Origin of the sequence: Xanthomonas graminis pv. graminis, from assembly GCF_030168915.1 — a bacterium.
In the GTDB taxonomy this organism is placed as follows: Bacteria; Pseudomonadota; Gammaproteobacteria; order Xanthomonadales; family Xanthomonadaceae; genus Xanthomonas_A; species Xanthomonas_A translucens.
This window is the reverse complement of record NZ_CP076255.1, coordinates 4510299-4567969: the sequence shown is the minus strand read 5'-3', so window position 1 is coordinate 4567969 and position 57671 is coordinate 4510299. Positions and strand designations below refer to the sequence as shown.

Below are 57671 nucleotides of genomic sequence, written 5' to 3'. Positions count from 1 at the left end.
GCGCCTACGCCGGCGACACGCTGAGCGTGCAGGTCGCTGGCGCACTCGACAACCGCGGCGACCTGATCGCCAGGCACGACGTGCGCGTGGCCGCCGGCAGCGTCGCCAGCAGCGGCCAGCTCGACAGCCAGGATGGACAGCTGCTGGTCGATAGCCGTGGCGACGTACAGCTGGACGGCAGCCAGATCGCCGCGACCGCACTGCGCGTGCAGGCCGTCGGCGATCTGCAACAGCGCGGCACCACCAAGGCGCAGTCGCTGCAGTTGAGCGCCGGGCGCGACCTGAGCGTTGCCGGTTCGCTGCAAAGCGCCGCGACGCTGCAATTGCAGGCGCAGCGCGCGCTGAGTCTGGATGGCCAGGCCGTGGCCGGCGGCGCTGCGCAATTGAGCGCGGCGAGCATCGCCACCGGCAGCAACGCCGTGCTGCAGAGCGCTGCGGCGATCACGCTCGACGGCGCAAGCATCGACAGCCGCGGCGCACTCGATGCCGGCACCGATCTGAGCCTGCGCAGCCAGGGCCAGCTGACCCTGGCCGGCATCGCCCAAGGCGGCGGCGATGTCGTGCTGGAGGCCGGCGCGGCGTTGGACAACAGCGCCCAGGTCGTCGCCGGTCGCGACCTGCAGGTGAGCGCTGCCAGTGCGGTCAACCGTGCCAGCGGCACCCTGGCGGCGGCGGACACGCTCGACCTGCGCGTCGCCGGCCTGCTCGACAACGCCGGCCGCCTGCGCGGCCAGACATCCCTGCTGCTGCAGGCCGGCAGCTTGCAGCACAGCGGCGAGCTGTACGCGGGCCAGATGCTGGATCTGCACAGCGCCGGCGCGCTGGACAATCGCGGCACGCTGATCGCCGGCGGCGACCTGCGCATCGACGCCGGCAGCCTCGGCAACAGCGGCCAGATCGGCAGCGAGACCGGCAAGGTGACGCTGAGCAGCCAGGGCGACATGCAACTGGGCGGCAGCGTGATCGCCGCGCAGGCGCTGAGCGCCAGTGCGCTGGGCGATCTGCAGGTGGATGGCGCGCTCAAGGCGCAGTCGGCCACGCTCGCCGCCGGCCGCGACCTGAGCGTGGTCGGCGGCGCGCAGACCGCTGCCGCGCTGGAGCTGCAGGCACAGCGCGCGCTGCGTGTCGATGGCCAGGTCCTGGCCGGCGGCGATCTGCGCCTGAGCGGCGCCAGCATCGCCACCGGTACGGCCGCGGTGCTGCAAGGCGCGGCGGCCGTAACCCTGCAAGGCGGCGCGATCGACAGCCGCGGCACGCTCGCTGCCGGCGCGGCGCTGAGCAATGCCGGCCAGATCGTGGCCGGCCGCGACCTGAGCGTCGCCGCGCACAGCATCGACAATGCAGCCAGCGGCACGCTGGCCGCGCAGGGCGCGGTGCAACTCTCCACCCCGGGGACCCTCAGCAACGCCGGCAGCCTGCAGGCCGGCCAGGCCATGACCCTGGACGTCGGCACGCTGCAACACAGCGGCCAGGCCTACGCGGGCGATCGCCTCACGCTGCGCGCCAGCGGCGCAGTGGACAACCAGGGCGAACTGATCGCCAGACATGATCTGCAGGTGGACGCCGCCAGCATCGCCAGCAGCGGCCAGCTCGGCAGCGAGACCGGCCAGGTCGCGCTGACCAGCCAGGGCGACCTGCGCCTGGGCGGCACCGTGGCCGCGGCTACGCAACTGCAGGCGCAGGCGCAAGGCGACCTGCTGCAGTCGGGCAGCCTCAGTGCGCAGGCGTTGGATCTGCACGGCCGCGACGTCACCCTGGCCGGCCAGGTCACGGCCGCGCAGGCGTTGCAGGTCCAGGCCCAGCGCGACCTGCGCCTGGACGGGCAAGCCAGCGGCCAGGCCGCGTCGCTGAGCGCGGGCGCGACATTGAGCACCGGCAGCCAGGCCGTGCTGCACAGTGCCGGCGCGATCGCGCTGACCGGTGCACGCATCGACAGCCAGGGCGCGCTGGATGCCGGCACCACGCTGGCGCTGACCAGCAGCGGCGATCTCGCGCTCGCCGGCATCGTCCAGGCAGCGACGACGTTGAAGCTGAGCGCCGGCGGCGCACTGAGCAACGCCGCCCAGGTCGTGGCAGGCACCGATCTGACGCTGACCGCGGCCAGCGTCCACAACGCCGCCAACAGCCTGCTCGCCGCGCAGGGCGATGCGACCCTGACCGTGAGCGGCGCGCTGGACAACGCCGGTGCGCTGCGTGCGCGCCAGCGCCTGCAACTGGATGTCGGTTCGCTGCAGCAGACCGGGCGCAGCTACGGCCTGCAGCGCCTGGGCCTGACCGCCAGCGGCGCCGTCGACAACCGCGGCGACCTGATCGCCGGCAACGCGCTGCGCGTGGAAGCGGCCAGCGTCGCCAGCAGCGGCCAGCTCGGCAGCGAAAGCGGCGACGTCGCCCTGGTCAGCCACGGCGATCTTGCGCTGGGCGGCACACTGGCCGCGGCCGGTGCGTTCAGCGCCCAAGCCGGCGGCGCCCTGTCGCAGAGCGGCACGCTCAGCGCGGCGACCACGCTGCAACTACAGGCGCACGGCGACCTGACCGTGGCCGGCAGCCTGTCGGCCAACCAGCTCACGCTGACCAGCGATGCCGCGCTGCTCCAGCGCGGCACCGTCAACGGCAGCAACATCGCCCTGCAGGCGCAGCGCATCGACAACGCCGGGCAGACCCTGTCCAGCGGCAACCTCAGCCTGCATGCCGGCGACATCGCCATCGGCGGCGTCGCCGCCGCCGGCGTGCGCAGCGACGGCAGCCTCGGCAGCAGCGGTGCGCTGGACTTGCGTGCCGACCGCACCTTGAGCGCCAGCGGCAAGCTGATCGCCGCCGGCAACCTCACCGTGCAGGCGACCCAACTCAACCTGGCCGGCAGCACCACCCGCGTCGGCGGCGATGCCAGCCTGACCGCGAGCAACGGCCTGGACCATCGCGGCGCCGATCTGCTCGCCGGCGGCCTGCTGACCGTGCGCGCCGGCGGCAGCTTCGACAACAGCACGCTCAACGGCGTCGGCGGACAACTGCAGGCCGCGCGCCTGGATCTGGGCGCAGCGTCGTTGCGCAACACCGGCGGCACGCTGGTACAGAGCGGCAGCGGACAGACCCGCATCGCCATCACTGGGGCGTTCGACAACGGCAACGGCAAGCTGGCCACGAACGGCCAGGACCTCAACCTCAGCGCCGCATCGTTGAACAACGCCCAGGGGCGCATCGAACACGCCGGCACCGGCACCGCGACCCTGAGCATCGGCGGCGCCGTCGCCAATGCCGGCGGCCGCATCCTGAGCCAGGGCCAGCTGCAACTCGGCGCCAATGCCGGCATCGACAACCAGAACGGCGCGATCGCCGCCGCCGGCGACGCCAAGTTGACCGCGGCCAGTCTGAGCAACGTCGGCGGCACTGTGTCGGCCCGCGGCGTGAACGCCCAGCTCGGTGGCGCGCTCGATAACCGCAGCGGCGTGCTGCAGGCCGCCGGCGGCACCCTGACCGTGCGCGCCGACAGCCTCGACAACCGCAGCGGCACGCTGCAGGCGGTTGCCAATGGCGGCAGCGGCGGCGATCTGCGTGCCGATATCGCGCACACGCTCAACAACGATGGCGGCCTGCTCGGCGCCAGCAACGACGCCACCGTCGGCGCCGAGAACCTCAGCAACAGCGCCGGCACCCTCCAGGCCGGGCGCGACCTGGCGCTGACCGCGCGCGGCCCGCTCGACAACCACCAGAGCGGGCGCATCGGTAGCGGCCGCGATCTCACGGTCGCGGTCACCGGCGCGCTGCTCAACAGCGGCGGCCAGCTCGACAGCGGCAACGCGATGACCGTCTCCGGCAGCCGCATCGACAACAGCCAGGGCAGCATCGCCAACAACGGCGGCGGCCTGACCCAGCTCAGCACCGGCGGCGAACTGCGCAACGCCGGCGGCAGCCTGGGCGGCCGCGGCCGCGTCGTGCTCAATGCCGCCAGCGTGGTCAACAGCGATGGCCAACTGGTGGCGGGCGGCGACCTGGTCGCCAACAGCAACAGCTTCGACAACCAGCGCGGCAACGTCTACGCGGGCAATACGTTCCAGCTCCAGCGCGCCGGCGCCACGCTCGACAACCGCAGCGGCACCATCAAGGCCGAGCAGGCGGTGCGCCTGAGCCTGCAGAGCCTGAGCAACAGCGGCGGCCGCATCGGCGCCGGCAGCAGCGCCGGCGGCGCCGGCGACGTGGTCATCGACACCGTCGGCTTCGACGGCGGCGGCAACATCCTCGCGCAGAACCTGCTCGACCTGACCGTGCGCAGCGACTACACCCACACCGCCGGCGCCGACATCACCAGCAACGGCGATTTCCGGCTCAACGTCGGCGGCAACCTGGTCAACGCCTCCGCGCTCAAGGCCGCGCGCAGCCTCAGCGTGACCGCCAACAACATCAGCAACCGCGCCGGCGCGACGATGCAGGCGGCCAATACCCAGTTGACGACCGGCGGAACCATCGACAACGCCGGCGACATCTCGGCCAGCAACAATCTGCAGCTCACGGCCGGCAGCATCTACAACACCGGCAGCCTGGTCGGCGGCAACGTACTGGTGGACACCGGCACCCTGGTCAACGGCGCCGACCTGGGCAGCGCCACCGACAACGCCGCCTACGGCTCGGCGCTGATCGGCGCCACCAACGGCATGACCCTGCTGGTCCGCGACCAGTTGCTCAACCGCGACGCCAAGATCTTCAGCCTCGGCAACATCGCCATCGGCGGCGCGCGCGATGGCAGCGGCACCATCACTTCGCGCACCGGCGTGCTCAACAACCTGTCCGGCAGCATCGAGGCCGACGGCAGCATCCTGATTGCGGCCAATCAACTCAATAACCAGCGGCGGGTGCTGAGCACCAAGACAGGGCCGCTATCCGATGCCGAGAGGGCCGAAGCGAATGCGGGGATGCCCAGCGAACTCATCGAAGGTCGAGGTATCACCTATCCCAACGTGTCTTACTACATTCGCGTTCCATACAAAGGCAAAAGCCCGGGCGTTTATCGAGACTATTCGGTCGAAGAACGCGAGAGCCTGATTGCCGCCAGCGCCGAGGGCCGTATCGCCGCAGGTGGCAACATCGCCCTGTCCGGGAGCGTGACCAACAACGCATCGACAATCGCTGCCGCAGGTGGATTGTGGATCAATCAACGGGGCGTTGCCGGTCTTTCCGATGCAATGATCAGCAACGGCGAGGTTGTATCGAACCAAGCGTTGGCACTGAATCAGAAAGTGATCCAGCGCGATGTCGAACACAAGGTGATCGCTTACATCGATGACTGTGCCGCCACCACCGTCTCAGGTCCGAACGCACGCAAGAAGCCGATATGCCGGTATGAGAATGAGACCAATATTCTCTCCAGTACCACGGTAGATTCCAGCTACATCGCCCTTGCCGCCAACATGACCGGTGGGCAAGGCGTGTCGATCAACGGTGCCACCATCAACAACGGTGCCGTCGGCAGCGATGGGCGCAGCATTAGCGGCGCCGCGTTCAACGCCAGGCAAGGTACGGCGCTGAGCCGCCGTAGCGCGCAGAGCGCCAGCGGCGTCGGCAATAAAGCCGTGCAGGCGCAGACCGGCAAGGCCGCTGGCGGGGCAACGGTCAACAATCGCATCGTCAGCGCCAGCATCGGCCCGATCCGCATCGCCGACGGCGAGGGCGCGCTGGTGAAAAGTGTCGAGACATCCGTAGTCGATGTTCATGCGCAAGGCATACAGGCAGCGCTCACCGGCAGCGGCGACGCCACCCGTAGCCAGGTCCAGGCCGGCGGTGCACAGGCCGTGCTGGCCGGCAGCAACGTCGCCGGCCAGCGCCAGCAGATCGACCCAGGCACCGGCACCGTGCCGCAGGTGGTCGGCGGCATCGGCGCCCCGCTGGGCAACATCACGTTGCCCATCGGCGGTCTGTACCGCCTGGTCGGCGCCAACGGCGCCAGCGTCAACGCCTTGGGGCGTGCCGCCAACGGCCTGGGCGGCGTCAACGCCAACCGCAGCGCCGGCCCGGGCCGTCGCTACCTGATCGAGACCGATCCGCGCTTCGTCAATTACGACACCTTCATCAGCAGCGACTACCTGCTCGACAAGCTCGGCGTGGATCCGCAGTGGACCCAGACCCGCCTGGGCGACGGCTTCTACGAACAGCGCCTGGTGCTGGACCAGATCACCCAACTCACCGGCCGCCGCTACCTGGGCAACTACGCCGACGGCGTGGCGCAGTACCGCGCCCTGCTGGACGGCGCCGTGGCCGAGGCCGGCGCGCTGCACCTGGATGTCGGCGTGGCGCTGACCGCCGAACAGGTCGCCGCGCTGACCCACGACATCGTGTGGATGGTCGAACAAGAATACCAGGGCCAGAAGGTGCTGGTGCCGGTGGTATATCTGTCGGTTCAATAGCACCGCGATCAGCCAACTTTTCTACCTGGCGCTCGACAGCGGCCGCGCAGGCAGCAAGCTCAAAGCCAGGCGCAGATCCGCCGTGCTGCCACCAAGCTGCGTCGCCAAGCGGGCGCTGTCTGGGTCATAGGCCGCCGTCAGCGACAGTAGCGGCAATGCGTCGCGCGGGGTGTAGGTGCTGCCGATCACATGGCCCGCTTCGCCGTTGCGCGAGCGGGCTTTGTCGAAGGCGACGTCGCTGCCGACGAATTCGGCATGGGGCTTGTCGCCGCGGAGGTAGGGCAGCAGCCATTGCACGCTATGCGCGAGCGATGCGCCGTTGCGCGCTTGCCAGTGATACAGGTCTTCGCCACGCTCGGAGAAGGCCAGGGCGAGCGTTACCAGGGGCCGCAGGTCATAGACATGGTAGGACAGCGCATCGCGCTCGATGAAGTCGATGCTCCGGCCGTCCGGTCGCAGGTTGTCGCCGATCTGTTGCTTGAATCCATCCCTGGCGTAGGCGATCAATGCGTTGTCGTCCAGCGCGATGCCGATCAGGCCGACACTCTTCAGGCGATGGCTGTGCCAGTTGTTGGTGGCGGTCTTGCGCTTGGGATCGCGCGATGCGATCTCGGCGTGCGCGATGCGCCGCATCCAGTCGTCGATGTCGTGGCGGGTGCCGGTGGGGAGTTCGTTCCGGACGATGCGGTAGGCAAAGATCGCCGGCTCCAGGCCGGTCTCGTCGATGGGTTCACCGCTAGGCTGGTTCACTGCGGCCCATCGGCTGAGATAGTCGCCGGCCTTGGTCGCATAGCGCCCCTCGCCGGTCAGGGCATAGGCCACGGCCAGTGCCTGGATCTTGCGCATGTCGCCCAGGCTCGTTTCGGTGCCTGCCTTGGCGGGGTCGCCTTTCAGTCGGCCGGCGGTGCTGAGCACGGCGATGGGGTGCGCGGTATCGTGCAGTGCCGCGTCGGCCAGGTGCAGTTGCGCGGTAGCCGCGTCGCTGTCGGTTCCGAGCTGGCGCCATTGTTGCTCGGTCGGCCAAAGGCGCTGCATCGCAATGGCCGGTGCGCATGGAGAAAGCGCGAGGACAGCGATGGCGAGGCTGGCTCGCAACCCGGCGAAAGACATGAGAGGCACTCCTTGCGGCTATGGCGGCTTGCGACGTGGGCGAATCTATGACGCGTGGCATGAACCGGGCATGGCTTCAGGCAAGAGGAGGATGGGAGGCAGCGACCGTCGCTGCATGGCCATTTGTGTCGATCCCCCAAAAAATCAAAGTCGCTCTAAGCGTTTGATTTGAAACGTACTTTCAAGCCCGCTCGGCGAAAGCCGCTCTAATTTGCGTGGCGCGCTTGACCTCGTCGCCATGCAGATGGATTGAGGTGGTGTACAGCGATGCGTGACAAAGATTATCGCGGACGCTCGTCAGCTCGGTACCCCGCGCCAGCGAATGGCTCGCATGGCTGTGCCTGCAAGGCGTAGGCAGCCGACCGCGCCGACAGCCCTCGGCAAAGGGTTTCCATTCGGGCGAGGATCGTGGCCGCGACGAGCCCACCCAGCGCATGCCCGGCGCCGGATGGCGCAAGAAGAAAAAGGGGTTCGGGAGCAACGGAACGGTGAACCGACTTAAGAATTCCAACTTGGCCACGCACACGCCTTGCAAACCGACGCCCTCTCACTGCTGGGTCTCACGGCCACCGCGGCCTTTCAGCCGCCCACAAATGAGCCGTGACACGGGCGTTGACCAACGCATCGGAAAGATCCGCCGCTGCGTCAAAGAGCTGTCGGCGGTTCGACTCGCCAAGTTGAGCGATCCAAGTCCCAATTCCAGTTAGCGCGACGGCCCTGGCGCCCTCGTCGGCAATGCCGGTTGCGGCCGCCAGAACCCGCTCACGCTGTGCCTCCGTCATGTGAGCCATGCTCGCCCCTAGTGCTGACAACATGTGTGCCTTTGCCCACTCGCCGCCAATGGCGTCTACCGCGGTAACCAGCCCGTCGCTTTGTTGTTCGTCCAGAAAGGCCAATCCAACTGCGAGCCCAGCCAGAGCGCGAGTTCTCGCCCACTCATTGACGATGCCGTCTGCTGCGAGGAACAGACGCTCGCGCTGCGACTCACTAAGACAGGCCATTCCGGCGCCCATGCCGGTCAAGGCAACGGACATGGCGGCCTTGTCGGGAATTTCCGTGATGGCAATAACGACCTGCTCGCGCTGCGATGTACCGAGAAAAGAGAGTCTTGCCCCCAACTCGGCCAGCGCTCGAGTGTTGTGGACATGTCCGGCGGCGATCACGGCGGCCACGATGCGCGCTCGTTGCGGCGTGCTCAAGTGGGGCATTGCCGTGCATAGCCCGCGAAGTGCAACCGCCTTCGCGACTCTGTTGCCGGTACCTTCCAAAACCGAAACGAAAAGCTCGTGCTGGGTGTTGCTAAGGTGAACAAACCCAGCCGCCAGCCCTGTCAGAGCCAGAGCTTTGGGATGATCATTTCCGAGGTTCATCATTGCGGCAAACAGGCGATCGCGATGCGTTCCGCCAAGGTTGGCGATGCCGGCCCCTAGGCCTGCTAGCGCATCGGCGCGGGCCGACTCGTCGCGGATACCAATCGCGCAGGCAAGGAGCCGCTCGTGGTCTGGCTCGCTCAGCTCAGCCATGACCAGGCCCATGCCGACCAACGCATCCGCCCTGGCCCATTCGTCGCCGATATCGAGGGCGACGGAAATCAGCTGCTGGCGCTGTTCCGGGTGCAAATTGCCCATCCCCGTTGCCAGACCGACCAATGCATCCGATTTGGCCCAATCGTCCGTGATGCGCGTGGCGGCCACAACGAGTCGCTCGCGCTGCCCATCGTTCAGGCAGCGCATGGCAGCGCCAAGCGCACCAAGGGCGCGCCCACTGGGCTCCTCATCGACGCCTCCAGCCACCAAGGCGATGAGGCGTTCGCGGTGTGGAGACGAGAGGAACGTCAGCATCGTTCCAAGAGAGCGCATCACTTCGGCGTCCGCGAGGATTTCATCCGGCATCCTGCTTACGAACGCATTGACTTCGTTGACCGCGTGACAAAGTTCGTCGTAGTGCAGGTCGATGCTTCCCGCCACAGCGTCACGGAGCCCAGTGGAGGTCATTCTCAGCGCGTGCAAGTCGCTGAGCGTCTGGAAGATGTCATGGCTGCGAAGGGTTTCTATGAGCCGGTGTTGGACTTCCGCCGGCAGGTCGTCAAGGCTGGGACCACCAGACGCAGAGAGCGAGTTGTTCGCTGACAGCCTTGTCTCTGGTGATGTCGGCACTGCCGCTTGCCGGACTCGACGCGTCGAGAAGTCTTCGGAACTTCTTCGTCGGCGAAGACTTCCTGCCAAAGGGGGGCGGCTTCAACTCCGATTCGCAACACCAACGGTTGTGAAGTGGCCCGGCGACCTGACTTGAGCGACTTCACCGCCAAGTGGAGTTGCCCATGTCATCCAGCCGCCTGGACCAGGCCGAACGATACCGTTTGCATGCGTTATATGAAACCGGGATGTCGATGCGGGCCATCGCCGATGCGTTGGAGCGCGCGCCCAGCACGATCAGCCGCGAACTGCGCCGCAATCAGCACGCTCGGCACTATCTGCCAGATCACGCACAGCGCATCAGCGAGCATCGGCGCACGCAGGCCAGCCGGCGTCCACGCATCGACGCTGAGCGCATCGCACAGATCGAGGTCCTGCTGAGCGAGGACTTCAGCCCGGAACAGATTGCCGGTCGCACCGGCCTGGCCAGTCACGAATGGATCTATCGGCACATCTACGCTGACCACAAGCGCGGTGGCCAGTTGTTCACGCATCTACGCAAGCGCCGCCGCAAGCGCCGTCGGCGGGGCGTGCGCGATGGCCGCGGACAGCTGACACATCGGCGCAGCTGGACACAGCGCCCCAGCGTGGTGGAGCAGCGAAGCCGCATCGGCGACTGGGAGCTGGATACCCTCCGGGCCTCACACGGAAAGGCCGTGGTGGTCAGCATGACCGAACGCCGCAGTCGCCTGCATCTGCTGGCTTACTCGCCTGACGGCACCGCCGAGAACGTGCGCAACGCCATCGTCCAGCGCCTGGGCGGCCTAGGCCACACGGTGCACACCCTCACCGCCGACAACGGCAAGGAATTCGCCGATCATCGGCTCATTGCCGCCTGCTTGCAGAGCGACTTCTATTTTGCAGATCCGTACTGCGCATGGCAGCGAGGCAGCAACGAAAATGCCAACGGATTGACGCGCCAGTACTTGCCACGACACATCGATTTCAGCACCATCACCGATGCGCACCTGCGATGGATCGAACAGCGACTCTACAATCGTCCGCGCAAGATACTCGGATTCAAAACGCCCCTCGAAGTCTTCTCCGAGGAGGTCCTCAACAGCGTTGCGAATCGGAGTTGAATCCGCCGGGCCAAACCACTGGGGGATTCCCAGCTTCGGGATCGCGCAAGCGAAGTGGTCTTAGGCGCGTCCGGATTTTTCAACGGCAGCAGGTTGGCGACATCGCGAATCTCGGTAATGGGTAGCTTCATGAGTTGGATCAAACATCAGCCAGAGCCGGCGTCGAACGACGTGAAGACTCATAAGATGAGCCTACCGGACTCGTCATTTCTTGACGTCTTTGTCGTCGATTAAATTATTAATTAATGAGCGCCGATAGTTGAATGACATCTTCAGATGGTGCAACTGAAACAAAATTCAGTGCCCGCTTCACTAGTGCGATTCTTTTCAGTTCAATAGAGTTGTTGAAGGTGATGGTTTTCGTTTTTCTTCCGGATTCTTTTTTTGCTGGAACTTTACGGTCGACAGTGTGGCGCTTGGTTCTCGTTCGCAGCGTTTCACCATGCTTGTTGTTGACAATCACGCCATCTTGGTCTGGATTTTCTCGTAGGTATTTTTTAATCGAGCTGCGCGATTGGTTATGCTTCAACATACTCGCATCGATAAGGGGCCCAGCATCCAGCACGACGTGTGCATCTTCGTCATCTTCTGTTTGCATGCTGCCCGGTACCACGGGCGATAAATCACCGCTGTACAGTGCGCTGTGCATGTTCGTAAATTCACCCTCTCGTGCCTGCATTTTCAGTGCGAGAGACATGGAAAATATTCGACATCCAAAGGCCGACTTTTGCAAATCCAGTGGAACAAATGCGCACTTGGCAGCGGCATGCGTTCCAAAGTCTTGTTTGAAGTTTACCGCGTAATCATCGTATGCTGTCTCGTCTTCCTCCACCCTCAACGGATCAAGCAGGATAACGCTTACGCCTGATTCGCTCTTATGAATGTCAGCGACCCTGGTGTGCTGCCCGTTGTCAATTAATGCGCGATATCGTCCGTGAGGGCTATATCTCACAAAGTCGTCGATCTCCTGCGAGCCCGCCATCGGGGCTTGCTCATCCATATCTTCGTCATCGGAGTCGACGGTGGCGGCTTCACTGGTATGAAGTGCAATCAAGTTCAAGTTGGGCCGACGCCAATTTTCTGCGGCGATCAATAGTGGCGTGATTTGGCGATCCAGTTGCTTTATCGGATATCCCGCCAATTCAGGGTCGGCATTGGAATTTACGAGCCGTTCCAGATCGGCAAGTGCGGAGTTTAGGGTGCCCATAAGATCCGACCTCGCTTGCTGGGCCTGCGCGCTCTCCACGTTGTATGCGTGGGAGGTCGACGCAATATTGGCAGCGCCATAGGCTGCCTCAGCTTCCTGAAGCGCGAGATCGTCTTGCCTCATCCACTCATCCCACGGCGACGGCGACAGCGGCTGCAAAGTCGGCATGTCAAACGGCTGGGTGAACTGTGATTCGCCCATGGAGTGCCAAAGCATCTCGTGCTCGTCACGAGTTCCCGGCGATTCCGGCATCACCGACGTTGATGAGTAGAAGTTGGCATAGGGATCGTAAACTTCGACGGAGTATGGCGCGCTACTGGAACCTTGTGCGTAATCGGCGCGCGTAGTGATACGCTCGCTGGTATTCCGTGCGCTCCGATCATTTTGGTTTTTCGTGCGGATGCATCGAGTGTCGACCTGCGTGTTGCTGGAGGAGCAAAGGCTCATTTTGCGCAACTTCTGTAAGAGGCTTGGCGCACGTGGAGGCCGCCCCGCCTGATGCGCCGACTTGCGACCGCTCGGCAGATCCCTCAATACTTGGAGTTCGGGCGACGGAGCTTTGGACTCAGCTCGGGATGACGCCGGTGTTTGCGGTCGGGATGACGCAGGAGACTGCGCTCGGGACGACACTGGCGACCCTTGCCCATATTGGCTGTAGCCCTGCCTGAAAGACTCCATGTCAAAAGGATTCAGATTTCCCGGGTTCCGATAGTTTGTCCAGTCTGTCATTCCATACCTTGGTTAAAGTTTTTTTCGGGGCGTACAGTTGGAGACACGCCCCTCCTAGATCCATGAATAGAGCAGATCACCTAGGATTGTGGCGGCGATGGGTTACCGCCCAATGATTGCACGCGAAGAAAGGCGGATGAAAACGAAGCGGTTGGCCTAAAAATGACAGGCCGAGGTACATGATCCACACGACTAACTCCGATTCGGATATCCTCATGCAACCATGCCAAGGAAACCGATCTGGCTCGGTCGGCGGCGCAGCACTACCTGCAAAGCGAGTGATTTGAAACGCATTTCAGTCGCGCTCGGCGAAAGCCGCTCTCATTTGCGTGGCGCGCTTGACCTCGTCTCCGTGCAGGTAGATTGAGGTCGTGGACAGCGATGCGTGACGAAGGTTGTCGCGAACGCTCGTGAGTTCGGCACCCCGCGCCAACGAATGGCTCGCATGGCTGTGCCTCACCCAGTGAGGACTGGCACGCTGAAGCTTGTCTACCGTGGCCGGATTGTTCTCGCCGATCACGTCGGCGGCCGTGACGAAGAATCGTTTGACAACGTTCCACAGCCGGGCCGACGTGATGCCGGCTTCGCTGTCCTGCTCCAGTGCCCCGATCAGCGGTACGTTCGGATTCCACCGCACGGGCGTTGTCGGCAGCCGCCGTTGCGTGAGGTACCGGTTCAAGGCGCTCCAGGCCAGCGGTGGGAGTGCTACCTTGCCCGCCTTGCCGCCTTTGCCGGCGACGTGCAGCCAGTGATCGCTGCGCTCGTCGGTCTCGATCTGCCCCAACGTCGCGCCGACAAGCTCGCTGGCGCGCAGCCCGGTGCCGTAGGCCAGATCCAGCACGAAGCGCAGCCGCTGCGCAGCCGCCGCTTCCCAACCGTACGACCACTCCAGGCCATCGGCCACCGTGCGGATCAGGCTCCATTCGCTGTCCGAGAACACGCGCGCGGCCGCCGAAGGCACGTGCGCAGTTCCCCGAACCTTGATGCCGGCGAAAGGATTCGCGAGCACGTAGCGCTGCTGCATGAGCCACCGATACAGCGCGCCGAGGACGGTCAAGGCGTAGGCGGCCGAACGCGCCGACAGCCCGCCGGCAAAGGGTTTCCATTCGGGCGAGGATCGTGGCCGCGACGAGCCCACCCAGCGCGTGCGCGGCGCCGGGTGGCGCAAGAACGCCCGGTAAGCAACGGCGTCCTCGGTCGTCAGCGACGACAGCGCACGGCCGCGCTCGACGATCGCCCACAGGATCAGGCGCTCGGCCTCTTTTCGGTAGGCGCGCTGGGTGGCTTGCGATTCGTGCAGGGCCAGCCAGGCGTGCACGGCGTCGTAGTCGTTGTCCGCGCTCAGCGTGCACGTCGCGTGGGGAGCACGGAACGTCCCCTGCGATCCATCGACGTCACGCGGCACGACGATACGTTCCCACGGCACGAGGTCTTGCGGCGGATCGACGACGACCAAGGCTCGCGCGCGTTCTGTGAGCTGCGGATGCGCTGCAAAGAAGGCTTCGATCTGCCGAGCGCTAGCCGCCCCCACGCCTGGAATGGCAGTCCACCACCGTCGCCGCCGCGGGATGCGTACGGTCAGCGCCGCCAGCGTCTTGATACCATGCGCCTGCAGCGCCTTGGCGACGCGCGGTGGCAACCACTGCCCTACGTCGTCGCCGATCAGCGGCTCGGCCGCAGCCAACGTTGGCAGCAGTTCAATGGCCTTTGCGACAGTCCGGGCGTGCTTGAATCGCTCGGATTCCGGGTGACTGAACAATGCGGCGAGATCCGGTCGGTGAAACTGCAGCACATAGGTGGCCAATTGCCGGCGCACACGCCCGAGGATGCCGCGCGAAGAATCCCCGTCTACTTTGCGATGGCTCAGATACCGCGCGACCGCTTCGCGCGCGGAGAGTCCCTGGTACCAGGCCCGCACGGCCGCTAGCGCGTCCGCATCTGGCAGGCCGACCAGGCGGTCGGATGCGGTCGAGTCTGAGGGGTGGCGTGTTTTCACAAACGTCAGATTATGAAGTTGGCGATGGCCATTTGATAATAAGCCTTATCTCAATAGTTCGGCATAATCTCGCCCCTTGCCCGTCGCGCAGCCCGCGCATGGCGGACTGCTCCCAACAAGAATCGCCGCACTGGATCTCTCTCGAATGTCGTCGGCCGCCGACTCGCACCGCCTGTTCATCCTCACTCCGGAAGAAGTCCATGCCCTGTACGGCCTGCCGCGCTTGACCGACGACGAGCGACAACTGTATTTCGATCTCGGCCCGCGTGAACTCGAAGCGGTCCAGGCTCGCACGCCATCGGTGGGCGCCTACCTGGCACTCGAGCTGGGCTACTTCAAGGCCAAGTGCCAGTTCTTCGTGTTCGAGCCGGCTGAGGTGGCCGAGGATCTGCGCTACCTGCTGACGAAATACTTGGCCGCATACACGCTGGATTCGATCAAGCCGCCGTCGACAACGACGCGCACCGCGATCCAACGCCGGGTACTGGAGCTGGTCGGCTTTCGGCATTGCGACGCCGTAGCGCAGCAGGCCCTGCAGGACAAGGCCGCGCGCATCGCGATGCTGTCCACTCAGCCGACGTACATCCTTCGCGAGTCGCTGCAGTACCTAACCAACGAGCACATCGTCGCGCCGAAGTACACGACCCTGCAGGACATGATCGGCCGGGTGGTGACGCACGAACGCACCCGCGTCGCCGCGTTGCTCCAGAAATCCATGCCGGCCAAGGTCGCCCGGGCACTGGACGAGTTGCTCGCGGCCGATGAGCAGATCTACCGCATCAGCGCGCTCAAACGCGAGCCCAAGGACTTCAGCCACAAGGAGCTCAAGCAGGAGGTCGAGCGCCGGCAGCGGTTCCAGCCGTTGCACGATTTCGCGCGCACGTTCCTCGTCAAGGCCGCCTTGTCCAACGACAGCGTCAAGTACTACGCGTCGCTGGTGAAGTTCTATTCGGTCTACAAACTTCAGCAAATGCCGCGCGCCAGCGCCCGGCTCTATCTGCTGTGCTTCGCCTTCCATCGGTTCCGTCAGATCAGCGACAACCTGATCGAGTCCTTCGTGCACCTGGTCGAGCACTACGAACACCAGGCCAAGCTGGCGGCCGAGGAAGCGATGAACCAGGCCATGCTCAACGCCACCGAAAACCTGCACGCGGCAGGCGACGTGCTACGACTGTTCATCGACCCCTCCATCGCGACCGATGCCCGCTTCGCAGACGTGCAGACCAAGGCGTTTGGCCTTCTCGAGCGCGAGCAGTTCCCGACGGTGGCCGACCATCTGCGCAACATCGCCTTCGACAAGATCGCCTACCAGTGGAGTCAGTACACGCAGTTGTCCCGCACGTTCAAGCTCAATCTGCGACATTTGTTCTGCGAGCTGGATTTCGGCGGACGGGTGGAGGACGCTCCGCTGCTGCAGGCCGTGACCTTCTTGCAGAAGTTGCTGCGCGCGGGCCAGTCGCCGCGCGACGTCAAACCCGAGGCCTTTCCCCGGCATCTGATCCCAAAGCACCTGCGTCTGTACCTGTACCACGAGGGCAAGGTACGCGCGAACCGGCTCGATACCGACCGCTACGAGTTCCTGGCCTACCGGCTGCTGTGCCAGGCGCTGCAGGCCGGGGATGTCTTCGTGGAGCACAGCAACGAGTTCCGCCGCTTCGAGGATGACCTGATCAGCGACGAACGCTGGGCCCAGCGCGATGCCGTGCTTGCCGAGATCGGCGTACCACTGCTGCTGGCGCCGATCGAGGACACGCTCAGCACCTTTCGCGAGGCGGTGCGCACACGCTTTGTGGACGTGAACCGGCGGATTCTCGAAGCCACCAATGAGCACATCAAGATTCGCGGCCGCGGTGAAAAGCGCCGCTGGAGTCTGATCTATCCGACGGCCAAGGAGCCGGCCAACAGCCCCTTCTATGGCCAACTCCCGGGTATCGGCATCGCCGACTTACTTTGGTTCGTTGCCGGGGGCACCGGATTCCTCAACAGCTTCACCCACGTGCTCGAGCGCTACGTCAAGCAGGCGCCAGACGCCCGGCAGATCTTGGCCTGCGTCGTCGCGCTGGGCACCAACATGGGTCTGTTGAAAATGGCTGAGGTGTCGGGCATCAGCTTCGCATCGTTGCAGGGGACCGCGCGCAACTACCTGCGGCTGGAAACCTTGCGTGCGGCCAACGACGCCATCAGCAACGCCACCGCGAAGCTGCCGGTTTTCCATCTGTACAACATCGGCGACAAGCTGCACTCCAGCAGCGACGGTCAGCGCTTCGAAACGCAGATCAACACCTTCAATGCCCGGCATTCGCCGAAGTATTTCGGGCTACAAAAGGGCGTGAGCGCATGCACGCTGGTGGCCAACCATCTGCCGATCAATGCACGCATCATCGGCACGCAGGAACATGAAAGCCACTACGTGTTCGACCTACTGCACAACAACACCTCGGACATCAAGCCGGAGCGCCATTCCACGGACACGCATGGCACCAACCAGGTGAACTTCTGGACCCTGCGGGTCTACGGCTACGGGTTTGCACCGCGCTACCGCGACCTGTACAAGAAGGCGATGACGCTGGTGGGCTTCGATAGCCCGAGCTCCTACGGTGACGAGATGCTGATTCGGCCGTCCCGCAAAGTCAGCGAGGAGCTCATCATCAAGGAGTGGCCCAACATCCTGCGCATCATGGCGTCGCTGGCGCAGAAGGACGTGACGCAGGCCACCATCGTGCGCAAGCTCAGCAGCTACTTGCGGCAAAACCAGACCAAGCGTGCCTTGTGGGAGCTCGAAGACATTTGCCGAACGCTCTACATCCTCGACTTCATCGACGACGTGGACCTGAGGCAGGCCGTGCAGAAGGCGCTGAACCGAGGCGAGGCCTACCACCGGTTTCGCCGGGCGGTGGCCTACGTCAACGGCGGCGCGTTCCGCGTGAAGACCGAGGCCGAGCAGCAACTTTGGAACGAGTGCTCGCGGTTTATCGCCAATGCCGTGATCTTCTACAACACGGCCCTGCTGTCCAAGGTCTACGAACAGAAGTTGGCCGCAGGCGACCAGGCCGCCATCAACGCGTTGCGTGGCATCTCGCCCGTCGCCTGGCAGCACGTGAACCTGTTCGGCAACTTCGAGTTCAGCGATGCGCAAACGAAAGTCGACCTCGACGCCCTGGCTGCGCTCTTTGCCGAAGCGGCCTACTGGAGCCGAGCGTTCACGGAGGGACCGTCACAGGCCTAGCGCGGCAGATTTTCCATTTTAAATCAATCGCTTACAGCCGACTTTGATTTTTTGGGGGATCGACAGAAATAGCCTGCATCTGCCAGGCAGGGCGCTGCACGCTGACGCCAAGATGGTGTTGCAAACGCATGCCTGCATGGAAGGGTGACAGGAAAATCCCAGCGGTCGCCGCATGCCGGGCTATCCTAGCCACCCCTGCCGCTCTGGTATCCCACGATGACGACCGATGCGCCGCCTCCTCCCGTTCTCTCCGCCGTCGAGGCCCGTGCGCTCGGTTGCCTGATCGAAAAAGAGGCCACCACGCCGGATGCGTATCCGCTCACGGTCAATGCGACGGTGGTGGCGGCCAACCAGAAGACTTCGCGCGAGCCGGTGCTGTCGCTGAGTCCGGGCGATGTGCAGCATGCGCTGCGCCAGTTGGAAGGGTATGGGCTTGCGCGCCAGCAGTTCTCTTCGCGCGCGGTGCGCTACGAGCATCGCCTGGCGGCGGCGCTGGATCTGACCCAGCAGCAGGTGATCCTGATCGCGCTGTTGTTGCTGCGCGGTCCGCAGACGGCGAACGAGTTGCTGGCGCGAGCCGAGCGCATGGCGCGGTTCGCCGATGCCGAGGACGTGCGGCACCAACTGGAGCGTCTGGCGCAGCGCCAGTTGGCGGTGCAGTTGCCGCGCGCCAGCGGCCAGCGCGAGGAACGCTACATGCATCTGCTCGGCGGGCCGATCGATGCGGAGGCGCTGGCGGCCTCGTTCAAGTCGCGCCCGGCGGCGTCCGGCAACGACGAGCTGGAAGCGCGGGTGCAGGCGCTGGAGGCCGAGGTGGCAGAGCTGCGCGAGATCGTTGCCGGATTGCAGGCGCAGCGCGGTACGGCGTAGCGCCTTCGTGACGCAGGAGGCGGCAGCAGCAGGGGGCTGGCGTCGTCGCTAGCGTGCCTTGGGCTTCGGCATCATGGCCGCGCGCATCGACTCGCCGAAGCCGATGCGGCGAGTCTTCTGTCAACCGCTCGGGGACGCTGGGCGCGCGGATCATGCTGTCTCCCACCATCGTTAGCGCGTATTGCTGTCGTGCCGCCGGCAGCATCGATCCTCATTCGACTTCCATCTGCGCAATCAACATCAGCAGATCGGTCGCGCCCACTTCCGCGCCGGCCTGGCTGAGCAGGGTGGTGGCCTGGCCGCGGTGGTGGGTCTGGTGATTGAAGAAATGCAGCAGCACATCGCCGAAGCGCCGGCGATGGGCGTCGCCGCGGGTGTTGCGGTAGTGCAGCGTGATGTCCAGGTCCGCGGCGCTCACCTGCGTCATCCAGGTGGCGATGGTGGCGTCCAGCGTCTGGCGCTGGGTCAATAGCGCAGCCAGGGTCGTGGCCTGCAGTGCATCCAGCGCGGCGGGAATCGGAGCGGCGGCGATTGCGCTCAATGCCGGATACTGCGCCGGGTGCTTGGCGAAGCGCTGCAGCCAGATCGTGTCGGCCACCACCAGGTGGTTGAGCGTGCCCAGTAACGAGCCGAAGAACGCACCGCGCGGCTGCGCGACCGCCTGCTCCGGCAGCGTCGCCGCGGCGGCATACAGCTGCTCGTTCATCCACTGGTTGTAGCGCGCCAGCAACTGCAGCGATTCCAGAGCGTCCACTGCTCAAGCTCCTGGTCGTTCGTTCGAGGCGGACAGGTCGCGTGCGTACAGCGCGACCTCTTGCGCATCGGCGGCGACCCGCATGCGGCCTTGCGCGGCGAAGCCGAGCGCCTGCAGCAGCCGGATCGAGCGCGCGTTGTCCGGCGCCACGATCGCGCACAGGCGCGGCAGCGCCAGGGTCTCTCGCGCGTACGCCAGGACGGCGCGCGCGGCCTCGCCTGCATCGCCATGGCCTTGGGACGGCTGCAACAGCGCGTAGCCCAGGTCCGGGCAAGGCAGGGTGGGGGCGCATCACCAGGCCGGCCATGCCGAGCCTGGCGCCATCGTCGCGGCGCTCTACGGCATACAGGCCGAAGCCGTTCTGGGTGTAGCTGCGTACCGTGCCGTCAGCGAGGTAGTTGCGCGCCTGGGCTGCGTCGCGCACGCCGCGGTCGCCGATATGGGCCAGGAAGCCGGGGTCGTTGAGCAGCGCCAGCGTCGCCGCGGCGTCGCGCTCGGGTTCCAGCAGGCGCAGACGCAAGCGCGCGGTTTCGATCACGGCGGTCACGGGTCTTCCTGGCAGGGACGACGAGGCCCTCAGCGTGCCGCGGCCGCCACGGCTTGGCAAGCGCGCGCAGGCCCGCGCGCCAGTGCTGTCTGCCGCATCCCGCATCGCATGGACGTCCGCCATGCCGCATGGGCTGCGCAGACGCGTCACGATCGCACAGGTGTGGGCTTGCCGTGCGCTGAAGCGGCTCCGTGCTCATGGCGTCGGCGCCGTCGCGGCGGCCCGGGTCGACGTCTATCGGCTGGGCGCAGCGACGGCGCGTCCATCGGCGAGGTCACCCGGCAGCAGCCGGGCCACGGGTAGCGACCACAGGCCACGCCAGGCCATGGCGGCGTGGTCTGCTGCGGTCAGCGCCTGGTTCGGTCCGGGGAGGGAGACCATGTGTGGATTTCCGCCAGGACGCGTTCGCGATCGGCCTGCGCCTCCGGGCCGCCATCTCCATAGGGCTCGAGCTCGGGGCTTTGACTGCGGTCGTGCCGAGGCGACATATGAAGCGAGTACGGCAGCGGTTGCGGGTCGAGTTGTTGCGCATACGAGTGGTCGCTCCGTGCTGGCGATGTCGTGCTCGATGTTGCATCGCTTGGGCGCTTGCCGCGCGGAGAAGGCGGGCCGAACTGCGACGACCGCGCCATGGCCTGGCGCCCGATCGCCTGGGTACCGTCCAGCTGCAAGCGCTGCTGCAGGGCGCGACCGCCCGCTTCCAGCACTTCGGCGCCTTGCAGCTGGTCATAGAGACCATAACGGAACTGGATCTCCGCTTCGAACAGCTGGTGTGAGGTACCGGCATTGGTGGACAGGTTCACAAGCGGCAACCCTATCTGGTGACCGATCATGTTGGAGTCCGTATTGTGCACGGCGATCGCGGCAAGGCGGTACAGGTCCGGGGCGTTGCGGGTCTTGTCGAGTACGTTGCGCCAGTCCATCCCGGACGCTGTGGTCGAGATTCCCAGCATGTCGGCGTCCTGTTCCTGCGCCTTGGCAGCAAGCGCGTCGTTGATGACGGTCATGGCCTGCGGCCTCATCTCGAAGACGAAGCGAACCTGGTTGATGTAGGGAATGTCCTTGAAACGGCTCAATACTTCGTCCAGGCCGGTGATCTGCCGGCGCACATCGGCAAGGTCGCCCATCTTCGAACCCAGCCCCGAATGGCCGAGCGCATGGGTCACCACCTTGTCCAGCGATTCCCGCCCGAACATGTTCAGTTCCACGCGTGCGCCTGGAATCAGCCGGGCGCGGTGGCGTGCGGCAAGCGATTCTTCCTGCCGCAGCTCCTGCAGCATCTCCAACACGACTGCGCGCTTGGTTTCCGAGCGCGAGTGCCACAGCGAACCGGCCGCCTCCCGCGTGGCGCCCTGCGCCTGCGCAATCTGCAGTCGCAACGGTGCGCCCTCCAGCGCCCCTTGCGCTTCGATGGTGCGGGCAGGTTCGCCCTGGATGCGGTCGATCACGTGTTCGAGAAACGCGATGCGTTCGCTGGGCAGGGAGGGATAGTCCAGCGAATCCAGTTCGGCCGCGCCTTCGGGAAACGTCGCGCGCAGCAGGTCGGCCATGTGTTGCCAATTGGCAGGCGTGATCGGACTTGCCGCCTTGGCATCCAGCGTGCGCTTGTAGCTGGCGGTGCCGAGCACCGGCCCGTCGGGCGCGTCGCTCAATGCGGCGCTCAGCGGCAGCTGTACATCGCCGCACGCCACGCGAATGCCCCCCAGCTGCAGGCTGCCGACATTGGTCAACGCAGTGATGAGGTTACGGAAGACGGCACCGAACGCGGTGGACATTTGGCCGCCAGCGCTCAGGCCGAGATTGCCCTCCATGCTGAAATCGGCGCGTCCCTGAAACTCGAGGCCGATGATATCGGTCCAGGCGTGATCCAGATGCAGCTCCATTTCATTCCAGTGCACGCCGGCTCGCAAAGTGGCGCCGGTGGATAGGTTCCAGGAGTTGGAACTGCGCCCATTGGCTGCGCTCGCCGCCGGCGGATGTGCAGGATCGGGGGCCGGCTTCTGCGCGCCATACTGGCGGCTATCACTGACGCCCGCTTCCGGCATGCTCAGTGCAGTGCTGGCGTTGAAGTTGGTCTCGAACAGGTCCAGGCCGATCGCGCCTTCGTTCACGCCAGCGCGCAACAGTTTGCTGGTGTCCGGGTCATGCCGGTCGAACAGCAGCCGGGCGAATTCGGGGATCGTGGATGGAGAAAGGATGACTGCCGCGCCCACGCCATGCTGGTAGGCCCCGCCCAGGCTGAGGCTGGCGGAACCGCCCCAGCCGATCGAGGATTTTCTTCCCGACGCTTTGTTTTCGTAGAGGGGCAGGCTCACCACCACGGGATCGAGCTTGATCCTTGCGCTGGAGGTGGCGGAGAGGTTGCCCTTGGCATGGCGAACGAAGAATGCGACCAGTCCAGCGTCGCCGTCCTTCGAATCGCCGATGCGTTCGACCCCCAAGGCATGGATGGCTTCGCCGCCGGCGCCTACGTTGATCGGATTGATCTGGGCCCAGATCGGATACCCCAACGCGCCGCGCAACTCCGCCGCTTTCGACGCGACGGAGAAGAAGGTGCTGCGGTTGAAAAGATCCTGCAGCAGGTCGGTCATGCGCGAGGCCATCTCGTCAGGAGCCGCATCGGCTGGCAATCCCAGGCTCTTCAGCAATTGCAGCCGGCGCGCCGTGCCCGGCGTCGCGATTTGTTCGCGGAACGTGGCCACGACATCGTCGAACGCTTCCAGTTCCTGCCAGGACGACAGGCCTAGCTTGGACAGGCTGCGCAACGCGGACGCCTTCTGTCGCTCCTCGGCATGCTGTAGCGACGGCACGGTATCGGTGCGCAGCAGCGCGTCGTACTCGACCAGGCTGCCGAGCAAGCAGGCGGTCCGCAGCGCGTGGGGTGCCCCGCCGTTGCCGGTGGCCGGGTCCGGTTGAATCGCCGGTAGGCAGACACCCGCGGTCTTCAACTGGCCGCTGATCTGGCGCACTTCGAGCAAGAGTTCGGCCTCATGCGCGGACAGTGTCGCGGGCTGGTCCGCCGCCACCGCTGCCAGTGCCGCCAGGCTGCGATCCAGGGCCGGCAGCAGGTCGTCGCTGCGGCCCCCGCCGGCACGCCGGGCCGTGCTGGAGACGGTGGTCCGCGCGCTGCGCCAGCGTTCGGCGAGACGATAGCTGGCAGTGGACGTCGTCGCTGCCGCACTGCGGTCCTTCAACGCGGAGAAGTCGGGAGCAATCACGCGCTCGCGGATGCCGATCTTGCGCAGCTCGCGCAGCAAGGTGCCGAGTTCGGCCTCGCGCATGCGCAGCAGCTGATCGCGCTGCGCTGGCGAGAATGCGCAGTGTTCCGGCTGCACCGGCCCCACCGCGGCGGCGATGCGCGCCTCGGCCAAGTCCGGCAGTTGCTCGAACAGTTCGGTCGCACGGTTGGTCACCTGCTGGGCATCTCCACGAAACCGGCTCAGGCGCACCTGCTGTGCGGTTTGCGGCAGCGCGATACCCACCGACCGCGCCGTGGCGCGACCGGTGGCCACGGCGGCATCGCCCAGCATTCTGGCCATGCTGCTGGCCTGCGCCTTGGCCGTGTCGGCAAACACGCGCACGGTGGAGCGCGCGGTCAGCGGATCGCTGGAGGTGGCGCCCAGCAAGGTGCTGGTCACGGCGGCATCGTGATGCCGTGTGCTGATGCGGGTGGGCTGCCGTGCATTCAAGATGGCGTTGGTCCCGGACTGGGTGCCGTCGGCGGCAGGTTCCTCCGGCGCCGCTTCGGGCGCCACGCGCGACGCTTGGCGGGTGCCGTCGGCGGCCGTCATCGACGGCAACAACACATGCCACTTGTTCTCGATGAGCAGCTGTAGCTGCCCGCTTCGCGTGCTGCGCAGCGATAGCGGCGGCTCTGCCGATGGCAGCATCAACGCCACGTCGTGCCAGGTGTCATCGGCCACATGCCGCTTCAGCTGTGGGCCGACATTCTCGACGTGGTCGAGCACGTGCAGGCCGCCATCCAGTCCGATCGCGATCGCCATCGGACGCTGCAGCCCTTTCAGTTCACGCGCGGGCTGTCCCGGCGCGATGAGTTGCAAGGTATGGTTTTCGGACAGGGCCACCAGTGTCTGGTCGATGTCCACCGCCAACTGCTGCACCGGCTCGTCGAAGTCCGCCAGATGCACGGTGTCGACATGCACGTGATCGGGGACGACCGCCAGTGGTCCGCCGGAGGGCGTGCTGGGTGCGGGATTTGCGGGCAACCAGGTGGTGCGCCCGTTCAGTTTCAGTTCGACCAGTTGCCGTTTCCCTTCCAGCAGTGCAAAGGCCGAACGCCGGTCTATGAAACCGAACGGACTGGTCTGCAGAACATCCACTTCGGTCAACGGTGCGCCGCCGTCCCCGATCGGCCGCGTCCACGGTTGCCCGGGCGCCGCCTGATAGTGCAGAACGCCATCGATATGGCCCAGGCGCGCGTGCCCATCGAGCAGGACCGGCTCGCTCACCTCGCTGTCCGCTGGCGAGTGCAGGCCGTCGGTGCGGATCAGCAGCAGCGGCTGGTCGAGCAGGTACGCCGGGGAGAAGACGTCCTGCCCTGGCGGGCGCTGTAGCACCACACGGCGCCCTTGTTGGTGTTCCAGCAACAAATGCACGGTGTTGTCGGCGGCCAGCCCCATGCGGGTGACCACCCAACCGTCCTGGTGCTGCCTGCCTTCGGGCAACTCCAGCCGCTGTGCCTGGATGGAATCGCTACCGCTCAGATCGGCGTGGTAGACGCGCCCCTTGTCATCCAGGATCAGCGCCTCGTCACCGATCCCGCCGGGCAGCGGCAGCAGATCGACCGGCAGCGCCGGGCTGGGTTCGAATCCCGGGCCTGCGGTCCTGGGGCGCCACAGTTCCACTGTGCGCCTGGGCGTGTTCGTGGCATGCGATGTCAGACAGCCATCGTGCAACTCCAGCGGCACGCCATTGGCATCGACGCGGGTCACTCTGCCAGGAGGGATCTGCGCAATCGGCTGCATCGATGCCATTGCCGCGTGCGCGCGCCATAGCTGCCGGCCGTCGTGCACGTAAACCGCGCCGTCGGCTTGTCGGCCGATCATTTGCAGCGTCGGCGCATTGCGCATGCCGAGCGGACGCAGAGGCGTCCAGCGGCCATCCGCGCCGGCCAGGTGCAGATGGCCGGCGCGTTCGAGGAAGGCGCTGCCGTCCGCGTCCTGCCAGATGTCGGTCAGCATCCCGACCGGCGGCGCCGAGAGCTGGGCGGCGACGCGCTCGGCGCTCGGCGGCCCGCCGGCCATCGCCTCGAGCTGCGGATCCACCGTCAGTGCGGCGACCAGTAGGCCAGGATGCGACACGAAAAACGCTTCGTTGCGTGGCGCCAGCGGCGCGCGTGCGTCGGCGGCATAGCGCAGCAGCCGGCCGCCGTTGCCCAGGCTGGATTCGCCTTGCACGGGCGGACGACGCTTCAGCCACGCATCCATCGCACGCGCAAGCTCGCGGGTGTCGGGGGTGCCGGCCTGCACGCGTGCGCGCCGGCCGCCGGGCATGGCCTGGGTGCGCACGTGCAAAGGCGGCTCGCCGGCGCGCACGGGCGATGTGCGGCTGGGCCGGGCCGTGAGCAGGGCCGCAGGCAGGGATTCGGCCGGAGCGCTCGGTCCAGCGCCGTCGTCACCGGCTGGTTGCTGCGCCTGCGTCACCGGAGACTGGGGAGCAGGCGTGCTTGCGAAAAGCATATTTAATTTAGTCATTTTCTCAACACCGGGTCATGCAACCGGACAAGCAACCAACTCAAATGCCTGGCGAACCTTGATTTTCATCGCGTGGATCTCAAGGGGCGAATGAGGTGAGTCCGGCTACGAAATGGAATGCCGTCGACGGGACGTGCGCATTGGGGGTTTCGCCCGCAGGCGCTCATGATCGCGCGCGTTCTTTTGCGCGGCATCGGCCCGGCGCACCGTGCTGGCGCGTGAAAGGTCGCAGACCCCGGCGAAAGGCCTGCTGCTGCCGATCCCCCCATCGATGCCGCGCGCTGCGACGCCCGAACGCATCCCTCAGAGACGCACTCTTCAAGCAATACGCTTTTGCGGATGTCGCTGCGGCTGTGGCCGAATCCGGCGGATGCGCTTGCCGATGCGGCCTAAGTCAGGTGGTGGTGCGATCGGCGCTTCCAGGGCTGGTGCGATGCGCCTGCCTGGCTTGGTGATGCGTCAGTATCGGCCGATCGGCAGGGCAAGTGTTTTTTGCAGGATTCGTCTGCCTTGCATACCGTCCGCCTTGAGTATCTGGATGCGTTTTCCAGCATATCCGCTACGACCATAAAACTTGATTGGATATGAAGGGTATGGAATCTGGTGCGAATAAATTTCCAGATCGTGCAGGAAGATTAACGCACCGGAATGGCAGTGCATGGGGGATGCGCGAAAATGTGCGGCTGTGGACGAACCGATCGAGATCGGGACGCGCCACAGAATTGTTTCATAAAAAACAATTCGGACATTCCTTGCTGGCGCCATACAGCGCATATGCAGCATGCAGTTTCGGTAGCGGTGGGCCGCGCGTGTCCGCTACGCTGAATGCGTCCGCCCCCCCAGGTAGGCGCCGCACACGCGTCGTCTCCCATTGGCCAGGACCGCGCCGGCGGTCTCGCCATGGCAGGGCGTCCGCCTTGCCGTCGGGCAAGCAGGATGCAGCGGCAGCCAGGCCGCCCGGCGCCCAGCGACGAGGTTGCGGGACCCAACGCGGCAGTGTCGCGATCCGGCGCGGACAAGCGCGGGTATGCAGTCACGGTCACGGTGGACAAGGTTGGCCGTGCAGGGAGGCCGGGCGCTGTCGGGTTGCGATGGAGGCGCCGCCGCCGCGCTCTGGCTGCGTTCGCTGCGCGGCGGTCGCGCAGCAGCGCGAACGCCGCTCGGTCATGCGCTGCGTGGGCCAACGCCATGCCGGACGGCCCGCGACATGAGCAGCAGATGCGGCGCTGGATCGCCTGTGCGAACGCCCGGTTAACAGCTTCACGCCATGTGTCGGTATTCTGGCGCCCATGCGATCGATCCTCCGCCTCTCCCTTCTCGTGTCCTTGCTGTCGCTGGTCGGCCTTGCCCAGGCCAGCGGCACCATCGAAAAAGTCCAGATACAAGGCCTGGACAAAGACGACGATGCGGCGATGATCGAGAACATCCAGGTCTCGCTGTCGCTGTACCAGGCCATCGGCAAGGTACAGGGCGAGTCGCGCCTGGAGTACCTGCTGAGCCAGGCCGAGCGGCAGACCCGGCAGGCGCTGGAACCGTTCGGCTACTACACCCCGACCATCACCGTCGAAGCGCCGCGCAAGGACGAAACGCTCACCGTGACCGTGCACGTGGACAAGGGCGAGCCGGTGCGGGTGCGTACCTTCCACGTCGGCATCACCGGGCCGGCCGAGGACGATCGCTACCTGGGCGAGGACCTGCGCAACTTCCGTCCCAAGACCGGCGAGGTCTTCGACCACACCACCTACGAGACCAGCAAGGTCACCATCACCCGGCGCCTGGCCGAGCGCGGCTATTTCGATGCCGACTTCACCCAGCGCAAGGTCGAGGTCACCCGTGCCGAACACGCCGCCGACATCGACCTGAGCTGGGACAGCGGCCGCCGCTACAACATGGGCGCGATCCGCTTCCACCAGGACTATTTCAACCAGACGCTGTTCGATCCGCTGGTCTACTGGGACGAGGGCAGCTACTACCACGAAGGCAAGCTCGACCGGCTGCGCGAGTCGCTGGTCAAGCTCGACTATTTCAGCACCGTCGACATCCAGCCCAAGCCCGAGGAGGCCGACGCCGACGGCAACGTGCCGGTGGACGTGAACCTGACCCGCGCCAAGCGCAGCATCTACACCAGCGGCATCAGCTACGGCAGCGAGAGCGGCGCCGGCGTGCGCCTGGGCGTGGACCGGCGCTACGTCAACGCGCGCGGGCACAAGCTCAGCACCCAGCTGGACTACGCGCAGAAGCGCAAGAGCCTGATCACCAGCTACCGGGTGCCGGCGTTCCGCTGGCTCGACGGCTGGTACACGGCCTCGCTGCGTGCCTACGACGAGCAGACCGACTACATCGACCTGCGCAACCTCAAGCTCACCGGCAGCCGCAGCGGCGAGATCAACGAACACTGGACCGCGATCGCCTCGCTCAATGCGCTGCGCGAGCGCTGGCGCTACGCCACCGGCGAGGTGTTCGACGGCGCGCTGTACCAGTACTCCACGCTGGTCTATCCGCAGATCGAGGCCGACTACGTGGGCGTGGACGACAAGGTATTCCCGCGCAAGGGCTTCAGCGGCAACCTCAGCCTGCGCGCCGGCGCGCAGGGGCTGGGTTCGGACGCCAGCTTCACCCAGGCGCACATGCGCCTGAACTGGTTCCAGGGCCTGGGCGACGCCAGCCGCCTGATCCTGCGCGGCGAAGCCGGCAGCACCTGGACCAATGCGCTGGTGGCGATGCCGCCGAGCCTGCGTTTCTTCGCCGGCGGCGACAACAGCATCCGCGGCTATGCGTTCCGCGAGGTCGGCCCGCGCACCGCCAAGCCGGACCGCTTCGCACTCGGCGCCAAGCACCTGCTCACCGGCAGCGCCGAATACGAGCATTACTTCAAGGGCGGGCCGTGGGGCGGCGCGGTCTTCGTCGATAGCGGCAGCGCCTTCGACGACACCCCCGACTGGCATACCGGCGTTGGCTTCGGCGTGCGCTGGCGTTCGCCGGTGGGACCGGTGCGGGTGGACATCGCGCATGGCCTGAACGATCCGGACTCGCAGTTCCAGCTCTATCTCAACATCGGAGCCAACCTGTGAGCGCGACCGGCCCGGCCACGCCCGCGCCGCCGCCGCGGCGCCCGCGCTTCTACCGGCGCAAGCGCTTCTGGTGGGGCTCGGCCCTGACCGTCGCCGGGCTGGGTTTGCTGGCCTTGCTGGCGCTGTACTGGCTGCTGCAGACCGTGGCCGGGCGCGACGTGCTGCTGGCGCAGATCGTGGCGCGGCTGCCGGCCGGTTCTTCGTTGACCTGGGAGCGCGCCGAAGGCCCGCTGGCCGGCCCGCTGACCCTGTACAACCTGGATTTCCGCTACGACCAGATCCACTTCACCGCCGAGCGCGCCTACCTGGATCCGGACATCCGCCCGCTGCTCGGGCGCAAGCTGCAACTCGACACGCTGCAGCTGCAGAACGCCACGCTCAACCTGGCCAAGAGCGACGAACCGTTCGAACTGCCGAGCTGGCCGCAGTCGCTGCCGCAGATCGAAGTGCCGCTGGCGCTGCAGGCCGATCGCATCCTGATCGATGGCCTGCGCATCATCCAGGCGCAGCAGCCGATGATCGCTATCCACACGCTGCGTGGCGGCATCGAAGTGGCCAATGGGGAATTCCGTTCGAAGCAGTTGGTGGTGACCAGCGACCGCGGCGATTTCCGCGTCGATGGCCACTACGTGCCGGCGCAGGACTACAAGACCGATCTCACCGCCACGGCGGTGTTGCCGGCCGCGCGCGGACGCACCCCGGCGCGGCTGGGCCTGGTCGCGCGCGGCAACCTGGACAAGATGGAAGTGGCGATCGCCGGCAACGCGCCGGCGCCGCTGCGCGCCACGCTGGTGTTCAGCGGGCGCACCGATCCCACCTGGCAATTCGCTGCCAGCAGCAAGGCGCTGGACCCATCGTTGTTCGTGCCGCCCGGCGATGCCGCGGCGACCAGCAGCGAACCGATTGCGTTCGACCTGAGCGCCTCAGGCAAGGGCGGCGACGCCAAGTTGCAGGGCCAGCTCGCGTACGGCGCGCAGAAGTTGACCCTGGACCCGTCCAACGTGCATCTGGACAATCAGGTACTCACCGTCGCGCCGCTGCAACTGCGCGCCTTCGACGGCCAGGCGCGGTTGCGCGGCACGGCCGACTTCCGCGATCCGGACAACGCCACGTTCCGCTTCTCGGTCAATGCCAGTGGCCTGAATTTCGCCACCACGCCGGATCCGTCCACGCCGGATGCGCCGGCCGTGCCGATCAAACTGGTCGAGGCCAACCTCGGCCTGGCCGGTACGCTGAAACAGTGGGCCACCTACGGCGAGGCCACCGTCGCGCGCGGCAAGGACAGCGCCGAACTGCATCTCGACGTACGCGGCAACGACCAACGCGCGCAGCTGGCGCAGGTGCAGGCGAAGATGCCTACCGGCACGCTCGACCTCGGCGGCGAAGTGGCGTGGGTGCCGGAACTGAGCTGGGATCTGAACGCCAAGCTGGCCGGCTTCGATCCCGGCTATTTCGCGCCGGGCTGGGACGGCAACCTGTCCGGCCAGTTCGCCTCCAAGGGCAAGCAGCTGCCGGCGCATGCCGATGGCAGCGCCGCCGGCTACCAGGCCAGCCTCGACGTGCCGCGCTTGAACGGCAAGCTGCGCAGCCGCCCGCTCGATGCCACAGGCAAGTTCGCGCTGCAGGGCAAGCAGGGCGAAGGCAAGCTGCAACTGGCACTGGGCGACAGCCGCGTGCAGGCGCAGGGCAAGGTCGGCGACCAGCTCGACATCGATGCGCAACTGCAGCCGCTGCAACTGGCCGACCTGCTGCCCGGCGCCACCGGCAGCCTGCGCGGCAGCGTGCAGGTCAAGGGCCGCCGCGATGCGCCCGACCTCACCGCCGACCTCACCGGCAACGGCCTGAAGTGGGACAGCTACGGCGCCGATAGCGTCAGCCTGCGCGGGCGCCTGCCGTGGCGTGGCAGCGGCGGCGAACTGGCGCTGCGCGGCAGCGCGATCAGCGCCGGCGTGGTGCTCGAGACCTTGCGCGTGGACGCGCGCGGCGCGGTGGAAAACCTGCAGCTCGATGCCGACACCCACAACGCCATGGGCGCGCTCGCCTTCGCCGGCCAGCTGCGCCGCGACGGCGCGCGCTGGCAGGGCGGCCTGAACACGCTGCGGGTGGCGCCGGCCAAGGGCGAGCCGTGGCAACTGCGGCAACCGGCCACGTTCGCCATCGCCGGCAGCGCCTTCACGCTTTCCGACACCTGCCTCGGCGCAACCGGCGGCGGTGCGCTGTGCGTAGCCGCCGACTGGCCCAGGCAGGGCATGACCCTGCGCGGCGACGCGCTGCCGCTGTCGCTGGTGCAACCGTGGCTACCGCCCAACAGCGGCCGCAAGATGTACCTGCGCGGCGAACTCACCCTCGACGGCAGCTTCAAGCCGGCCGGCAATGCCTGGCAGGGATCGCTGCGGCTGGCCTCGCGCGAAGGCGGCCTGCGCCTGGGCGACAACGCACGCGGCGAACTGGTGCGCTACGACCAATTCAGTTTCGTCACCGATTTCACCGCCCAGCACATCCACTCCAAGCTCGGCGTCGGCTTCCAGGGCGACGGCTTCATCGACGCCACCGTGGACACCGGCTGGGACGCGTACGCGCCGCTCACCGGCGAGATCTACATGAACATGTCGCGGCTCTACTGGATGGAGTTGTTCTCGCCGGACCTGGTGCGGCCCAAGGGCCTGGTCGAAGGCCACGTCAGCCTGCGCGGCACGCGCTCGCAACCGTCGATGGGCGGCGACGCCACGCTCAGCAACTTCACCGGCGAACTGCCCGCGCTGGGCCTGACCCTGAGCGAAGGCAAAGGCCGCTTCGATGCCCAGCCGGACGGCTCGGCGCGCATCGTCGCCTCGATCAAATCCGGCGAAGGCACGCTCAACGTCGACGGCGGCCTGTCCTGGTACGGCGACACCACGCCGCTGCAATTGAATATCCGCGGCACCAATGTATTGGTGTCCAATACCGCCGAACTGCGCGCGGTGGCCAACCCCGACCTGCAGTTCGGCATCGCCAACAAGACCATGACATTGAACGGCCAGGTCACCGTGCCATCGGCGGACATCGATCTGGAGCGGCTGGACCGCGGCACCTCGGTGTCCGAGGACGTGGTGGTGCTGGACCCGGCCGACCCGGAAGAAGCGCCGAGCTCGCCGCTGGAAATGGACCTGCGCGTGGTGCTCGGCGACCAGGTCAAGATGGCCGGCTTCGGCCTGAAGGGCGCGCTGACCGGCGCCATGCAGGTGCGCTCGCGCCAGGGCCGCGAGATGACCGCCACCGGCGGCCTGGACGTCAGCGGCCAGTACAAGGCCTACGGCCAGGACCTGACCATCACCCGCGGCCAACTGACCTGGAGCAACAACATCGTCTCCGACCCGCGCATCAACATCCGCGCGCAACGCCAGGTCGGCGACGTCACCGCCGGCATCGACGTCACCGGCCGCGCCACCGCCCCGCGCGCCGACGTGTGGTCGGACCCGTCGATGTCGCAATCCGAAGCGATGTCGTACCTGGTGCTGGGCCGCAGCCTCAGCAACGCCAGCAGCGACGAAGCCGACCAGGTCACCGCCGCGGCCAGCGCGCTATCGGCGGGCAGCGGCCTCCTCGCCTCGCAACTCGGCGCCAGGCTCGGCTTCGACGACGCCGGCGTCAGCCAGTCGCGCACCCTCGGCGGCTCGGTGGTCGGCTTCGGCAAATATCTGTCGCCGAAACTCTACGTCAGCTATGGGGTGTCGTTGGTTGGCAGCGGTTCTGTCTTGACATTGAAATACCTGCTCGGCCGCGGCTTCGACGCGGAGGTGGAATCGAGCACGGTGGAGAATCGTGGGTCGGTGAATTGGCGGAAGGAGAAGTAAGTAGGGTTTCCCGAAAGCGTCATCGTGCGGGCGCTAAAATCTGCTTGACAGGCGCACGTGCGGTCCATCACGGTTAGGCCGTGAAAGCCTTGCTGCGCAAGCATGCCGTAGGCCTATCTTGCAGTCCTGATTAGCGCTGTGTCTCAGCTGGTGATGCTGCCTTGGTTTAGAAATGCAGGTTCTTCAGTGAGATACGGCGATGACGCTCAATCGGATCCAGTTCCAAAAGGGGCTTTCGATTCCGGCTTTTCTGAGCCGCTACGGCTCCGAGGCGCAATGTGTCGAGGCCTTGGTTCAGGCCAGGTGGCCCAATGGCTTCGTGTGTCCGCAGTGCGGACACACGCATGCCAGTGGCTTTGAGCGGGGACGCCAGCACCTGTGGCAGTGCGCGCGCTGCCGGGTACAGACCAGCTTGACCGCCGGCACGCCCATGGCAGACACCAAGCTTCCCTTGCGGGTGTGGTGGCTGGCCATCTATCTGGTGAGCCAAGCCAAGAACGGAATTGCTGCGCTGGAACTGGCTCGGCAACTGGGCGTGTGCTATCGCACTGCATGGCGGATCAAGCACAAAGTGATGTCGGCGATGGCCGATCGTGAGCAGTCACGCCGGCTCGACGGAGAGGTCCAGATCGATGATGCCTATCTGGGCGGCGAACGCGCCGGTGGTCCAGGCCAACCGCAGTGGCGCAATAAAGTGCCGTTTATTGCAGCGGTTTCCCTGCATCAAGGGCGCCCGCGCTATCTCCGCCTGGATGTGGTCTCCAGCTTCCGAAGAAGCGTCGTGCACACGTGGGCTCAGCAGGCACTGGCACCGGGCACCCATGTCGTCAGTGATGGGCTGACAGCGTTCACCGGTGTGGGCTGGGCAGGCCTGACCCACGATGCCATCGTGACCGGAAGCGGCCGCAAAGGCGTCCAGCAGCCTCGTCTGCGTTGGGTCAATACGATCCTGGGCAATCTCAAAACGGCGCTTAGCGGCACCCACCATGCGGTGGACTTCCCCAAATACGGCGCGCGCTACCTGCATGCGCATGCCTACCGCTTCAATCGCCGCTTCAACCTGGCCGCCATGGTGCCGCGCCTGGCCAGTGCCCTGGCCGGCGCGGGAAGGCTCACAGAGCAGCAACTGCGTACGACAGCTGAGACACAGCGCTAATCAGGTCTTGCAGTGGGGGTTGCTCGATCCAGGAAGCATCGCGGCTGTTCGGATGTAGGGGGCCATCCGCATGGGTTCGGATCGAAGCGAAAGAACGTTGTTGCATTGCCGGCAACGCGGTCATCAGCTGGTGCGCCTCGACAAGCGCACCAGGGTGCGGTGTTAAATCAGGGGAAAACATGGATCGTCATTCGGGCGCTGTTTTGCTTGCCGCAGCGGTGAGCATCGTTTCGTATCAACGGACACCAGCGACGTAGCCCGTCGCCTGGCGCGTTCCTGCGCGCGATCGATTCGGTCGGCGCTGCGAGTGATGCATTGAATTCAGCCACTCCTGCGGCAGACGGGCGAATCGTCCATGCCGTAGCCGAGGCATGGCTCTATTGGTCGCTGATCGTTCTTGAGAGCACACATGGATACGTCCAATACCTTTCTTCGGCTGCGCGCAGGCGTAGCCCTGTTGGCGCTGGCATTCGCGACGCTTGCCGATGCGCAGGACCTGCGGTTCGATCAAAAATACATCGAGCGCATCAAGCAGTCGCAAGATATCGGTCGATTGAGCGTCGACTCCTTCGGCGAACAGATCAGCCTGAAGAACGGTGCGGTGGAGTTCAACTGGACCGATATCGACATTCCCGGAAACAACAAGCTTCCCGTCCGGCTACAGCGCTCGCATGTAGTGGAAGACGAGGGCGCTGGCCGCAGTGGGAAGCTCGGTGGCTTCGGTGTGGGCGGATCGCTCGATGTGCCCAATCTCAGAGGGATATTCAGCCCGGATGGCTGGCAGGTCTACGGATCGAGCCCGAATAGCCGCTGCAGCCAGCCGGCACAGCCACCGGATTACAACCATTTGACCGCAGTGGACTACGCGTCGGGAAACTGGCTGCATGTTCCTGGTTACGGCGAACAGCAGATGCTGAGAGATCCCTCCAGCCAACTGCCCACGCCAAGCAACGGCGCCAACTATCCCTGGATTACCAAAGGGTTCTGGCGATTCTCTTGCCTGGCCAGCACCAAGAACGGTTATCCGGGCGAAGGCTTCGTGGCGCTGTCACCGGAGGGGGACAAGTACTACTTCGACTGGGTAGTCAGCAAGACGCATTCTGGCCTCTCCAAGCGCACTGGCAACTACTCCGCCAGCGTGTCCATGACCCGTGTGGCTGTTTTCTTCCTGGCCACTCGGGTCGAGGATCGCTTCGGCAACTGGGTCACGTATACCTACAACGGCGACCAGTTGTCGCGTATCGATGCCAGCGATGGCCGCTATATCCGCGTGACCGGCACGTCCGGCGGCAACATCACCTCGGTGGAGTCCAGTATCGGGAACTGGACGTACGCGTATGGTGGCAAGTCGCTAACGGTGACGCAGCCGGACAGTGCGCAGTCGCGCTACGTGCAAAGCGGCGATATGAGCATTACACCTACTCCTTCGCCGCCCATGTACACAGGTAAACCCAGTTGCCCGATGCCAGAGCTGTCGTCGGGCAACTTCAGCTATGCGGTGATATTGCCAAGCGGTGCTACGGCAACATACGAATTATCGGTCCGGCGGCATTTCCGTAACAACATCCCCAAGCTGTGCAATAGCTTTATGGATGCAAGGGGGCCGAGTGTAAGCTATCAATACCTGAGCATTCCGGACTTCTCGGACACCTTTACCCTGATCAGTAAGTCAATCGAAGGTCCTGGGCTGCCGTCCATGCGGTGGTCTTACACTTACGACATCGGTGTCGGAGACGAGGCGTTTGAGGAAAACTGCAAGCGTCCGAATCTGCCCGCAAACGAATGCAGCAAGTCCATGCAGACCGAAGTACGTGGTCCCGGGAACGACTTCAAGCGATATACATTTGGCGCGTGGTACAACTTCAATGAAGGATTGGATCTTGGTGTCGAGACCGGTTCGATCATGAGCGGTTCGTCCGGGAACACCGTGAATATCCTCAGCAAGAGCGAGAATGAGTACATCACTAACGACGAGGCCGCCAATCAGCCATTTCCAAGCTTCGTCGGCTCTGGTCATGGATCGAATAGCGACGCCTCCATCGCGGGTCTAAGGCCGTTGAAGCGCACCACCATCACCCAGGATGGCGGAACCTTCCAGATGGCGGTGAACAGCTACGATGTGTTCGCCCGACCGATCAGCGTAACCCGCTCCAGCGCATTCAACTCGCGTACCGAGGCCACGGCGTACTACGACAACTTCAATTTGTGGGTGATCGGCCAGGTCGCCTCCGTGACCAAAACGGCGCCTGGCGATGCACAGGAGATGTCCGCCAGTAGCTACGATACGGCGACTGCCCTGCCGACGCGCTTCTCGCGGTTCGGCAAGACCGTCCAGTCGGTCGCGTACAACGCAGATGGCACCGTATCGAAGGTGACCGACGGCAACGGTAATGCGACCACTCTCAGCGGCTGGAAGCGCGGTATGCCGCAAGGCATCACCTACGCGGACGGCGGCAGCGACAGTGCGGTCATCGACGACCGTGGCCTGATCAGCTCGGCGACGGACGAGAACGGGTATGCAACCAACTACACGTACGATGCCATGGGGCGCCTGACCAATATCGCCTATCCATCGAGCGACACGGTTGCCTGGGCTTCGACTGGCCTTGCGTTTGAGCAGGTGAACGCCGCGGAGTTCGGCCTTCCCGCTGGACACTGGCGGCACACGGTTTCGACCGGAAGCGCACGAAAGATCACTTACCTCGATGGTCTATGGCGGCCAGTGTTGACGCAAGAATACGACGCCGCCAACACTGGTGCGACCCAGCGCTTCAATCGATTCACCTATGATCATGATGGGCACACCGTATTCGCCTCCTACCCTGGCAGTTCCGATCAGCTGACCGCCGGCATCTGGACGCAGTACGACGCGCTTGGCCGCACGACTTCCGTGTCGCAGGATTCGGAACAGGGGTTGTTGACGACCAGAACGGAATATCTTCCTAATAGCCAGACACGCGTCACCAACCCGCGAGGGAATCAGTCGGTCTCTGGTTATCAGGTCTTCGACCGCCCAGGCTATGAAGCGCCGATATGGATCCAGCACCCGGAAGGCGCGACCACCGAGATTTCACGCGACGTTTTTGGTAAACCGACGTCGATCCGGCGCCACGATGCCAGCCGTGGTGTATCCCTGATCCGTAGCTACGTGTATGACGGCTATCAACAACTGTGCAAAACGATCGAGCCGGAGACGGGTACGACTGCAAACGGCTACGACGCGGCAGGCAACATCGTCTGGACCGCAAGCGGACTATCGCTGCCCAGCACGACAGCCTGCGACGCAGATGCTGCATCCGCCTCCGGTCGCCGCGTCGATCGCAGCTACGACGCCCGTAACCGGATCAAGGCACTGACCTTCCCGGACGGCAACGGCAACCAGCGCTGGGCCTATTGGCCAGATGGCGAGGTCAGGCAGATCACCACGGTCAACAATGGCATCGCGACCTACAACAGCTTCGCCTACAACAAACGCCGCTTGCTCATAGCAGAAAGCCAGGGCCAGGCCGATGGCGAGACCTGGGCGATCGGCTATGGCTACAACGCCAATGGACATCTGGCAGCGCACCGCTATCCGTCGGGGCAAACCATCGACTATGCACCCAATGCATTGGGGCAACCCACGCAGGCAGGTAGCTATGCGACCGGGGTGAGCTATTACCCCAACGGCGCGATCAAGCAGTTCACCTACGGCAATGGCATCATCCACACGCTGACCCAGAATGCGCGCCAGCTGCCTGACACCAGTCAGGATGCCTACGGTGGCACGGCCTTCCTGAGCGACGGCTACGACTACGATGCCAACGGCAACGTGGCCGGCATCAGCGATGGCGCGACCGGGCGCAACCAGCGTGGCAACCGCACCATGAGCTACGACGGCCTGGATCGACTCACCTCGGCCCAGTCGCCGATGTTCGGTACCGCGACGTACGCCTACGATGTTCTCGACAATCTGACCCACGTCGTGGCGCGGGGCCGCGACCACTACTACTGCTACGACGTCTATTGGCAGCTGACCAACGTCAAGACCGGCAACTGCAGCGGCAGCACCGTCATCGGCATGAGCTATGACGTGCAGGGCAATCTGAACAACAAGAACGGCCAAGGCTTCGTCTTCGATTACGGCAATCGCCTGCGCGAGGCGACGGGCAAGGAAACCTACCGTTACGACGGCTACGGCCGCCGTACCCTGGCGATGCAAAGCGGCGGCGCCATCGGCTCGATGTACGACCAGGCCGGAGCGTTGCGCTATCAGAAGAACCAGCGTCAGGCCAAGGCGACCGATTACATCATGCTGGGTGGGAGCCTTGTGGCCGAAGCCGATTGGACGTTCGGGCAGTCGATGTCGGTCAAGGACTACGTGAACTGGACCGCGGCTGGTGACGCGACGCGCTATGTGGTGGAAGAGAGCGTGGATGGCGTGACCTGGACATCCGTCTATGACGGCGCCGATCCCAGTTGGACATCGCTCGCCAGGCCTTCCGGCAACTACGCGTACCGCGTCTCGGCGTGCAAGCCAGATGGAACATGCAGCGCAGCTGCAAACGTGGCGCATACGCAGCAACCAGCGTTCGACATCGCGCCCATTCTTTACCAATTACTGCTTAACTAAACCATTCAACGGGGAGCTCGATATGTTTTCTAAAATGCTAGGGGTGTCGGTTCTGGTTGCCGGGATCAGCCTCTGTCAGACAGTTCAGGCAGCGAATCTGGTAGGTCCGGCAAAGATCACCTATATCGAAAATGGCTGGGAGGGAGAGGGAATCGCCATCCATAGTTCGATAAACGGCCCGACTGGATGCACAGCTTCCCTGAATGACTTTGGGATAGAGAAGAGCCATGCGGCGTACAAGGAGCTCGTGGCAATGGCGTTGTCGGCATACGCCTCTAACGCTGACGTCGAGATCATTGTGGATGCAGGAAAGTGTGTCTTTGGCGCTCGCACCAAGGTTCTGTCCATCCGCCTGAAAAAATAAGTCGGCAGGAGAGAGTTGCAGCGACGGCAACTGCCTTGTCGAAGTGCGAGCCAATGGATGCAATTATTTTTGAGGCCTATCCGAAATGGGAAGGTTACGACGGCGAATTTTCGCGGCGATGCAGTGCGCTTCAAATTAGCAATCGTGATGCGCGCTACTTATTGTGCGCATGCTGATGCTTCTAGTGAATGAAATCAATCGCTCAAAAAGTGCAAGGACGAGTCATGTTGAAAATACGGGTGGTTAAGGCAATGCTGCGGGTCACAGCTGCAGCGGCCATTTCATTGCTCGTCGCAGTCAGCGCTTCGGCGCAGACGGTTCGGTATGTCCATACGGATGGGCTGGGTTCTGTGGTGCTCGTGACGGATAAGGATCGGAATATTGTTGAACGCAGAGAATACGAGCCGTATGGCGGCCTATTGAATCGCTCGGTGGCAGATGGGCCAGGTTATACGGGCCATGTTATGGATGCGGCTACTGGGTTAACTTATATGCAGCAGCGCTACTTTGATTCATCAATTGGGCGGCTTCTGAGTGTCGACCCAATTTCCGCCTACGAAAAGCCGTTAGCCAACTTTAATAGATACTATTATGCAAATAATAACCCATATCGATTTGTAGATTATGATGGGCGTTTATCTATTGCTACAGGTGCTTCAGGTAACGCCAGTGCCCTTGGTGGAATTACAGCAAGCACTCAGTGGGTTTACAGTTTCCCTTCTTTGAATCCTATGACTTGGAGTATTGGTGTTCTCGGTCAAGGTGGAGGCATGGCAGGGACTGATATTGGCGTTGGTTATGCCGGTGCTGTCACATGGAATACAAGTGCGAACTCGGCAGAAGACATGGCCGGTGCGGGTCTATCTGCCTCCGCTGGTGGAAGTGCGAATATGTATTTTTTGGCATTTTGTTATGATCACGATCTTGGTGGTCCAAATCAAACGATATCCATAGGGCAACAGTTGAAGTTGTTGCCTTTTGAAAATCACACTTCGGTAACGGCTTCTTATGGTAAAACTATTTTTACCGGTGCTGATGTGGCAAGTGTAGTTAAAGGTATGGTTTCCGGGGGCGATAAGACTCCGAGTGTTGAAGTCGGACCACTGGAAGTCGTACCACTGCCGCCAGTTTCTATGCCAGCACCCGTGGCTCCGAATACAAAGTAATGATTGTGAGGTATAAAATGAAGGTCATGCATCTTTGGATACTTTGGGTGGCGCTGCTTGTATTTTTAATAGCGTTGCTCATTTTTGGTTCTATAAGCCCGAAAGTGTTGTCTGGTTCTTATGCCGTACTAGTCCTCTGTGGATTGGCTGTACTTGGAACGTTGAGGCGAATTCGAATATTGCGCGCAATAAAAGTTGTAAATAATGCCGTTGAGGCTGAAATTACATATGTGCCATTGTTGAAGGCTAGGGGGGTTAACACAATGCGCGAAGGGGATTGGTTGTTTAGAGCCGGCTCCACAGGGGATGCTAATTTAGATAGACTAAAATCTGATATGAAGCGCTTCCTCATATTTGGGGTTGTCGCTTTTCTGTCTATACCAGTTATTAGCGTCATTGGTGCCTTAATCTAACCCCCGAGGGAGTTCCCCCGGCTTTGCCGGGGTGGCAGTAGCCGTTGACATTTAGTCGGCTCTGAAGAATCCCTTTCAGCAGATTCCGGCCGCAACGACTGCAGCCTGGAACGGGGCCAGAGGAAATATTTGCTTAAAATGGATATTTCCTCTGGCCCTGTTGTTTAAGCCTCTGCCAGACAGTCCAGGCAGCGAATCTGGTAGGCCCGACAAAGATCACCTATATCGAAAATGGCTGGGATGGCGAAGGGATCGCCATCCATAGTTCGATAAACGGCCCGACTGGATGCACAGCTTCCCTAAATGACTTTGGGATAGAGAAGAGCCATGCGGCGTACAAGGAGCTCGTGGCAATGGCGTTGTCGGCATACGCCTCTAACGCTGACGTCGAGATCATTGTGGATGCAGGAAAGTGTGTCTTCGGCGCTCGCACCAAAGTTCTATCCATCCGCCTGAAAAGATAGTTAAACATGAGCGAAAAGGTGCGAGATCAATGAAGATGAAATGATTTTTCTTGCTTTTCTTTAGCGCGGTCAGCGGAAACTCATTCGCCAATGAGTGGGCGAATGATGTCGCGATCACCCAAGTCAATACCTATCAGTCGGGGACGGGGCACTTCGTCTGGTTCACGGCCTTGCCGAGTGAGTTTAAAACTGAATCTCCATCGACCCCGATCATGCAATTCGACGAGTCACAGCCCGGCGGGAAATCCATGCTCGCGATGATCATGACGGCTTTGGTTAACAAGCGCAAAGTCAATGTCCAGGCTAGCGGTTGCAAGATCGTCGAGATCTATTTGAAGTAGCGGTGGGTGTACAGGGCTGGTGCGTAGGCAAGTATTTTCCGAAATAGCGATGTTGGGCTCATGCATTGTCATAACGATATAGCACGCTTCTAGTTGGCACTGGCGAAGGGTGATATTAATTGTATGCATGCTGATGCTTATGGTGAATGAAATCAATCACTCAAAAAGTGCAAGGACGAGTCATGTTGAAAATCCGGGTGGTTAAGGAAATGCTGCGCGTCACCGCTGCAGCGGCCATTTCATTGCTCGTCGCATTCAGCGCCTCGGCGCAGACGGTTCGGTATGTCCATACGGATGGACTGGGTTCGGTTGTGCTGACGACGGACAAAGACCGGAATATTATCGAGCGTAGCGAGTATGAGCCCTATGGCAGTTTGCTGAATCGCCCGCTGACGGATGGGCCTGGCTACACTGGTCACGTCATGGATGCGGCAACCGAGCTTACTTACATGCAACAGCGCTACTATGATCCAAAAATAGGAAGATTTCTATCAGTGGATCCGGTGAATGTAAGCTCGCAAAATGGTATAAATTTTAGTAGATATTGGTACGCCTCTAATAACCCCTATGCAAATAAGGATCCCGACGGCAGGTGCGACGGACCTTCCACATGCGCTATCGACAATGATATTGCAGCTATGAATCGCGGTGAGATGTCACGTGCCGATTTCATGGAGCGTTCAGAGGCGCGCGGAGCGGGAGCGCTTGTTGGGGTAGTAGCGATCGCAGCAACAGTAGGGCCTCAGGCTCAGTATGTGAGAAATGGCTTGGTTTCTGCTGGGCTTGAGGCCTCTACACAGGCTGGCGAGCAGATGGCAATGGACGGAAAACAACTTGGAGACGTATCAATCGATAAAAGTGATGTTGCAGTTGCGGGGGCTATCGGAGCGTTTGCGCCCGGGACAATTACTACAGCCAAAACTGCGATTACTAACGTTGGTGCTATTAGAACTCTTGGTAGGCAGGCGGCTAATACTGCATCAAGAGCCGCGAAGCTTCAGGGAAGAATAGCTGCGCACGTGTCATCATTGAAAACGGCAGTAGGAGCCTGGTTGGCAGCTAAGCTAGCCACAAAATCAACGCAAAGGGCTGCAAATGAAGCGGAAAAAAAGTGAATGGATGATGGATCCTGGAACTGTCTACATAATTTCAGCCATTGCTTTTGGTTTGTGTTTGCCTTTTGTTAAAAACTATTTAAGTGAGTGGTGGCAGGTGGGGGGGGTGGCAGTGCTGTATTTTGGTGCAGTACGGCTCGTTTCTTACTTGGTTATTAAGAAAAAATAATTGTGAAGTTAATAGTGAAATATTAGCCTGAAAGATAACTAACGGGGTCAGGTTCACTTTCTAGAGCGTTTTATGAACTTGGGCCTGGAACGGGGCCAGAGGAAATATTTTCTTAAAATGGATATTTCCTCTGGCCCTGTTGTTTGTACAATCTCATTAAATCCTTCTTATGGGTTTAAAATAAAATCTTCTGGTGAGACGCAGTCGCCTAAGGTCAATGGCGGCCATGAGATTAGTCATGCAGCAGAGCATGACCGTACGGGAGATCAAGCCTTTGGAAAGGCTTTGGAAAGGCCTACTAATCCAGATGGGACTAAGGGGGTTAGCCCGGAAGAAAATCGTGCCACTAAGGTGGAGCAAAAAATAGGAAAGGATTTGAGTGAGCCAACCAGGAAGGATTATCGAGATGCGGGGGATTACGTAAAATGTAATCCTACCGCGGCAACAGGGTGCAAGTGATGAAAAAAAATATCTATGGATTATTTTTGGTTTTTTTGTTGATTGGTTGTTCTAATGAAGATACAGGGGTTGTAAACAAAAAAGCGGAAATAAATAACTCGCCGGAATTTAATTCCGAGGCGTGAACGAGGTATGATGTTGATGGGGGTGAAGTATCGATACCGGATTTAATATCTAGCCCGGATCGATTTGAAGGGGGCGGATTCAACTCCGATTCGCAACGCTGTTGAGGACCTCCTCGGAGAAGACTTCGAGGGGCGTTTTGAATCCGAGTATCTTGCGCGGACGATTGTAGAGTCGCTGTTCGATCCATCGCAGGTGCGCATCGGTGATGGTGCTGAAATCGATGTGTCGTGGCAAGTACTGGCGCGTCAATCCGTTGGCATTTTCGTTGCTGCCTCGCTGCCATGCGCAGTACGGATCTGCAAAATAGAAGTCGCTCTGCAAGCAGGCGGCAATGAGCCGATGATCGGCGAATTCCTTGCCGTTGTCGGCGGTGAGGGTGTGCACCGTGTGGCCTAGGCCGCCCAGGCGCTGGACGATGGCGTTGCGCACGTTCTCGGCGGTGCCGTCAGGCGAGTAAGCCAGCAGATGCAGGCGACTGCGGCGTTCGGTCATGCTGACCACCACGGCCTTTCCGTGTGAGGCCCGGAGGGTATCCAGCTCCCAGTCGCCGATGCGGCTTCGCTGCTCCACCACGCTGGGGCGCTGTGTCCAGCTGCGCCGATGTGTCAGCTGTCCGCGGCCATCGCGCACGCCCCGCCGACGGCGCTTGCGGCGGCGCTTGCGTAGATGCGTGAACAACTGGCCACCGCGCTTGTGGTCAGCGTAGATGTGCCGATAGATCCATTCGTGACTGGCCAGGCCGGTGCGACCGGCAATCTGTTCCGGGCTGAAGTCCTCGCTCAGCAGGACCTCGATCTGTGCGATGCGCTCAGCGTCGATGCGTGGACGCCGGCTGGCCTGCGTGCGCCGATGCTCGCTGATGCGCTGTGCGTGATCTGGCAGATAGTGCCGAGCGTGCTGATTGCGGCGCAGTTCGCGGCTGATCGTGCTGGGCGCGCGCTCCAACGCATCGGCGATGGCCCGCATCGACATCCCGGTTTCATATAACGCATGCAAACGGTATCGTTCGGCCTGGTCCAGGCGGCTGGATGACATGGGCAACTCCACTTGGCGGTGAAGTCGCTCAAGTCAGGTCGCCGGGCCACTTCACAACCGTTGGTGTTGCGAATCGGAGTTGAAGCCGCCGACCAAGATGTTGGGCGATTCTTGTCGAGTGATCCAGTCGCAACACGTTCATTAGGTGATAACTTTAACCGTTACGCTTATGCGCTTGGGAATCCGTACAAAATTATTGATCCGGATGGGCGAAACGGAATTATAGTTGAAACTGCGAGGGGAAATATTGGAATAAATATACCAATCAAATTCGTGGGGCCAGCGGCGACGCCGCAAAACATTGCAGCAATTAAGGCGGATGTAGTGAAGCGTGGTAACTTTAGCGTACAAAATGGTAGTGGCAATCAATATGTTGCTATTCACATTGTTGATGTAACAGCTAGCACGCCGCGCCAAGCAGTAAATACGATTACTCTTACGAATGGCCCTACTTCCAATACTGCACAGCAAGGTGCTTCATACGTGAGCGGAAATAGGACCTCTGGAGAGTGGAATGTGCAATCTAGAGGAATGCCATCTGGTGAAGCATTTCACGAAGCAATTCATTTGGTGGGGGGGCAAGATCACTACGCAGAATCGACCGACGCTAACGGGCAGAGAGTAACGATAGTAGATTCAGGTTGGAATGGAAATATTGCAGGTCAACTTCCAGGTGTGATTGATAGTAAAAATCTGCAAGAGATTCGCTCTGGCGCTAACGGGGCGCAAAACATTACATTTCATCAACAAGGAAATCCATGAAAAATTTTATTGTCATTGTAATTTTTATTTTACTAGTAGGGTGTAGTGAGTCAATCGAAGATTCTTCAGGGAGGAAAGTGGGTCGAATATCTCCATACGTATATTGCAATGTTTATTTGCAGGAAGCATGTTTTGGCATTGCTCCTGGAGATAAGCTTGAGATGAAAATTAATATAGACTTCACATATTACAGGGTGTTTTTGCCGGGAAAAAGAATTGTAGAAATCTATTATGGCACAAGCCCCGGGTCATCTGAACCTGGCGTTACAAAAAATTCTTGGAGTTCCACCGACGGTGAAGTTAAAATTTTCATTACAAAAAGCCTTGGAAACAACATGGAAGCACAGCACTATTTGTATAAGCCCTATTCATCCAAGGTTGGTAATGTAAGCCACTTAAAGTTATTTAATTGTTCCAAGGAGGATAAGATCATTAAGTCTTTTGTCGACAACTTCCGGCCATGCATATCGACTGATTCTGGTATTTCATGTAGTGAAAAATTTCTTTTTCACGTGGCCGGATAAAGTCCTTAAAATATATTAACGGAATTTTCAGTTGGGCGATAAATATATAATAAATTATAGTGCAATCGCTAATACCCGGCGCAGTAATGGCTTTAATTTATGTCGCCGTAATGGGATGAGTTCAATTATATAGTAATAATAATGGGATTTATTAATCGATGGACGATCCCGATACCGGCGAAGCGATGGGTCTTGGCATCCAACACCATAGTGCGAAAGGCGCCGTGGCCGAAGGCGCCCTGTTGCTAGAGGCCGATACGTGTGTAAGCAAGTAATGCGTCTGTCAGGAATTCATTTGGCAATGCGCGATATGTACAGGACCGCTCGGCTGCGCTTTTTCCAAGGCTAGCCAGCATGAATGCGGTGTCAGCACCGAATGTTCCCGTTGACGTAAAGTGGCTGGGCAGCTGGACCAGCGGTACGCGGCCTTATCATCGGTGAGGCACGCGGGTATCGAGTCGAGCTCTATATAGCGGTAGCAGCGCACGCATCGCCGGTATCAGTGCATAGGTCGTATGAAGTGACCTGGTCCTGTTCTCGCTTGTTCCTGTCGGGAGAATTTTCGACTTTTCTTGTTTAGAGCTATATCCATCGATCAATGATCGGTGTCTTGGTTGCCGCCACCGCAGCGGGCGGCTAAGGTCGCGGCTACGCTCTTTATTATCGATCTCCACATGTCCAAGCCCAATTCCCTCGCCGCCTCGCTCACCCTAAGCCTCGCCCTCACCGCGACCGCCCATGCCGACGAAGGCATGTGGATGCCATCGCAGTTGCCGGAGCTGGCCAAGCCGTTGCGCGAAGCTGGCTTTGGTGGGGATCCACGCGATCTGGCGGCGGTGACGCAGCCGCCGTTGAGTGCGGTGGTGAAGGTCGGGGGCGGGACCGGGGCGTTCGTGTCGGAGGAAGGGTTGTTGCTGACCAACCACCATGTGGCCTACGGGGTGATCCAGTACAACACCTCGGCCAAGGAGAATCTGATCGAGCACGGCTTCATCGCCAAGGATCGCGGCGACGAGCGCGCGGCCAACCCGGATTTCCGGGTGCTGGTGACGGTGGGCTTCGACAAGGTCACCGACGCGGTGCTGGGGCCGGCCAAGGGCAAGACCGGGCGCGCCTACTTCGATGCGGTGGATGCGGCGAGCAAGCGCATCGTGGCCGATTGCGAGCGCGAGGGCGGGGTGCGTTGCAGTGTGGCCAACATGTATTACGGCACGGATTTCTACCGGATCCGCCAGTTGGAGCTGCGCGATGTGCGCCTGGTGTATGCGCCGCCGCGGGCGATCGGCAACTACGGCGACGAGATCGACAATTTCATGTGGCCGCGGCATAGCGGCGATTTCACCTTGCTGCGCGCGTACGTCGGCAAGGACGGCAAGCCGGCCGACTACAGCGCCGACAATGTGCCGTACCAGCCGCCGGCGCATCTGCAGATCGCCACGCAGGGGCCGAAGGCCGGGGACTACGCGATGCTGGCCGGGTATCCGGGCATCACCTATCGGCATCGCACGGCGGCGGAGTTCGACGAGCAGGTGAACGGGGCGCTGCCGCAGCGGGTGGCGGTGTTCGATCAGATGATCGCGGTGATCGAGGCGGCGGGCAAGGCGGATGTGGAGGCGCGCACGCGCTATGCGGCGCAGCTGCAGTCGCTGAAGAACAATCGCAAGCGTGCGACCGGCGAGCTGGAAGGCATGCAGCGCAGCGAGGCGGTGCGGCTGCGCGGCGAGGACGAGCGCGGCATGCTCGCCGCCACGCAGGGCGACGATGCGCGCGACATCGCCGCGCTGCAGTCGCTGCTGGCCGAGGCGTCGGCGCTGCGCGAGCGCGATCTGTTGCTGACCTTGATCGGTACCCAGACCCAGTTGCTGCGTTCGGCGTTGACGCTGGAGCGGCTGCGGTTGGAGTCGGCCAAATCCGACGAGCAGCGCGAAACCGGCTATCAGCAGCGCGACCAGGCGCTGATCGAGGGTACGCTGAAGCAGGTGCAGCGGCGCTACGCGCCTGCGGTGGAGAAGGCGCTGCTGAGTGCGCTGCTGACCCGCTACCAGCAGCTGCCCGATGCGCAGCGCGTGCCGGAATTCGATGCGGCGTTCGGGCGCACGCCGGCGCAGTTGCAGCAGGCCTTGGACAAGCGCTATGCCGGGACCAGGCTGGGCGAGGAGGCCGAACGCCTGTCGCGCTTCGCCGCCGCGCGCGAGGGCAAGCCGGTGGCGGCCGATCCGCTGATGGCGTTGGCGGCGGCGCTGGTACCGGCGCAATTGCGCCTGGAGAACGAGCGCAAGACCCGCGAGGGCGAACAGTTGCGCCTGCGGCCGGCCTATATGCGTGCGCTGGTCGCCTGGCGCAAGCAGCAAGGGCGGGCGGTGTATCCGGATGCCAATAGCACGCTGCGGATCAGCTACGGCCGGGTCGAGCCGCTGGCGCCGCGCGATGCGGTGCACTTCGCGCCGCTGACCACGGTTGCCGGCATCGTCGAGAAGAATACCGGGCAGGAACCGTTCGATGCGCCCAAGCCGCTGCTGGAGGCGATCGCCAAGGGCGATTTCGGCAGCACCGCCGATGCGCAGTTGAAGACGCAGCCGGTGAATTTCCTGACCAACCTGGACACGACCGGCGGTAATTCCGGGTCGCCGGTACTCAATGCGCGCGGCGAACTGATCGGGCTGAACTTCGACAGCAACTGGGAGGCGGTCAGCGCCAGTTGGTGGTACGACCCGCGCTACAAGCGGGCGATCCATGTGGATATGCGCTACCTGCGCTGGTTGCTGGCCAAGGTGTATCCGGCGCCGCAGTTGCTGCAGGAGCTGCATTTGCCGCCGGAGTGAGCCGCGGCGTGTACGCCACGTGTCGTGGCTATGGCTCCTGCCGTTGGTATGGAAATTCTGCGGGCGCAGGCGTGTGCGATCGTCTGCGCGAGGCAGCATCGCTTTTGCGATCGTCCTAGACTGCGACGATGTCCCCGATCTCTCCGACGCCGCTACCCCGCAGGTTCTACGCCCGCGACTCGCGCCTGGTGGCGCCGGAACTGTTGAACAAGCTGCTGATCGCCGACGACGGCCGTTGCGGTCGCATCGTCGAGGTCGAGGCCTATTGCGGCGCCGAGGATCCGGCGGCGCATTCGTTCCGCGGCATGACGCCGCGCACGCAGGTGATGTTCGGCCCGCCCGGCCATCTGTACGTCTACTTCATCTACGGCATGCACTGGGCGCTCAATGCGGTGTGCGGCGGCGCGCCCGGGCATGCGGTGCTGATCCGTGCGCTGGCGCCGCTGGCGGGAATCGAGGCGATGCAGTTGGCGCGTGGCGTGGGACGCATCGCCGATCTCACCCGCGGTCCCGGCCGGCTGGCCAAGGCGCTTGGTGTTTCGGGTGCGGACAATGGGCTGGATCTGACCCAGGCCAGTTCGCGCCTATGGCTGGGCGACGATGGCACGCCATCGCCGGCCGATCCGGTGGCGACGCCGCGCATCGGCATCAGCAAGGCCACGGAGGCGTTGTGGCGCTGGTATGTGCCTGGCGATCCGAACGTGTCGGGACCTGCACTGCCGGGAGCGCAGCGCAAGGGCGTGCGCGCGAACTGACAGGTTGCGTTGGGGTCCACACAGACCGGCGCGTCGCGCGGCGGGATGGCCGAGAGGGGGAAGGCGTCGGGACTGAAGTCCCTCCTACAGTGCACCCAGTAGCTTTGTCGCAGGCCTTTTGTAGGAGCGGCTTCAGCCGCGACGAGCGAAGTTGGGAACCTGACCGCCGTCGGATGCTATCTGTCGGGACTGAAGTCCCTCCCACAGTGCACCCATCGAGTTGGCCGCAAGCGCCCTTGTAGGAGCGGCTTCAGCCGCGACGAGCGAAGTTGGGAACCTCACCGCGCTCGGACACTATCTGTCGGGACTGAAGTCCCTCCTACAGTGACTCCAGCAACTTGGCTGCAATCCCGTATGGGAGCAGCTTGTGCCGCAACGAACGAAGCGACTCGATCACTATCGCCCGAATGAGGCGAAAGACGCGTCAAACAGCGCCGACGCGCGCACCGCCAGACGTGGCATCCAGCTGCGCGATGGCATCCGCCACCACTGCATCGAACGGCGCATCCACGTCCACCGAGCGTACGTCCGGCTCCTCCAGCGGCATTTCCAGCGTGTCGATCTGGCTCTGCAGCAGGCCTGGCGGCATGAAGTGGCCGCTGCGTCGCGCCAGGCGTTCCGCGATCACATGGGCGGCGGCATGCAGGAACACGAAACGCATCGGTACGCCGCTGTCGCGCAGCTGCTGCCGGTGCGCGCGGCGCAGCCCGGAGAAGGCCAGCACCACGCTGCGGCCGGCGTCGATCGACTGGCGCAGGCGCAGCGCCAGCGCCGCCACCCAGGGCACGCGTTGCGCATCGGTAAGCGGCACGCCGCGCGCCATCTGCGCCTTGGCCGCGGCGCTGTGGACGTCGTCCGCGTCCAGGAACGCGAGGCCGTAGTGCGCGGCCAGCGCCTGCGCGACGCTAGTCTTGCCGCTGCCGGAAATGCCCATCACGACGATGGCTTCGCTGCGCTGCGGCAAGGAATTCTGGAATGTCGCGTCCATCACGAGCGGTTATACCTTGCTGGGGGTTTGGCATGATGCACGCGCCGACGTTGGCGATGCGCGCAGCGTGGTGTAGCGTCGGCACGCCACGATCAGCGCAACCTGCCTGGCGCCGTTCCATCATCGCATGACCACCCGACAGGATCGCCGATGCCCACACCGCCGCAACGCGCCGATGCACCGCTGCGCTGGACCGAAAAGGTCGGCTACGGCGTCGGCGACATGGGCTTCAATTTCTACTGGGCCAATATCTCCGCATTCCTGCTGATCTTCTACACCGACACCATGGGCCTGCCGGCGGCGGCGGTGGGCACGATGATCCTGCTGACCAAGGTGGTCGATGCGGTCACCGATCCGCTGATGGGGGCGCTCGCCGATCGCACCCGCTCGCGCTGGGGCAAGTTCCGGCCGTATCTGTTGTTCGCGGCCCTGCCGATGGCGGCCAGCGGCGTGCTGGCCTACACCACACCGGATCTGGGCCAGGGCGGGCGGCTGGTCTGGGCTTACGTCACCTTCGGCGTGATGATGCTGATGTACACGGTGGTCAGCATCCCGTATTCGGCGCTGTCCGGGGTGATCACCGCCGACAGCCAGCAGCGCACCACGCTGATCAGCTTCCGCTTCATCGCCGCCTTCGCCGGCACCACGCTGGTCAACTACGCCACGCTGGACATGGTGCGCTGGTTCGCCAACGGCGACGATGCGCAGGGTTGGCAACGCACCATGCTGGTCTACGGCATCGCCGCGGCGGCGCTCTTCGCGATCGTGTTCGCGACCACGCGCGAGCGCGTGCAGCCGCTGCCGCAACCGCGCACGCCGGTGCGGCAGGACATCGCCGACCTGCTGCGCAATCCGCCGTGGCGAGTGTTGTTCGCGCTGGCGCTGATCATCATGATCACCATCGTCATGCGCGCCGGCGCCGGCGTGTACTACTTCAAGTACTACGTCGGCCGCCCCGACCTGACCGGCTGGTTCCTGGGCAGTTATTCGATAGCGCTGGCGGTGGGCGCGGCGGCCACGCCGCTGCTGACCCGGCTGTGCGACAAGCGCCGGCTGATGATGTGGCTGATGGGGGTGGTGGGCGTGCTCAGCTGCGCGATGTTCTTCATCCCGCGCGAGGCGATCTGGGCGCTGTTCGCGATCAACCTGCTGATCGGCCTGGCGCTGGGGCCGAAATCGCCGCTGGCGTTCTCGATGTATGCCGACACCGCCGACTACACCGAATGGAAGACCGGGCGCCGCGCCACCGCGATGACGTTCTCGGCGGCGACGTTCTCGCAGAAGCTCGGTGGCGCGCTGGCCTCGGCCTGCATCGCGTGGATGCTGGCGGGGATGGGCTATGTGGCCAACCAGGCGCAGAGCGATGCCTCGCAGTTGGGGATCGTGTTGCTGCTGACGGTGATCCCGGGCGCGATCGCACTGCTGGCGGCGTGGACGATGCGGTTCTATCCGCTCGACGATGCGGCGCTGCTGCGTATCCAACAGGAACTGGCCGCGCGCAAGCGCGCCGCGGAGGAGGCGAGCGCATGAGCGTTGGCAATGACGCATCCGGCGAGGTAAGCGATGTGCTGGCGCCCAGCGCCGATGGCGAACGCTACGAGCTGCACAGCCCGACGGCCCTGCCCAATGCCGGCGGCTTCCTGTGGAACCGGCGGATGATGATCCAGGCCACCTGCCGCGGCTACGCCACCGCGCAGTTCATGCAGCCGGAGCCGGCCAGGTACGCGCATGCGCCGAACCTGGAGGCCAGGACCTTCATGCAGCCGGAGCAGCCGTACTACGCGCATCATCCGGGGCGCTTCTTCTATCTCAAGGACGAGGACAGCGGTGCGGTCTATTCGGTGCCGTACGAGCCGGTGCGTGCGACGCCGCAGGCGTTCCGCTTCTCGGTCGGCAAGCGCGACATCGCCTGGTGCGTGCGCTACGCCGAGATCGAGGTGGAGGTGCGGCTGCAGGTGCCGGTCGAGGACACGGTCGAGCTGTGGCAGTGCCAGGTGCGCAATCTGGACGGGCGCGCGCGGCGCATCGCGCTGTATGCGTATTTCCCGGTCGGCTACATGTCGTGGATGCAGCAGAGCGGCGAGTACCGCGCCGACCTGGGCGGCATCGTGTGCCGCAGCGTCACGCCGTATCAGAAGGTCGAGGACTATTTCCGCAACCGCGACTTCAAGGACTGCACCTTCCTGCTGCACGAGCAGCTGCCCGACGCCTGGGATGCACGGCAATCGGCGTTCGAGGGCGAGGGCGGCCTGCATGCGCCGAGCGCAGTGCTGCAGCCGCGGCTGGGCGGCAACGATGCGCGCTACGAAACGCCGACCGCGGCCTTGCAGTACTGCCTGATGCTGCAGCCGCAACAGGAACACACGCTGCGCTTCCTGTTCGGCCCGGCACGCGACGATGCGGAGATCGCCGCGCTGCGGCACCGGTATCTGTCGGCTGCCGGCTTCGCCGAAGCGGCCGCCGTGTACAGCGATTATTTGAACGAGGCTGCCGGCTGCCTGCACATCGCCACGCCCGATCCGGGCCTGGACAACCTGGTCAACCACTGGTTGCCGCGGCAGGTGTTCTATCACGGCGACGTCAACCGCCTGACCACCGATCCGCAGACCCGCAATTTCCTGCAGGACCACATGGGCATGAGCTTCCTGCGCCCGCGGACGGCGCGTGCGGCGCTGCTGCATGCGCTGTCGCAACAGGACGCCAGCGGCGCGATGCCGGACGGCATCCTGCTGATCGAAGGCGCGGAGCTGAAGTACATCAACCAGGTGCCGCATACCGACCATTGCGTGTGGTTGCCGGTGTTCCTGTCGGCGTATCTGGACGAGACCGGCGATGCGGCGTTGCTCGAGGAGATCGTGGTCGGCACCGACGGGCGCGGTGCCAGCGTCGCCGCGCGGCTGGACGCGGCGCTGCGCTGGCTGCTCGGCGCACGCGACGCGCGCGGGCTGAGCTATATCGCGCAGGGCGATTGGTGCGACCCGATGAACATGGTCGGCTATCGTGGTCGCGGCGTGTCCGGCTGGTTGTCGGTGGCCACGGCCTACGCATTGCAGCTGTGGGCGACCCTCTGCGAACGCCATGGCCGCCACGCGCAGGCGGCCGCGTGCCGTGCCGGTGCGGCCGAGGTCAACGCCGCGGTCAATCGCGAACTGTGGGACGGCGACTGGTATGCGCGCGGCATCACCGACGACGGCGTGCGTTTCGGCATCAAGGACGATACGGAAGGCCGCATCTATCTCAATCCGCAGAGCTGGGCGCTGCTCGCCGGCACCGCCGATGCGGACCGGCGCGCGCGCCTGCTGCAGGCGGTCGATGCGCAGCTGGACACGCCGTACGGGCCCACCATGCTGGCGCCGCCGTATACCGCGATGCGCGAGGATGTGGGCCGGCTGACGCAGAAGCATCCTGGTTCGGCAGAGAACGGTTCGGTCTACAACCACGCCGCCGCGTTCTACCTGCACGCGCTGTACGCGATCGGCGACGCCGACCGCGCCTGGCGCGTACTGCGCGCGATGATCCCGGGACCGGACCTGGCCGACTACCTGCAGCGCGGGCAGTTGCCGGTGTTCGTGCCGAACTATTACCGCGGCGCCTGGCGCGAGTTGCCGCGTACCGCCGGTCGTTCCAGCCAGTTGTTCAACACCGGCACTGCGGCGTGGCTGTATCGCTGCTTGATCGAGGGCCTGTTCGGGCTGAAGGGCGAAGGCGAGGCGCTGTGCGTGCGCCCGCAGTTGCCGTCGCACTGGAGGCAGGCGGCGGTGCAGCGCCGGTTTCGCGGTGCGGTGTTCGATGTGCGCATGCAGCGCGATGCCGGTTGTGTTGCGCAGCAGGTCAGCGTGGATGGGCGCGCGCTGGACGCGCCGCGAATCGAGGGCATCGAACCGGGCCGCCGCTATCTGGTCGAGGTGGTGTTGCCGGGTGGGTGAGGGTGGCCGCCGTGCCTGGAGCGAGCTGACATCCTGTCGCGGCTGAAGCCGCTCCTACAGGGATAAGCAGTGCAACTGGGTGCACTGTAGGAGCGGCTTCAGCCGCGACAGGACGCACGCTTACGCGCGCCATGCTTCCGCGGTTTCAACGAGGTCGTCCCAGTGCAGCCGGGTCTGCGCCGCATCGTCGCTTTCCAGCAGCGCGCGGCGCGCGGCGCGGCGCATGGCGCGGCTGATCCAGGTCTGCAGGTCGCGGCCGGAGCGGCCTGCGCTGCGATCGGCCAGCCAGTCGGCGGCTTCCGCGGCGTCGAATGCCAGCGGCTTGCCATGCAGCAGGCACGCGACGATCGCGCTGCGTGCGGCGCGGTCGGGCAGGCCGATCTCGATCTGCCGGTCCAGCCGCGACAGCAGCGCCGGGTCGATCGCCGCGGCATGGTTGCTGGCGGCCAGCAGGAAGATCTGCCCGGCCTGGCTGGCGACGCCGTCCAGTTCCTGCAGCAGCTGGCCGACGATCTCGCGGGTCAGCGCATCGTCGCCATCGACCCCGCGCGCCGGGGCAACGATGTCGATCTCGTCGACGAACACGATGCACGGCGCCTGCGCGCGGGCGCGTTCGAACGCAGCCTGCACGCGCTGGCCGGACTGGCCCAGGTAGGCCGCCTTGAGGTCTGCGCCGGTCAGGGCGATGAAGGCCAGGCCCGACTGGCTGGCCAGGATCCGCGCCAGCTGGGTCTTGCCGGTGCCGGGCGGGCCGTACATCAGGATCCCGCGCGGCACCGGCACGCCCAGCGTGGCCAGCGTCTCGGCATTGCGCAGCTCCTTGCCCAGGCCGACGAATTCCTCGATCACCGGCGCCGGCAGCACGATGTCGTTCCAGTCCAGCGGCGTCACCCGGGTGGAGCCCTTGCCGCGCAGCAAGCGCAATTGCGCCAGCAGCACCTGGCCGTCGAGTTCGCCGTCCATGCACTCGGCGGCGACCCGCGCCACCAGGGTGTGCAGGTCGCGGCCGGACAGGCCGCTGCTGTCGGCGACCACGCGCGGGTCCAGCGCCAGCGCGAAGCCGGCGCGTTCCAGTTCGCCGCCGAGGATGCGGGCACGCGCGGCGGCGTCGGGCAGGCCGATGCCGATGCTGGCGGTGAAGCGCGACATCACCGCATCGTCGAGCAGTTCCGGGCGGTTGGTCGCGCCGATCACCAGCACCTGGCCGCGCGCTTCGTGGAAGCCGTCCCATTCGGCGAGGAAGGTCTGCACCAGCTCGGCGCCGAAGCTGTCGCTGTCCACGCCGCCGCGGCGCGCGAACACGCTTTCGCATTCGTCGATGAACAGGATCGCCGGCGCCTTGGCGCGGCAGCGCTGCCAGATCGCCTGCACCTTGGGGCCGGTGTGGCCGACGTGCGCGGCCTTCAGGTCGGCCACGCCCAGCGCTTCGAAATGGCAGCCGGCATGGCGCGCCAGCTTGCGCGCGATCAGGGTCTTGCCGGTGCCTGGCGGGCCGTGCAGCAGCATGCCCTTCGGCGCCGGCGTGCGTCCGGACACGAACAGGTCCACCAGCTTCAGGATCTGGTCCAGTGTGCTGTCGGGCAGCGCCACGTCGGCCCAGTGGCGGTGGATCGCGTCCATGCTCTGCAGCCGCTGCAGCAGCATGCGCTGCTGGCTGCGCGCTTCCATCCAGACGTCTACGTGCCGGTGCAGCTCGGCGATCGGTTGCGACCCGGCTGCCGCGCTCGTCGCCACGGCCAGCGCCAGGTCGTGCAACTGCGCCTGCGCCTCGGCGTCCAGCGCGTCGGCGATCGGGATCAGCGCGGCGGGGTGGGTCGCGTCGGGCAGCACCAGCAGCGCCTGCACCTGCGGCTCCGGTTCGGCGCCGTCGTGCAGCGCCAGCATGCGCGCGCCGAACAGGTCGCCGTGCGCCGCGGCGATCTGCCAGCGGCCCTGCAGCTCGCGCAGCGGCCACGGCGCACGGGTGACGCGGTACGGATAGGTGGCGTCGTGGCGGCTGTCGCTGGCCAATTGCAGCAACGCCAGCGGCCGTTGCGCGAAACCGCGCAGCAGCGCGCGTTCGTCCTGGCTGACGTGCCGGGCCAGCAGTTGCGCGCCGCCGATCACCATCAGCGCATACACCAGCAGCGACGGCAGCGCGCGCTGCAGCAGCTGCAGCGTATCGCGCTGCACGCCGAACTGCCGCCACCAGTCCACATAATCGCGCGCGTCGCCGAGCCAGTGCGCGCTCATCCACGGCAGCGCCAGCAGCAGGAAGGCCAGCAGCGCCAGCCGCCAGCGCCAGTCCGGCAGCAGCGGGCGCAGCAACAGCGCCGGCCACCACGCGCGGCGGCGTTCGCGGCGCAGCACCGCGCGCGCGGCCTGCGCGGCCTGGGCGACGAAGTCGCGGTGGATGGTGGCCACGGCCTGTTCCACCGCCGGCAGATGCCGCTCCACCTCGGCCTCGGCGGCGGCCTGCCGCGCCTGCGCCTGCTGCAACTGCGTCTGCAGCCGCAGCCGTTGCTGTTCCAGATAGCTCGCCCGCGACTCGGCTGGGACGGAAGACATCAACGTGGGCGGGCGGGGACGTTCATTGCGCGAATCTTAGCGCGTCGCCTGCCATGCGCTGCGCCGCTTGCGCCACGTTGCGGACGAACCGGGCGCTGACGCGGGCTGCGTGCCGGCTGCCGCAGCGAACGCGCGCATCCATTGCGACGGGTCGCTGCCGTCGCGCAGCACCGCGCCTTGCGCGCGCCTGCAGCGGATGAGGGATCCAGCGTTCGAGCGGCGCAATCGGCCCGTCCCGCTATGCGCCACGCCATGCGATCCAGCGCCGCACCCGCATCCAGCGGCAGAACGGAGGTGGCCATTCGCCGCATCCCGCAGCCCGCTCGCGGGGGCGCTGCCTGCCGGCCTGTGCAGGACGATCCGCTGCGCCTCCACGCCGCGCGCCTGCGATCGGTCTGCCGGCACTGCCTTGTCGCGCGGGTGCGGTTGGTGGCGCGAATGCCGCTGGCCGATCGGGTCGATCGGCGCACTGCGGCGACGCTGCCACTGGCGCTGCTGTGCGTGCGCCTGTACCAGCCAGCGACGCTCCTGCCGGCGTGGACCCGCCTGGGCGTGCGCATGGACCCGGCCGCACCGTGGCGGGCGCTGACGAAGACGCTGGCGACGTGGGGCTGCTTCGGCCTGTTGCGGCGCGGCGCCTTGCTGTGGGCGGCGCGCTAGACTGCAGCGAACGCACCGGGGACGTCGCTCTTGGTTTCCAGCTGGATCCTGCTGTTGGTGTCGGTCGGCTACGCGGCGCTGCTGTTCACGGTGGCGTGGTGGGGCGATCGGCGGCCGCTGTACCCGGAGCGGCCGTGGCTGCGCCCGGCGGTGTACAGCCTGGCGCTGGCGGTGTACTGCTCGTCGTGGACGTTCTACGGCGCGGTCGGCAGCGCGGTGCGCAATGGCGCCGGCTACCTGCCGATCTACCTGGGGCCGTTGCTGCTCCTGCTGTTCGGCTGGCGCATCATCGAGCGCCTGGCGCTGATCGCGCGCAGCGAGAACACGGTGTCCATCGCCGATTTCATCTCCTCGCGCTACGGCCGTTCGCGGCGCCTGGCGGCGCTGGTGGCGGTGATCGCGCTGGTCGGCGTGGTGCCGTACCTGGCGCTGCAGTACAAGGCGGTGGCGATGAGCCTGCAGGTGCTCAGCGGCCAGTCCAGCGCCGGCGCGCCGTTCTACGCCGATCCGGCGCTGTACGTGGCGCTGCTGATGGCGCTGT

At 64.0% G+C, this 57671-nt stretch carries 33 protein-coding genes and 2 pseudogenes (2 of these 35 cut by a window edge); 23 read left to right on the top strand and 12 right to left on the bottom strand.

From position 1 onward, the window contains the following. Positions 1-6392: the 3' portion of a two-partner secretion domain-containing protein gene (locus tag KHF85_RS19790; RefSeq protein WP_284567977.1), read on the top strand. The gene continues 3178 nt to the left of window position 1, outside the view; 6392 of the gene's 9570 nt are visible here — the last part of the coding sequence; its start codon lies off the left edge, out of view; the stop codon is at positions 6390-6392. Positions 6393-6413: 21 nt separating this feature from the next. Here the strand turns inward: KHF85_RS19790 and KHF85_RS19785 are convergent, their stop codons facing one another. From KHF85_RS19785 to KHF85_RS19780, 3 genes and pseudogenes are all read right to left on the bottom strand, one after another. Next, positions 6414-7502, bottom strand: coding sequence for an alginate lyase family protein (locus tag KHF85_RS19785; RefSeq protein ID WP_284567976.1), 1089 nt, complete (start codon positions 7500-7502; stop codon positions 6414-6416). A 181-nt stretch (positions 7503-7683) separates the two neighbouring features. Then, positions 7684-7884: pseudogene (locus KHF85_RS20690) on the bottom strand (integrase); the annotation flags it as partial. Between the two features lie 178 nt (positions 7885-8062). After that, positions 8063-9658 (bottom strand): hypothetical protein, encoded by a 1596-nt coding sequence (locus KHF85_RS19780; RefSeq protein WP_139310055.1) that lies wholly within the window; start codon positions 9656-9658, stop codon positions 8063-8065. 164 nt (positions 9659-9822) lie between these two features. On the opposite strand from KHF85_RS19780, the gene KHF85_RS19775 reads away from it, so the two are divergent. Then, positions 9823-10779 carry an IS30 family transposase gene (locus KHF85_RS19775; RefSeq protein WP_009597007.1) on the top strand — a complete coding sequence of 319 codons (957 nt, stop codon included), beginning with the start codon at positions 9823-9825 and terminating at the stop codon, positions 10777-10779. Between the two features lie 238 nt (positions 10780-11017). Here KHF85_RS19775 and KHF85_RS19770 read toward each other — a convergent pair whose 3' ends face one another. Further along, complete coding sequence (locus tag KHF85_RS19770) at positions 11018-12433, bottom strand: YopJ family acetyltransferase (protein WP_196765268.1); 1416 nt, start codon at positions 12431-12433, stop codon at positions 11018-11020. 577 nt (positions 12434-13010) lie between these two features. Then, a complete protein-coding gene (locus tag KHF85_RS19765; protein ID WP_009602003.1) occupies positions 13011-14711 on the bottom strand; it encodes a site-specific integrase in 1701 nt (566 codons plus the stop codon). 145 nt (positions 14712-14856) lie between these two features. Here KHF85_RS19765 and KHF85_RS19760 point away from each other — a divergent pair, with 145 nt between their 5' ends. Together KHF85_RS19760 and KHF85_RS19755 are read left to right on the top strand one after the other, a co-directional pair. Then, positions 14857-17937, top strand: a complete 3081-nt coding sequence (locus tag KHF85_RS19760) for a Tn3 family transposase (RefSeq protein WP_009602002.1) — start codon at positions 14857-14859, stop codon at positions 17935-17937. 216 nt (positions 17938-18153) lie between these two features. Then, positions 18154-18807: a YceH family protein gene (locus KHF85_RS19755; RefSeq protein ID WP_284567975.1), complete on the top strand. Its 654-nt coding sequence runs from the start codon at positions 18154-18156 to the stop codon at positions 18805-18807. A 211-nt stretch (positions 18808-19018) separates the two neighbouring features. On the opposite strand, the gene KHF85_RS19750 is transcribed toward KHF85_RS19755, so the two are convergent. The 4 genes and pseudogenes from KHF85_RS19750 to KHF85_RS19735 all read right to left on the bottom strand — a co-directional run bounded on the left by KHF85_RS19750 (position 19019) and on the right by KHF85_RS19735 (position 26605). Continuing rightward, on the bottom strand, positions 19019-19561 hold the full coding sequence (locus tag KHF85_RS19750) for a DinB family protein (protein WP_284567974.1): 543 nt from the start codon (positions 19559-19561) through the stop codon (positions 19019-19021). A gap of 3 nt (positions 19562-19564) precedes the next feature. Continuing rightward, positions 19565-20108: pseudogene (locus KHF85_RS19745) on the bottom strand (GNAT family N-acetyltransferase). Positions 20109-20455: 347 nt separating this feature from the next. Beyond that, complete coding sequence (locus KHF85_RS19740) at positions 20456-25543, bottom strand: transducer protein car (protein WP_409976719.1); 5088 nt, start codon at positions 25541-25543, stop codon at positions 20456-20458. Between the two features lie 738 nt (positions 25544-26281). Then, complete coding sequence (locus KHF85_RS19735; RefSeq protein WP_284567972.1) at positions 26282-26605, bottom strand: hypothetical protein; 324 nt, start codon at positions 26603-26605, stop codon at positions 26282-26284. A 506-nt stretch (positions 26606-27111) separates the two neighbouring features. Here KHF85_RS19735 and KHF85_RS19730 point away from each other — a divergent pair. The 11 genes from KHF85_RS19730 (at position 27112) to KHF85_RS19680 (ending at position 43110) form a co-directional block, all read left to right on the top strand. Beyond that, positions 27112-28893, top strand: a complete 1782-nt coding sequence (locus KHF85_RS19730; RefSeq protein ID WP_284567971.1) for an autotransporter assembly complex protein TamA — start codon at positions 27112-27114, stop codon at positions 28891-28893. Further along, entirely contained in the window at positions 28890-32726 is a 3837-nt protein-coding gene (locus KHF85_RS19725) for a translocation/assembly module TamB domain-containing protein (RefSeq protein ID WP_284567970.1), read from the top strand. The genes KHF85_RS19730 and KHF85_RS19725 overlap by 4 nt, the downstream gene beginning before the upstream one ends. Before the next feature lie 199 nt (positions 32727-32925). After that, positions 32926-33882, top strand: a complete 957-nt coding sequence (locus KHF85_RS19720) for an IS1595 family transposase (RefSeq protein WP_284566649.1) — start codon at positions 32926-32928, stop codon at positions 33880-33882. A gap of 409 nt (positions 33883-34291) precedes the next feature. Beyond that, entirely contained in the window at positions 34292-38494 is a 4203-nt protein-coding gene (locus KHF85_RS19715; protein ID WP_284567969.1) for an RHS repeat domain-containing protein, read from the top strand. 22 nt (positions 38495-38516) lie between these two features. Beyond that, positions 38517-38858: a hypothetical protein gene (locus KHF85_RS19710; RefSeq protein ID WP_284567968.1), complete on the top strand. Its 342-nt coding sequence runs from the start codon at positions 38517-38519 to the stop codon at positions 38856-38858. Between the two features lie 188 nt (positions 38859-39046). After that, the gene (locus tag KHF85_RS19705) at positions 39047-40024 is read left to right on the top strand and encodes an RHS repeat domain-containing protein (protein ID WP_284567967.1); all 978 of its coding nucleotides are present in this window, start codon (positions 39047-39049) and stop codon (positions 40022-40024) included. Positions 40025-40050: 26 nt separating this feature from the next. After that, positions 40051-40437 (top strand): hypothetical protein, encoded by a 387-nt coding sequence (locus KHF85_RS19700; protein WP_284567966.1) that lies wholly within the window; start codon positions 40051-40053, stop codon positions 40435-40437. A gap of 514 nt (positions 40438-40951) precedes the next feature. Beyond that, the gene (locus KHF85_RS19695) at positions 40952-41242 is read left to right on the top strand and encodes a hypothetical protein (protein ID WP_284567965.1); all 291 of its coding nucleotides are present in this window, start codon (positions 40952-40954) and stop codon (positions 41240-41242) included. 146 nt (positions 41243-41388) lie between these two features. Then, the gene (locus KHF85_RS19690) at positions 41389-42357 is read left to right on the top strand and encodes an RHS repeat domain-containing protein (protein ID WP_284567964.1); all 969 of its coding nucleotides are present in this window, start codon (positions 41389-41391) and stop codon (positions 42355-42357) included. Between the two features lie 241 nt (positions 42358-42598). Continuing rightward, positions 42599-42985: a hypothetical protein gene (locus tag KHF85_RS19685; protein WP_284567963.1), complete on the top strand. Its 387-nt coding sequence runs from the start codon at positions 42599-42601 to the stop codon at positions 42983-42985. After that, the gene (locus KHF85_RS19680) at positions 42985-43110 is read left to right on the top strand and encodes a hypothetical protein (protein WP_284567962.1); all 126 of its coding nucleotides are present in this window, start codon (positions 42985-42987) and stop codon (positions 43108-43110) included. Before KHF85_RS19685 ends, KHF85_RS19680 begins: the two co-directional genes overlap by 1 nt. A 79-nt stretch (positions 43111-43189) precedes the next feature. On the opposite strand, the gene KHF85_RS19675 is transcribed toward KHF85_RS19680, so the two are convergent. Then, positions 43190-44146, bottom strand: a complete 957-nt coding sequence (locus tag KHF85_RS19675; RefSeq protein ID WP_009597007.1) for an IS30 family transposase — start codon at positions 44144-44146, stop codon at positions 43190-43192. Between the two features lie 63 nt (positions 44147-44209). Between KHF85_RS19675 and KHF85_RS19670 the strand changes: the two genes are divergently transcribed. From KHF85_RS19670 to KHF85_RS19655, 4 genes are all read left to right on the top strand, one after another. Further along, positions 44210-44908 carry an RHS repeat-associated core domain-containing protein gene (locus KHF85_RS19670; RefSeq protein WP_284569607.1) on the top strand — a complete coding sequence of 233 codons (699 nt, stop codon included), beginning with the start codon at positions 44210-44212 and terminating at the stop codon, positions 44906-44908. Then, a complete protein-coding gene (locus tag KHF85_RS19665) occupies positions 44905-45432 on the top strand; it encodes a hypothetical protein (protein ID WP_284567961.1) in 528 nt (175 codons plus the stop codon). Before KHF85_RS19670 ends, KHF85_RS19665 begins: the two co-directional genes overlap by 4 nt. Before the next feature lie 674 nt (positions 45433-46106). After that, positions 46107-48254: a S46 family peptidase gene (locus KHF85_RS19660; protein ID WP_284567960.1), complete on the top strand. Its 2148-nt coding sequence runs from the start codon at positions 46107-46109 to the stop codon at positions 48252-48254. 128 nt (positions 48255-48382) lie between these two features. Further along, entirely contained in the window at positions 48383-49009 is a 627-nt protein-coding gene (locus KHF85_RS19655) for a DNA-3-methyladenine glycosylase (RefSeq protein ID WP_284567959.1), read from the top strand. A 424-nt stretch (positions 49010-49433) separates the two neighbouring features. Here the strand turns inward: KHF85_RS19655 and KHF85_RS19650 are convergent, their stop codons facing one another. Beyond that, positions 49434-49997, bottom strand: coding sequence for a gluconokinase (locus KHF85_RS19650; protein WP_284567958.1), 564 nt, complete (start codon positions 49995-49997; stop codon positions 49434-49436). A gap of 150 nt (positions 49998-50147) precedes the next feature. On the opposite strand from KHF85_RS19650, the gene KHF85_RS19645 reads away from it, so the two are divergent. Both KHF85_RS19645 and KHF85_RS19640 read left to right on the top strand, forming a co-directional pair. Next, positions 50148-51527, top strand: coding sequence for an MFS transporter (locus KHF85_RS19645; RefSeq protein WP_284567957.1), 1380 nt, complete (start codon positions 50148-50150; stop codon positions 51525-51527). Further along, a complete protein-coding gene (locus tag KHF85_RS19640; RefSeq protein ID WP_284567956.1) occupies positions 51524-53923 on the top strand; it encodes a GH36-type glycosyl hydrolase domain-containing protein in 2400 nt (799 codons plus the stop codon). Before KHF85_RS19645 ends, KHF85_RS19640 begins: the two co-directional genes overlap by 4 nt. A gap of 120 nt (positions 53924-54043) precedes the next feature. Here KHF85_RS19640 and KHF85_RS19635 read toward each other — a convergent pair whose 3' ends face one another. After that, a complete protein-coding gene (locus tag KHF85_RS19635) occupies positions 54044-56470 on the bottom strand; it encodes an AAA family ATPase (protein ID WP_284567955.1) in 2427 nt (808 codons plus the stop codon). Between the two features lie 438 nt (positions 56471-56908). Between KHF85_RS19635 and KHF85_RS19630 the strand changes: the two genes are divergently transcribed. After that, positions 56909-57130: a hypothetical protein gene (locus KHF85_RS19630; protein WP_284567954.1), complete on the top strand. Its 222-nt coding sequence runs from the start codon at positions 56909-56911 to the stop codon at positions 57128-57130. 30 nt (positions 57131-57160) lie between these two features. Continuing rightward, positions 57161-57671, top strand: the 5' portion of a protein-coding gene (locus KHF85_RS19625; protein ID WP_284567953.1) for a hybrid sensor histidine kinase/response regulator. 2930 nt of this gene lie beyond the right edge of the window; the window shows 511 of its 3441 coding nt (coding positions 1-511); its start codon is at positions 57161-57163; its stop codon lies off the right edge, out of view.

What these genes read in the sequence shown, in the direction of transcription:
- KHF85_RS19720 (WP_284566649.1), top strand. Translation starts at nt 32,926, where the DNA reads ATGACGCTCAATCGGATCCAGTTCCAAAAGGGGCTTTCGATTCCGGCT.
- KHF85_RS19630 (WP_284567954.1), top strand. Translation starts at nt 56,909, where the DNA reads ATGCCGCTGGCCGATCGGGTCGATCGGCGCACTGCGGCGACGCTGCCA.
- KHF85_RS19710 (WP_284567968.1), top strand. Translation starts at nt 38,517, where the DNA reads ATGTTTTCTAAAATGCTAGGGGTGTCGGTTCTGGTTGCCGGGATCAGC.
- KHF85_RS19770 (WP_196765268.1), bottom strand. Translation starts at nt 12,433, where the DNA reads ATGAGCCTTTGCTCCTCCAGCAACACGCAGGTCGACACTCGATGCATC.
- KHF85_RS19775 (WP_009597007.1), top strand. Translation starts at nt 9,823, where the DNA reads ATGTCATCCAGCCGCCTGGACCAGGCCGAACGATACCGTTTGCATGCG.
- KHF85_RS19650 (WP_284567958.1), bottom strand. Translation starts at nt 49,997, where the DNA reads ATGGACGCGACATTCCAGAATTCCTTGCCGCAGCGCAGCGAAGCCATC.
- KHF85_RS19675 (WP_009597007.1), bottom strand. Translation starts at nt 44,146, where the DNA reads ATGTCATCCAGCCGCCTGGACCAGGCCGAACGATACCGTTTGCATGCG.
- KHF85_RS19755 (WP_284567975.1), top strand. Translation starts at nt 18,154, where the DNA reads ATGACGACCGATGCGCCGCCTCCTCCCGTTCTCTCCGCCGTCGAGGCC.
- KHF85_RS19635 (WP_284567955.1), bottom strand. Translation starts at nt 56,470, where the DNA reads ATGTCTTCCGTCCCAGCCGAGTCGCGGGCGAGCTATCTGGAACAGCAA.
- KHF85_RS19660 (WP_284567960.1), top strand. Translation starts at nt 46,107, where the DNA reads ATGTCCAAGCCCAATTCCCTCGCCGCCTCGCTCACCCTAAGCCTCGCC.
- KHF85_RS19730 (WP_284567971.1), top strand. Translation starts at nt 27,112, where the DNA reads ATGCGATCGATCCTCCGCCTCTCCCTTCTCGTGTCCTTGCTGTCGCTG.
- KHF85_RS19690 (WP_284567964.1), top strand. Translation starts at nt 41,389, where the DNA reads ATGAAATCAATCACTCAAAAAGTGCAAGGACGAGTCATGTTGAAAATC.
- KHF85_RS19760 (WP_009602002.1), top strand. Translation starts at nt 14,857, where the DNA reads ATGTCGTCGGCCGCCGACTCGCACCGCCTGTTCATCCTCACTCCGGAA.
- KHF85_RS19700 (WP_284567966.1), top strand. Translation starts at nt 40,051, where the DNA reads ATGCATCTTTGGATACTTTGGGTGGCGCTGCTTGTATTTTTAATAGCG.
- KHF85_RS19685 (WP_284567963.1), top strand. Translation starts at nt 42,599, where the DNA reads ATGAACTTGGGCCTGGAACGGGGCCAGAGGAAATATTTTCTTAAAATG.
- KHF85_RS19645 (WP_284567957.1), top strand. Translation starts at nt 50,148, where the DNA reads ATGCCCACACCGCCGCAACGCGCCGATGCACCGCTGCGCTGGACCGAA.
- KHF85_RS19785 (WP_284567976.1), bottom strand. Translation starts at nt 7,502, where the DNA reads ATGTCTTTCGCCGGGTTGCGAGCCAGCCTCGCCATCGCTGTCCTCGCG.
- KHF85_RS19715 (WP_284567969.1), top strand. Translation starts at nt 34,292, where the DNA reads ATGGATACGTCCAATACCTTTCTTCGGCTGCGCGCAGGCGTAGCCCTG.
- KHF85_RS19655 (WP_284567959.1), top strand. Translation starts at nt 48,383, where the DNA reads ATGTCCCCGATCTCTCCGACGCCGCTACCCCGCAGGTTCTACGCCCGC.
- KHF85_RS19680 (WP_284567962.1), top strand. Translation starts at nt 42,985, where the DNA reads ATGAAAAAAAATATCTATGGATTATTTTTGGTTTTTTTGTTGATTGGT.
- KHF85_RS19665 (WP_284567961.1), top strand. Translation starts at nt 44,905, where the DNA reads ATGAAAAATTTTATTGTCATTGTAATTTTTATTTTACTAGTAGGGTGT.
- KHF85_RS19705 (WP_284567967.1), top strand. Translation starts at nt 39,047, where the DNA reads ATGAAATCAATCGCTCAAAAAGTGCAAGGACGAGTCATGTTGAAAATA.
- KHF85_RS19735 (WP_284567972.1), bottom strand. Translation starts at nt 26,605, where the DNA reads ATGCTGCATATGCGCTGTATGGCGCCAGCAAGGAATGTCCGAATTGTT.
- KHF85_RS19640 (WP_284567956.1), top strand. Translation starts at nt 51,524, where the DNA reads ATGAGCGTTGGCAATGACGCATCCGGCGAGGTAAGCGATGTGCTGGCG.